Source organism: Virgibacillus tibetensis, from assembly GCF_036026595.1.
GTDB classification, from domain to species: Bacteria; Bacillota; Bacilli; order Bacillales; family Amphibacillaceae; genus Virgibacillus_P; species Virgibacillus_P tibetensis.
The window spans coordinates 1-57,671 of record NZ_JARZFX010000003.1 but is presented as its reverse complement, the minus strand read 5'-3'; the positions used below and the strand labels follow the sequence as shown (position 1 = coordinate 57,671).

Sequence of the window (57,671 nt, the reverse complement as noted above, 5' to 3'; positions counted from 1 at the left end):
CGGTCATGATGATACTGGATGTGGCACTTGGATAATATATCCTGCATGTAATTAACCGCAGAGCACAACCTAGAGAAAGAAAGGGAGGAATCTTTCATGGCAGAAAACAGTGACAGCTACACAATTGCAGGAACCAATATTGAAGCAGTCAAAAGACAAGCGCAGCGCTCAGGGTTAACGTATAATCAGGCAAAAGAATATATTGCTAAAACAACAGGTGGTCATGGTACACATGTTTACAGTGATACGGATGCAGAAGAAGTGAAACGAAGAAACCAGCAATCCATTAACGAACAATCTACTACGTAATACAGCGATAGAAGGCAGATTAATTAGTTGATCTGGCTTCTATCTTTTTAAAAACAATTATTACATAGAGGCTTGTAGAAGATAAAGAAAATTGACGTGTTGCATCACAGACAGCTGAAGAAACGACGAGAGAGAACATACTTGTCTCTAACGGGTTCCGTTTCCTATCTCAAACATTAAAAATGTAATGTAAAACGACCATCAATTGTGTACTGCTAATTTGATGGTCATTTTTTGTTGGTGTAATAGTATTTTCTTTATAATTTACATTAAAATTGTAGTGTAATTTGTATCCCAATTTGTTAGGTGACAATGGCTAGTGTAAGTCTACATTTTGACCTACAAATTCGTATGCAAATTGGCATATACAAATTTACCATTAAATTGGAAATCGGTTAGTTGTCGTTTGATTTTATAATGTATTCTGAATATTTATGTTAAACTAAATATAGATATTGTGAACGATTACACTTAAACTGGCAGGTTAGTTGAACAAGGAGTTTAAATGCTTTTGGTAAATTACAGATGAACTAACTTTATTCAAGCGGGAATAAAAATGGATTTCACAAAAATATTAAAAGAATTTCCAGTACTAGAAACTGAAAAAGTACGATTAAGATTAAGATGCAACAGCTTTAAAGAAATATTATTCAAATGAAAATGTATAGCGTAATCTTGATTGGAATGGACCAGAAACGTTAGAAAGAAGTTATGAAATAATCAACTTATGGAACAAAGGCTATGATGATGGATGGATTACTCGTTTTGCAATTGCTGACAAAGTAACAGATGAATTATTGGCACCATCTATTTAAGTGAATTTGAAGGCAAGCGAGCCGAAGTTGGCTATGAATTATCAGAAAACTACTGGCGTCGTGGAATCATGCCTGAAGCTATACGTGAAGTTTTGTTATTAGGATTTAGTCAGTTAGGTTTAGTAAGAATCCAAGCCTTTGTTAGTGCTGAAAATGTTGCTTTAAAGGAGATATTAAAAAATTTCAACTTCAAAGAAGAAGGTTATTTAAGACAGTTTGAATGTCACAGTGTTACTGGAAAATGTAAAGATATGTGGGTATATGGTTTGTTAAATACAGAGTTTCAGAAATAGGTATAATAACAAATGAGAAAGGGAGGATTAATATGATTCAATTCAATAATAATAATATTACAGTTTTTCAAAGTTCAATATTTATGACCACGACGGCGATAATACAAACTAATAAAGCCGTTATTATGACAGATCCTAATTGGTTACCTTCTGAAATTGAAGTAATTAAGAACTACATAAACCAGATTGTTGGTGATAAGCAATTATATATTATTTATACACATAGTGATTTTGACCATATTATTGGTTCCGGAGCCTTTCCAGAGGCAATGGTAATAGCTTCTAAACAATTTGATAATAATCCTACTAAAGAAGATGTAGTTCAAAAAATAAATAGGTTTGACCAAGAGTATTATTTAAACAGAAATTATATACCCGAATATCCTTCGGTAGATATTGTTGTTTCAGATGATGGGAAAAAATTAGAATTAGAATCGTTGACTATGACTTTTTATAAAGCACCAGGTCATACCAATGATGGTTTATTTACAGTGGTTGAACCTTACGGAATTTTTCTTTCAGGAGACTACCTGTCAGATATAGAATTTCCATTCATTTTCAGTGATTACAACGACTATGTAAATACTGTCAATAAAGCTGAAAACATTTTGCTTAACCATAATATAACAACTCACGTACCAGGTCACGGTTCTACAACACAGGATCAAATAGAAATACAAAATAGAATAAATTGTTCGAAGTATTACTTAAAACAACTTTTTCATGATAAAGGAGAGTTAGAAAGGTATTTGAGCAATAAATATAAGTTCTTTGAAGGAATGAAAAGTATTCATTTTGATAACAAGAAGATGATTAAAAAAGGACTTTAAAATTGGTATTATCATATATATACTAATCAGTGGGTGGAACGTAATGACTGTTGTAAATGAGTATTTAAAAGTAGTTCAAGAAAGGTTTAGAAGTGTTAAAGAACTAGGAGATAAGACAATACAACAATTGTCAGAAGATGATATACACTGGGCTTTAAATCATTCATCTAATAATATTGCAATAATCGTGAAGCATTTAAGTGGAAATATGATTTCAAGATCGACTGAATTTTTAACTTCTGATGGTGAAAAAACCTATAGGAAACTTGACCAAGAATCCGCAAACACTATTTCATATGAAGAGGACTTATTAAAAAATATTTATATTCGTGGCGAAATCCACACGGTTATTGATGCGATTGAAAGGCAAATGGCACATTACTCTTATCATATCGGACAAATCGTTTATGTTGGTAAGCAAATTAAAAATGAGGAATTGGAAAGCCTTAGTATTCCTAAAGGAAAATCAGAAGAATATTTGCGACACATGCTAAAAAATAATCGAAAGTTAACGTAAATATAAGTTTTCTTATTATGTTAAGTCAGCTAATAGAAGTTTGTTTCTTGTTGCATTAAATGGTTGTAAGCGTCAAGTAAAAATGGACACTTTTTGCTAATTAACTTTGAACACTTTTTTCCATAAAAATTGAAGAACGATGTTTCATTCGATAGCTATCATCTTGACTAAAATTAATGACTTCTGCTCGATGTAAAATCCTATCGAGAATTGCAGTTGTAATACCTGGGTCCCCTAACAATTCACCCCATTCACTTGGACCTTTATTCGATGTCAAAATTACTGAAGACTTATCATAAAGTTCATTTATCAAATGAAAGAATAAATTTGCTTCACGTGTATCCATTGCCATAAACATCAGATCATCTATTATTACTAAATTGGACTCTCTGATACGTTTCATTCTTGTTTGTGACTTTCTTGTCACTTCTTCCGTTTTTAATGTATGAATGAGTTGTCCCATGGTGATAAAAGAAACTTTATATCCATGATTAATTGCTTCTATTCCAAGTCCAGTTGCTATGTGTGTTTTTCCCACACCAGATGGTCCTAGAATGATTAAATTATAGAGTTGATCAAGCCATGTAAATTCTTTTAATTGCTTAATTTGCTTCCTACTTAAAGATTGCTGCTCATCTACATTAAATGAATCCAAAGTCTTATAAAAAGGAAATGCAGCCCATTTTAGTCTTCTTTCGATTAACTTTTCATCCCGACGCTTCAATTCATACTCTGTTAAATTGTTTAAGAATGCCCTGTAAGTCCAATCCTCCGACTCTGCTTGTTGAATCAGAGAGGGCAAACAGTTACTCCTTTCAGTAGCTCTAAATATCGTTCCACTTCCCTCGTTTCCGGTTTAATATTAACCAATTTGGGATCGATGCCATGAAGTGATTTGACCTCATTTGATTGTTTTGGCTTGGTTTTAGTCTGATGTTGACGTTCTACGAACTGAACAACATCGTTATACTCTGTTGCACTATAAATTTTCCGTTTAATGCATTCTTTTAGAGCTTCGTTCCGTATTTCTACTTCCACTGACTTTGATACCTTTGAAATTAAATCCAATTGATCCCGTACATAACGTGGATACCTTCGGTGTATTTCCGCAAGGAAATCGGTGGCCGTTTCTGTATCATCAAATTGGCTTGCTACGGTTGCGATGTATGCTGCAATACCTTTTGTTCGATCACGTTTATGTTGAGTAGGTTGAATGAGTTTCCCTCTTTCAGAACTAATCTGATGCTCTGCAATAATTGGTCCTTCAGACTGGTCACGAATTAGTAAATGATTCGTATCTGTCGCTTCAATATATACTTCTTTATCTGGTTTATATGTTCCAAGTGGAACGGAATAACGATTAGAATCATATAAAATTGTGTTGTCCTTACGAACTGTTCTTGTTATACTTGAGTCAATACTTGAAATAGAAATCTTTTTAGTGACTGGTCTTAAGTGCTGTTTTTCCAAGGCAAACACTTCGACCGGTCTCTTTTTTGTTGTGTTATGTACTTTTCCATTTCCAGTTCTTTCAAGCCAAGACATACATAGCTCATTCCACTGATCAATATGGTAAAACACCCGATTCTTGGCAAAGTTTTTCTTTACGAATCCAACTACATTTTCGATACGTCCCTTACTCTCGGGGTCAGCCTTCCTACATACAAAAAGATTTAACTTACGTTCCTCTCGATATGCTTGAAATTCACTAGTCAAGACTAAGTCACCGGCATTTTCACTAACAACTATTAATGCATCTTGGTCATAAGCAAGTTCACTCGGGATTCCACTAAAGAATTGAAAGCAATTTTCATGCGTTCTAATAACATCCTTTGTGGTAAATGGCCGATCTAACCATTCTACATATTTATACCTAGAGTGCGAAAGCACAAAGCTGATAAAGTATAGTTTTTTATCTTTTCCACTGGATGTTTTCTGTATCGTTTGTCCAAAATCTACTTGAGCCTGTTGGCCCATTGGCGGGTCTGGAATTGCTTGATAGACACGCTTAACCTCTGTTTTAGGAATATTGTATTTTTCTCGAAGCTCCTTCACGTAATTACGTACAGTACTCTCGCCAACTACTAAATCTTTATATCTTTCCTTTAGCCAGTCATAAACTTGTGCACTTGAAAGATCAGGATGCTCACTCAGCCAAGTATGGATAAGCATCTCGTACGGATCTAGTTTTTTAGCTCTTGTCTTAACGGAGGCCATCCATTCGGCCATATCCTCTGGGGATTTATCCAGATATTTATATACAGTAGTCCTTGAAATGCCTAGTTTTCTGGCAATTCTCCGAACCTTAAACCCCTGCCGTTTTAATTGATATATTTCCATGTACACTTCCCATTTTTCCACCTTTCATGATTCCCTCCATCACTGATATATTTTTACAAACAAGATGTATTATACAGTAATGAAGATGAGAGATTAATAGGGGGCCGAGCCGGCGATGCATGTAAGAGTGCTGCCCCTCCCGGGGCAGCACTCTTACATGCATACACCCAATAGAAAAGTGTCCATTTTTATCAAGCAATAATTGACTACTTTAGTTTAGCAGTTACAATGGTGCTTTAACACAAAAAGATACCAGCATTCTTATTCAACTATAGGGGCAGGTTAATTGAATAAATTTAAAGAGGAGCTGCCCAATAATTTCGGCTATTGGACAGCTTTTTTTGGTTGGTTGTTTTCTAAAAGGTTGTTGCTTTATGATAAATAATTACACTCTAAAATCATTGTAAGAAATACTTTACAATTTGTAAGAAATAAATTACAATATTGTTAGAGGTGGTGTTAGTGTTACATAACAAATTAGTAATTTATCGGGCAGAAAAAGGATGGACTCAAGAACTGCTGGCAAATAGAGTTGGTGTTAGTCGCCAAACTATTGCTACTCTTGAAAAGAATAAATACAATCCTTCCCTCATTCTTGCCTTCAAAATTGCAAATGCTTTTGAAAAACCATTAACCGATGTTTTTGATTATAGGGAGGAATGATAGGTATGTTATGGTTGGTTGCATTATTTCTTATTATTATATTTATTTGTCATATGTACATCTTTAAGTTCAACGATAGTGAGGAAGGGAAGGATGAACGGGGGAGGGAAATTCAATACAAAACAAATAATATGCTATATGGGATTTTGTATATAGGTGTTATATTACTTGTTGTCCTCGTTGACTTCTTTGAAATAATCCCGATTGAGTATCTTCCTAATATATTGTTATGGTTTGTGCTATCTTTAGGTATTTTAGGAAGTATATTCACTTATATCAATAAAAATAGGAAGAATTATTAAGAATGGCTAAATTCACTGAGCCTTTATCGACCTCTTATATGAGGTAAAATTGATTAAGAAATAATAAATTATCTATTTGTGCTAACGGGTGCGTTAGTTGAAGATGAGTTCGAACGGCAGCACGGGGCAGGTTAGTGTTGACACATTTTCAATGCATTGTGTTGTGGATAGAACTTTTATAAATTGTTCTTGGTATATCACAGCATTATAGATTAATGTAATATCAACGTAAGTCCATTTACTCAAACAATAAATTGAACAACAGAAATGAGGAGAAAGTCAAAATGAGATTAGAAAGCGAGAGAATTTATCTAAGACCTCTTTGTGAGTCAGATGCTCCTATTATGTTAGAAAATACACTAGATAAAGAAATACGTTATATGACAGGGACTAATCTTAGTTTTTCTATGGAGCAAATTAAGGCACATATAAAGAATATAAATAATGATTCAAGTCGTTATGATTTCGCTATTTGTCTAAAAAGCAGTGATGAAATGATTGGAGAGTTATCAATTTTAGATATTGATGAGGAAAGCAAAAAAGCAGGATTCAGAATATCAATGGCTTCTATTTCATTAACAGGAAAAGGCTATGGTATAGAAGCCATTAAAATAGTTCTAAGTTTTGTTTTTGAACAACTTAAATTAAATCGTATACAGTTAGAAGTATTTAGCCATAATTTACGTGGAATTAGAGCCTATGAAAAAGTGGGATTTGTAAAAGAAGGTGTCTTACGTCAGTCTTTATTTTACAATAAAACATATTCAGATGAGATTATTATGGCAATACTTAAAAGTGATTATGACAATATGCTATTATAATTGTCCTTCTTTGTGAATACATACACTTAAAATAACGGGTGCATTACTTCAAGAAAGAAAGATGCACCCGTTATTCAACTATTGGTGAAGGATTGTAGAAGAGTCAAGATTAATCTTTATTTAACAAACGGAGCTATTTAACGGAAAATAGGAGGATAATATGAAATTTTATCTATCATCTTTTAAAATTGGAAATGAAGAACAAAAATTAATAGACATCACGAAAAATGGCAATAAAAAAGTTGCTTATAACAATAATGCATTAGATTTTGCAACTGATTTAGAAAGAATAAAAGTGACGCAATGGACGTATCGGATCTTCAAAGAATAGGTTTTACAGTGGATATTCTAGATTTGAAAAAGTATTTCCGTAACTCAGAAGGACTAAAAGGAAAACTTAATGAGTATGATGTTATCTGGGTAAGGGGTGGCAACAGGCTATGAGGTTAAGTGGTTTCGATGAAATTGTTAAAAAGTACTATAAGGACAACAAGAACATCTTATATGGAGGGTACAGTGCAGGCGTTTGTATCCTTGGACCAACGCTAAAAGGTATTCATTTTGCAGATGACCCAAATCAAAAGCCGTTTGGGGAAGAATATCAAACTATTTGGGATGGACTACATATTTTGGAATATGCAATTGCCCCCCATTATAAATCAGACCATCCAGAGTCTGAGGATATAGACAAATATATTGAATATATGATTAATAATAGAATACCTTTTAAAGCATTAAAGGATGGAGAAGTAATTATAATTGAATGATTTACCTAAACGATATTCAACAAAAGGGCGTAATTGTGGAAAACAACGGCACTTTTCTTTTTCAACAAATGGGTGCGATTGTTAAATAAGGACAGTCGCTTGTTGTGTTAAAGGGGCAGGTTAGTGGAAGAGCATAGTTTAACTTGTGTTCAACAATCGGCCATATGGAGCGTATTTTGTTGGTGACAAGAATACAGAATGAGTGACGAAAGGAATAAATGTTATTTACATTTTCTATGGGGGTACTTATGAAAACGCATTATTATTTAGGTTGGTTTAACGATTTTTTTCCAGAGAATTTGGGCAGGGTGTTACAGGGGGATATAACTGATAGAAAATCGCTTGCTATGATTAGCTCGAATCCATCTATTAATGAAGATGATGGTGCTACTGAACGCTCGTGGCTTGACCAGGCTGGCATTATGTTTGATGAATATCATTTAATTAATTATCGCGTACAGAAGGAAGATGCCCAAACGATAATTCAAAATGCTTCAGTCATTTTCTTGTTGGGGGGGAATATTCTTAAACAAAATGGTTTTTTGATGGAATATGAATTATCGGATTCGATTAAAAAAAGCAGCGCCGTTGTGATGGGAGCAAGCGCTGGTGCAATCAACATGTCCGCTAAATGGTTATGCTCGAAAAACCTTGGATTTAAAGTTGAAATGAGCTCTGTTTACGACGGAATTGGTCTTGACAATTTTTCCGTCCTGTCTCATTTTGATCTTGAAAATAACATTGCACTGGTTCAAAGCGAACTATCACTCCTATCGGAAGAAATAAATATTTATGCGTCGAACAAAGATTGCGCTGTACGGGTAAAGGGAGATAAAATCGACGTTTTAGGCAATGTTTTTTTAATCTCCCACTCAAAGATTCAGAAATTGGATGAGACGCTCTAGTTGTAGTGAATGGCTATGGTTTAATTGAATTAATCTCTTTATGCAAGAAGAACTAGGTAAAATAGGATTGTATGGAAAGCATAGGTGTGCAGAACGGTCTACTGCAATCGGGCCCGAGTGTTAAAGATGCGTCACTTTTTCTTCTTTAATTAACTGGTGCAATCCTCGAAGAAGGAGAAGCATCCTTTTTTGTTGAATATATACAATAAGGCAGGTTAGTGGAATAAGCAAATTTTCTTAAAAGGGGGATTTAATATAGCAAAGCGATGGGGATTCACATATTTATTTTGTAACGATTTGGAGAAAATGAAGTGGTTTTACTCTGATATACTTCAGTTAAACCTTATATGGGATGATAAAGGTTCGATTGCTTTTAAGATTGGCGCTCACCAATTAAGTATAGAGTACAATGCAGAATATAACCAACCATCAAACAAGTTTTCCATTCAACCAGGGTGGAAAGGTGGAACAGAACCAAGGATAGGTTGGTCTTTAGAATGTGATAGAGAAGATTTCAATGACATTGTCCATTCCATATTAAGTAATCAAATACCAAAATATTATTTTGAGCCAAAATGGAAAGGGTATTGGAGTTTTCCTGTTTTAGATCCAATGAATAATACAATAGAAATTACTTGTACAGAAAAGAATATTCACTAATAGATCTTCAAACGAGAAAAGTGGTTTAAGAAATATACCTTTTTTTCACTAAAAAGGTGCAAGAGTTGAAGATAAATAAGTTGATCACATCACATCTTTCTTATTGTGCTAACGTAAGCAGGTTTGTGGAAGAGGTATTAGCTCATCTTTTGACGAAAATATAAAGAGGTTAGTAAAAATGGCTTAACTTGTAAGTGTTAAGGAGGAAAAATATTGAAACAAACTTTACTGATAATTGATGCTCAACAGGACTTGATGGAAGGTAATAATGAAGAACAAGGGGTTTTTGAGAAACAAAAAATTATTAATAACATTAATACCGTAATTGAAAAAGCAATAAACGAAAGTATCTCCATAGTTTTTATGAGAGATTTAGATGTTTCGAATGGAGAAGGAACTGGATTCCAGATACATAAGGATATTAAAGTGCCATCCACTGCTTTCATATTTGATAAATCCGCTACAAATTCATTTTATGGCACTTCTTTACAAAAACATTTAAGTAGAAACAATGTAGAGCATCTTGTAATAATGGGATGTAAAACGGAACATTGTATTGATATAGCTGTTAGAACGGCAACAATCAATCATTTTGATGTAACATTAGTCGGGGATGGTCATTCTACTTCTGATTCCAAAAACTTAACTGCACAACAAATAATTCTTCATCACAACGAAACCCTTCACGGTCATTATAATGTAGACAATTTTTCAATCGTTAGGAATTCTAATGAAGATTTGATTAAACCTGAACACAATAAATATCGATAATAACCATATTTAACTAAATGGTGCGTTAGTTGAAGAAGCAATTGAAAATAAATAGAAAAAAAATCTCAGCTGAACTGAGATTTTTAATTTTTATTACATATATCACTACAAATTCGATGAAAATACTTATACAAATTTAGTTACATTTTAAAGTGTAATTCTGCGTTTTGTGATAGGAAACGGAACCCGTTATACTTGTCTCACCCCTCTTTTATTAGAAAAAAACCAGTGGGACTAATTCATTAGCAAGCAGGGTTAGTTTGGAAAAGTATACAATTCACTTTACCTTTGGTTAAGAAGTATATCTATAGATCTCAAAGAGGAGACCAGCACGATGAAAATTGTCATAACTGCAGATACACATATACCTGGAAAAGGAAAACAGCTGCCGACCGATCTTTTAAAGGAATGAGAGACCGCAGATTTGATAATTCACGCTGGTAATTGGAACTCAATGGATATCTTTCATATCCTTATTAAATATGCCGAAGTAAAAGGAGTTTATGGAAACGTAGATAATAAGGATATTCAAGAGCAATTTTCTGACCAGGAAATCCTACATATCAATGGACATAAAATTGGGATTGTCCACGGACACGGCGAAAAGAAAACCACGGAAAGAAGATCGATGGAAGCGTTTGAAATGGAAGATCCGGATGTAATTATATTTGGACATTCACATATCCCGATGGTACGTTATTCTAAAAAAACACTTTTGATCAACCCGGGATCTCCAACCGACAAGCGAACACTTCCTTATTATTCATAGGGAATTTTAAAAATCGACCGTACGATTCGTGCAGAAATTATCTTTTTTAGTGATAAATACTAGGGCAGCCCTCACTTAGGTTTATTCGTCTATAAAATGAATATATTCTAGTGCCAGTTGTAGATAGACATTTTCTGTATAATACCAAGTTTCAAAAGAACTCATGCTTGGCTATTCCAATATCACCTTGAAGCAGGATTCCAGGCTGAATATTTTTAACAGGGAAATCTGCAATTTGATAGACTTGTCTTCCATGAATATCCTGTACGGTGATCAGGTTATCCTCATTTTTCATTACTTCGAAAATACTATCCTGTGTATGGCTGCATGCTTTCAAGGTGCTTACGGTTCGTAGGAGACCATCTGCAGAGTCAATATTTTGTGGTATACACGGGTAAATGAGTGTAAGATAAGTTTGCTATAAAATAGTTCACAGATTTTTAGGTCAGTGCGAGCATCTTCTGAAATTTTTGTTACTACTTCATACGAATTACAACCTATACGACGGTCAAGCCAGTAGGAAAATTTCTTAAGCAGAAATGTCGGTTTTTCTTTGTTTGGGGGATAATTGTATGTCGGATGGGAAACAGGTGTAGATAAAGTGAACGAAGTGGAGCTGAGCAGATGTTGCACTTGTATCCGGAGTGGAGAAAGCGAAGTGTATTTCCGTAGCGGAATTACGTCAATAACAAGTTACGTCGTCCTTTATATAAAAGTTGTAGGTCGGAAAGTAAAAGTAAATCGGTGTACCGAGTAATATGCAGGTACAGGTACAGTCCCAATCTTTTAGAAAGGGTTGTCTTGTTATTACCCAGGTAACTGTTTGAAGTTATTTAGAAATGTACCCTGTAAGCAGACACGTGGAACATGTCCGTTCACAGGGTACATTTTTCTATTATAGAAGTTCTGCATTCAATTTAATTTCGACAAAATATGCTAAAAACCGGGAAGTGACAGGCACTATCTCTAGAATACCTTCGTGGTCCAATCTTCACAGTTCCATACGTCTGTGACGATGTCTTTGTAAAAGTCTGGTTCGTGGGAAATGAGGAGTACACTGCCTTTATAATCGTTTAGTGCCCGCTTCAGTTCTTCTTTTGCGTCACGATCCAGGTGATTGGTAGGTTCATCGAGAACGAGTAAATTTGTTTCTTTATTAATTAATTTACAAAGACGAACCTTCGCCTTTTCGCCACCACTTAATACTTTAACCTTACTTTCAATATGCTTTCGTGTAAGCCCGCACTTAGCTAAGGAGCTCCGAACTTCCTGCTGAGTGAGATGAGGGAAGTCGTCCCATATTTCTTCAATACATGTATTATTACTTGTTTCTTTTAGTTCTTGTTCAAAGTATCCGATATGGAGATGTTCCCCTAATTCAACCTTACCTGAAACCGGTTGGATTTCGCCAAGAATACTGCGAAGCAATGTTGTTTTACCGATGCCATTGGCTCCTAAGAGAGCTAATTTCTGTCCACGCTCCATCGCTAAATTAAGTGTTCTCGACAATGGTTCTCCATAGCCAATAACAAGCTCTTTGGTTTCGAACAAGTATCTGCCAGGAGTCCGGGCTTGTTTGAAACGGAATTCCGGTTTCGGTTTCTCGGAATCCAACTCGATTACATCCATCTTATCCAGCTTCTTTTGACGAGACGTTGCCATTTTACTTGTAGCGGCATTCGCTTTGTTTCTAGCTACGAAGTCCTTCAGGTTGGCAATCTCCTTTTGCTGTTTCTTGTAGGCAGATGCCTGCTGCTGCTTTTTCATATCGTACACACGCAAGAACTCATCATAATCACCTGGGTAGCGTGTTAATTGCTGGTTTTCCATATGATAGATCAAGTTGACTACGCTGTTGAGAAATGGAATATCGTGAGAAACGAGAATGAAAGCATGTTCATACTCAAGCAGATAATTGCGCAACCATTCGATATGCTCGACATCAAGATAGTTGGTCGGCTCATCAAGGACAAGAATGTCTGGTTTTTCCAATAATAGCTTGGCAAGCAATACCTTAGTTCGCTGCCCACCACTTAAGTCGTGGACATCACGATCCAGTCCAAAATCATTCAAGCCCAGTCCATTAGCCACTTCATCAACTTTTGCATCGATGATATAGAAACCATTATTTGTAAGTGCATCCTGAATACGACCGGTTTCTTCCAAAATATCTTCCAATTCATCTGGGTCCATTTCTCCCATTTTTGCGAAGAGTTGATTCATTTCATCTTCCTGGTCGTACAAGTATTGGAAAGCAGTCCTAAGCACATCTCGAATAGTTAAGCCCTGTTTCAAGTCTGCATGCTGGTCCAAGTAACCAACACGTGTATGTTTTGACCAGGCAACATTTCCCGTATCAGGCTCCAGTTTGCCTGTAATAATATTCATGAAAGTGGACTTACCTTCACCATTCGCACCTATAAGCCCAATATGTTCTCCCTGTAGTAAACGAAAAGACACCTCATCGAAAATCGCACGATCTCCGAATCCGTGACTTAAATTAGTAACGGTTAATAAACTCATGTTAATACACCTTTTCCTTCAATTAAGATTCACCCTAACTATTATAAAGGTCCTTGTGTAAAAAGGATAGGGTTAAATAGTGGAGATACTTCATAAAGGTAATGATAGATGGTTCTAATAAGTAAATTCAAATAAATCTGTAATTTCATATGTTAAAATAAAAATACAGATTTTGAAGGATTCGTTACGTAACAAGTTTTTTAACCAGGCAATAATTCATAAAGAAACAGAACCGAGTTATCTTTTAAAAGCAGCTACAATGAGGTGATATTTTGTTGTTTCAGCAAGGCAAATTAAAAGTACGTAATTTAGAAGAAAAGGATCATTACTTATTAGCAAAATGGCTATCAGACCTATTAGTTCTTGAATTTTATGAAGGAAGGGACAATCCTTTTGATTTAGTCAAGGTAAACAAAGTGTTTTATGCTTCAGAAAGTGATTCCGTTAGATGTATAGTAGAATTTGAAAATAAGGAAATAGGATATATTCAATTTTATCAATTAGATGATGAAACAAAAAAAGATTATGGGTATCTTGATGAACTAGGAAGTATAAAATTTTGGCTGCAATTAATTCTTACACTTAAACAGCCACGTCCAGCTCCAGCGCCCAGGGACTAGCGAGACTTCCTTCACCTCCGTACGATAAGTCAACATCGGCTCCCTCTGGTCGCTGTGTTTCCTTTATCTCCTGCGGCTCAGTCCAGTCCGTACGTCCCTAAACGGGCGCTTGCGCCTTTGTTCATGAGCTTGATGAAAATATTTATGGGACAGACCAATTCATAGGTGAGGTCGAGTATTGGAACAAAGGAGTTGGAACAATACTTGTTACATCTATGGTCGACTATTTAATCAGACATAAAAAAGCGGACCGAATAGTTATGGATCCCCAAACAAGGAATCTGAGGGCTATTAAATGTTATGAAAAGTGTGGTTTTAGCAAAATCAGGATTCTTCCTAAGCATGAACTTCACGAGGGAAAATACGAGGATTGCTGGTTGATTGAGTATCGATAATCTTACTCAAATCAACTAAACTAAACGGAATACGATGCTAGAATAATAGGAGCATTGCTTACTTGGTTCAGCTAAAAAGAGTTAATGAAGGAATTAGTAATCTTAATTATGAAAAGAGCCTGCCTAATAAATATAAATTATATGACTAGTATTTTGTTAGAGAGGGGGAATGAAAATGAGACAAATAATTGCACTGGGCGGTGGAGGTTTTTCAATGGAACCAGACAATCCTTTATTAGATAAGTACATACTCAACCAATCAAAGAAAATCAATCCAAAAATCTGCTTTATCCCCACTGCTAGCGGAGATTCAGATAATTATATTTCAAGATATTATAACTTCTTTAATAATCAAAACTGTATCCCTTCGCATTTATCTCTATTTGAACCACCAACTAGGGATTTAGAGGGATTCATAATGGAAAAAGATATACTATTTGTAGGGGGAGGGAATACTAAAAATCTATTAGCTTTGTGGAAAGACTGGAGTTTGGATTGCATTTTAAGAAAAGCATGGAATAAAGGAATTATATTAACTGGAATCAGTGCAGGCTCCATTTGTTGGTTTGATGAGGGTGTAACAGATTCATTTGGAGATGGGCTTGAACAGATAGAATGTTTAGGTTTCTTAAAGGGTAGTAACTGCCCACATTATGACGGCGATATAGAAAGAAGGCCTGCTTATCACAAACTTGTTGCATCAAACAATATAAAGGCTGGGGTTGCTGCGGATGATGGGGTAGCAATTCATTATATCGAACAGGAAGTAAGTAAAGTAGTTAGTTCAAGACCCGAGGCTAAAGCATATAGTATATCATTTGATACAAAGGTGATTGAGAAAGAGCTTCAAACGGAATTCCTTGGTGTCTAAAATAAGGACAATAGTAAATTTTGACGATTAAAAGTAAGTGGATATAGATAATTTAAAAATTTATTTACAAGGTGTCCAGTTGGAGGACAGTCGTATAATTTAACTACATAATAGGGAGAGAACAAATGAAAAAGGAAAAATATCAAGAAGTTTGGAACTTAAAATCATTGTTCGCGGGAGGGAGTGAATCACCTGAGCTGCTAGTTCATATAGAACAGATGGAAGCCAATCTCAGTGAACTTGATAATAAATTAAACGTCACAAATACCCCTAAAGAAATAACAGATTCATTAATGATTGCAGAATTAATTGAATACATAACGCGCATTCAACTGGAAGTAGCTCAAACTAATTCTTTTATAACTTGTCTGCTGGCACAGAATCCAAATGATCATAAGGCTACAATACTTCAAGGGAAAATCACCTCTATTTCTGCTCGTTTTGAGTCTGCTATACAAAGAACACAGAAATTACTTTTAAATATAAATGATACTCTTTGGGAAGGTATGTTGGATACGGACGTGTTACATAACTTTAAATTTATTTTAACTGAATGGCGGTTTAAAGCAGATAATCAGCTTTCGGAAAAAGAAGATCGTATGGTTTCGGATTTGAAAATTGATGGCTACCATTCTTGGGGGCAGTTTTATAAAACGCTTATTGGTGGTATTCAAATTAATGTCCCAGTCAATGGACAAATATGCAAATTATCAGTTGGCCAGGCGATTAATTTACGATCGGATCCTGATGAAATGGTACGTAAAAAGGCTCATATGGCTTTAGAAGCTAAATGGAAAGAAAAAGAAGAATTATTTGCAAAGATACTTAATCATATAGCAGGATTTCGGTTACAAATATATAAAAAGCAGGGTGTGCAAAATGTTTTAGAAGAACCGTTGTTTAATAATCGAATGAAGGAAGAAACACTGAATGCCATGTGGAGAACAGTCAGCAAGCATAAACAACCTTTTAAAAACTACTTAAATCAAAAAGCCAATATTCTTGGTGATGAAAAGATGCGGTCGTATAACTTCTGGGCACCTATCTCAACAGATACTCAAAAAATCAGCTACCAAACAGCTGTCGATTTTATTTTGGAGAAATTCAGCCAATTTGGTCCGTCGTTAGAAAAATTTACACGGAAAGCTTTTGTTGAAGGATGGGTAGAGTCAGAAGACCGACCTAATAAATCAGCCGTTGGATTTTGTGCAGGGTTTCCACTATCAGGGGAATCAAGAGTTTTTATGACATATGGTGGGACAATCACAAATATCTTAACCCTGGCACATGAATTGGGACACGCTTTTCATAACTGTGCAATGGAATCAGTTGATGGGATAAGCAAACAATATCCGTTGAATATGGCTGAAACAGCTTCTATATTTTCTGAAATGATTGTTTTAGATGCAGCTATGGAGAAAGCGGAATCAATGGAAGAGCATTTGTTTTTACTGGATGAAAAATTAAAACGCAGTGTAATGAACTTCATGAATCTGCATTCAAGGTTTTTATTTGAGTTGAAGTTTTACGAGGAACGGAAAGAAGGATTTGTTTCTTCTTCACGTTTAAACGAATTAATGCAAGAAGCAGTGGAGGAAAGCTATGAAGGTTCCTTTGAAAATGCTTCAGTTCGGTCGTGGATTTGGACCCCTCATTTCTATATAACAAAATCACCGTTTTATAATTTCCCTTACACATTTGGGTATTTATTTTCTCTAAGTATATACGCAAAAGCAAAAGAAAAAGGGATAGCGTTTGAAAAAGATTATTTAAACTTGCTTCGTGATTCAGGAAGGATGTCTATAGAAGATTTGGTAATGAAGCATCTGGGAGAGGATATTACTTTAGAAACATTTTGGGATAAAGGAATGAAATTATGCGTAAAAGACGCTGAGGAATTCATAAACTTAACCTCTGATCATGTCACAAAACCAATGATCTAACAAACACGTTTACTTTTTATCACAGGGGGTTATTGCATGAAAGTTCGACTTACTGATTTTGATGAAAACTGGGCTCAAATGTTTCAAAAGGAATCTCAATTTCTGCAAAGAGTTTTTGGGGAAGAAGTTATTCAATTTGAACATTTTGGTAGTACATCGATTTACGGATTAAAGGCAAAGCCTGTAATCGATATGATGTGTATCGTAAAAGACATAGATAAAGTTGATTTATTCAACAGCAAAATGGAGTCACTAGGGTATGATGTTGCCGGTGAATGGGGGATTACAGGAAGAAGGTTATTTCGAAAAGGCGGGGAAAACAGAACGCATCATATTCACTTTTATCAAGTTAATAACCCTCATATTAAACGACATTTAGTATTTAGGGATTATCTGCGTACCCATTCAGAAAAAGCAGCTAAGTACAGTCGATTTAAAGAGGAATTGGTTCAGCATTTCGATAACACAAGGGAATACAGTCAAGCAAAAAAAAAATACGTTCAGGAATTGGAACAAAAAGCACTTATTTGGTACGCTGAAAGTCAAAAAAGTATTTAGTATGGCACTATAACGCTTTCTATAAATAAAAATCATCATTCAAAGGAGAATTAATATGAGTAGATTGGAATCAGATGATAGAAAGGAAGAACTGTTGATACAGGCACTTAAAACCCAGTATTCCATATTACAACTACTGGAGAGCACGTTACTGGACACTTACCAATATGAGAAAGGCTTACCAAAGGATCAGCAGAGTGAGGAAGTAATTAATTTGTCGTACAATGCACGGAGTATCATAGCAAAGAAACCTAAGTTGAAAGAGATTTATAAGGAACTGGAAGAAGAATACGGCGTGAAACTCTCTGACTAAATGCAGCTTTTTACATCTAATTAACGGGTATGCTTCATTTATCAATCTTTAGTAAATTGGAGATTGAAGTTACGTCAAAGAACAGTAGATACCACGTTCTCAGAAGAAGAATTCGCTTGAGAAGACAAAATCTCTTGCAGGTGAAAACGAAACTGCCTATAATCGAATTGAACTAAACAGAAAAAGGTATTAGGTTTTCATACCCGATACCTTTTTAATAGTCTAATTTTATCAATGTTGATATCTCTTTCCCGCATCTGACTGCTAGTTAGAGCCCTAACTCAGGGGTTGTTTTGTTGGTTCTTATTTCTTCAAATCTTCATCCTGTAAACGTCTGAAACCTTCCTGATGCAGATAATCGACTGCGCCATTATAGGTTGCATACGATCCGTCCAGCATTTCCCCAGCATAAATATTCCATGTGCCGTATTCCTCAACCAATAGGAGGTTTTGACTATCTGCATTTACCCATGATTCTTCAAAAGGTTCCGATTCAGACAGTGATTCTATGGATTGTTTAATCACCTTAAGAAGCTCCATTTCCGAGAAATCACGTATGTTAACCATCCCTTTAGAATCGACCGAATAGTCATCATTTATTAGTTCTGCGTAAACAAATCCGTTTCCGTTAGGATGCAGACGATAGACGACAATTTTTTTATCCAATACACTTTCTTCAAAGTGAAAATTGACACGACCAAGTGAGACATCGTTACGCTGTAATTCAGGAAATGACTCAATAATTGCTAGTTTTTCTTCAAATGTAAGCATGTTACCTCCAAGTAAAATATGATTTTAAGATTCAATTTTATTATACCACGTGGTTTTTGAAAAATACGAGGGATGTGGGCGTGCTCAAAGATAGCCGTCTCGGTTTGCTATTTGCTTTCGGTATATATTTTTCCCTAAAAGCATTATGATGAATACAGTGGTTAATTAAGGAAGGAGGGCGTCCAGTGCAAAAGCTTGTGTTTCAATCGGCATGGGATAGCACAATTGCCGATCAGGACCGGATACGGATTGAGCAAACGTTCCGGGAAATAATCCTGTCAACGGACAAAATGGTTCAGTTTACTTCACTCTGGCAAGCCAAAAATCATCGCGGAGATCTGTTAGTTGCCGTTATTATACATAATACGAGTCAACAGGATTTTTCCATAACTGATGAGAAAATGACATATTCAATACAAGGTGTGAAATTCGCAGAGCACACGTTTTCTCCACCGATAACAGTTGAAAAGCAAACAAGTATGCCATGGACATTTATCTTTCCTGCTGGCAGTTTTAATAGCACTGAAAATTTCCATGGTGGTGTGCTAGATAGTATATCCTGATTATATCCGTGGTAGTTTAATCCAAAATTAGAAGGGAAAGTGGGAAGTATAAGACAAAATGATACTACATACTAATGTACAGGAGGTTAACTATATGAAACAACAGCAAATCATATTACAGGAACGCCCAAATGGTATGCCTGATGAACGGACTTTCCAATTTAAAGAAGTAGAAGTAGGGGAGCCGAAAGAAAATGAAGTATTATTAAAGACATTGTATATTTCGGTAGACCCATACATGCGGGGGAGGATGTCTGATGGGCCTTCGTATGTAGAGCCATTTCAAGTTGGTGAACCACTTAATGGTGGTGTAGTGGCACAGGTAGTTGATTCAGCTAGTGATCAGCTGAATAAGGGTGATATTGTCAGAGGAAACCTTGCTTTCCAGGAGTACCATATCGTAGAAGCAAGCAGCTTAAGTAAAGTGGACACAAATGGACTGAACCCAAGTACCGCATTGGGTATACTCGGTATGCCCGGATTAACTGCTTATTTTGGTATGATGCATATTGGCAAGCCACAAGAAGGTGAGACAGTGGTTGTCTCTGGTGCAGCTGGAGCTGTCGGGCAAGTTGCAGGTCAACTGGCAAAGAAAGCGGGTGCACGTGTTATTGGAATCGTCGGTTCAAAGGAAAAAGCAGCATATATAACAGATACACTTGGCTATGATGCTGCCGTCGAATACAAAGAGGGGAATCTTTCGAGCCAATTAAAAGCTGCCTGTCCGAACGGGATTGATGTCTATTATGAAAATGTTGGTGGAGAGATCTCGGATGCAGTGTGGCCACTACTGAATACCTTTGCACGTGTCCCTGTGTGCGGAGCAATCTCTTCTTATAACCTGAAGGAAGGGGAAGAGGATATTGGATTGCGTGTCCAGTCGTTTCTCATTAAATCTCGAGTGCTGATGCAAGGCTTTATCGTTGGTGACTTTTCAAAGCATTTCAAAGAAGCTTACAAATTCCTTGCGCAAGGTGTTTCAAGTGGAGAGCTGAAGTTTGAAGAGACAATAAAAGAGGGTTTTCAAGCAATTCCAGATGCCTTCTTAGGGCTGTTCTCCGGTGAGAATATCGGAAAACAACTTGTCAAAGTAGCAGACGGCGAGTGAAAAGAAAGAGTCACGGATTTGTGTTAACCAGGTAGAGCATGCATACCCTGTTATCTTTAGGCTCTACAAAAAAAGACTATCAAATCATCGGATTTGATAGTCTTTTAACTGTTAAATTAAATGTGAATCGTAACGTCTGCATCTTCACGAAGCTTTTCAACAAGTAATTGGGATGCTTCTGCTTCTTTTTGTCTTTTTACTTGTGCTTCAAGATCTGGTTTCATTTCTTCAAATGAAGGGACATCTGTTTCTTCACCATCTTCTCCGGCAGCATGCTCTTCCTGCTGAGCGGCAAACTCTTCATAAAGCTCTTCCATTTCTTCGTCTGTTGGCTCAATGTCACCAGATTCTCTGGCTATAAGCTGATCTACTTTAACCTGCAATTCAAGCTCAGATCTTACTTCTTCCTCTGACATTCCCTGCTGTTCTTCCAAAGCAGCCAGGAATTCATCTCTTGATTCCATACCATTTTGTTCTACCAATTGATCTAGGATTTCATCTATTTCTTCTTCAGAGGCTTCTATACCACTATTGTCTGCTTCCTGTATAAGAAGTCTCTGACCAACCAAACCTTCTGCTATTTGTCCTTTTAATTGATCCTGATCAATCTCTTGACCAGACATCATTGCTTGCAGGCTGGCTTGCTGAAATTGACCTTGATACGTAGTTTCAAATTCTTCCCTTGTTATTTCTTCACCATTTACTTCTGCAACAACTTCAGGAATACCTTCTAAATCAGGCTCAGGCATTTCAGGTTGTTCTGTACCCGGTGCAGCCTCTTCTGCTTCGTCATTATTATCTTCAGCTGATTCATCATCATTACCACATGCAGCTAGCGTAAGCACAAGTGCGGCAAAGAGTAAACTTATTATCCATTTTTTATTCAATGTCATTCTCCTTTTTTAAACCAGTTGGGGGTTATTGTAACATAAAATTATTGTCTGTACACGATAGAGGCATCATTCCTTCCAAAGATGCAGCCTCAAATGTGACAATCCGAAAAAGTCAGACTATACGCAGTTATTTCATAACCCATATCAATCATAAAAATAAACCAATGCGAAAAGACTCTTCCACTTGATAGTGGCAGAGTCTCCATGTTATCTAATAGCATCGTTAAAACTTATTTCCATTCAAAAGGTGTCTGCTGGTATACATAATAATTCAGCCAGTTGGAAAAGAGCAGATGGGTATGAGAGCGCCACGTATTAAGCGGCTTTTTAGTCACATCATTATGCGGGTAGTAATTTTCCGGCAGTTCGATATCAAGCCCTTTATCACAATCCCGTGTATATTCGTCTCCGAGTGTAGTTGCATCATATTCCAGATGGCCAGTGATCATAACATGCTTCCCGTCGTTGGACAAGATGATAAAAGGCTCCCGATCCTCTGTAGATGATAGCAACGTTAACTCTGAATTATTTTTCACAGCATCATAGGATACAGTCGTATGCCGCGAATGGGGGGCATGTACAATTTCATCAAACCCACGGACAAGTTTAATGGTGGGATCTGTTATATCATGGGGAAATATACCAAAGTACTTCTTTGGCAAGGCATGCTTCTCAATCCCATAATGATAATACAACGCAGCCTGCGCTCCCCAGCAAATGTGCAGTACAGAGGTCACATGTTGCTTTGACCATTCCATTACTTCCTTTATTTCTTCCCAATATGTAACCTCTTCAAATTCCAGCTGCTCAATAGGTGCACCTGTAATTATCATACCATCAAATCGCCGATCCTTTATTTCATCAAAAGTAGAATAGAATGTATCTAAATGTGATTTACTTACATTTTTCGATTCATGTGTTACCATACGTAAAAACGTAATATTTACTTGTAAAGGGGTATTCCCTAATAGTCGTAACAGCTGTAACTCTGTCTTTTCCTTTTCAGGCATTAAATTCAGAATGACAATATTTAATGGGCGAATGTCCTGTGTTTTGGCTCGATTTTCATCCATCACAAAAATTTTCTCTTGCTTTAAAGCCTTACCTGCAGGCAGTTCTCTAGGAATATTTATTGGCAATTATATCGCTTCCTTTTTGTCTTTTCAGATAATTATCTTATTATAAAGTCTAAAGAATATTTCGGCAACCCATTGCAATTGAAAAAGGGAGAAGAAACAGTAAATCAGGTCTCGCATCACTTCCTTTTTAAAAGCTCTGACTTCAACAAAAGTGATTATCTCAAAGTAGTGAGCAGTAAACCAATCAATTTGATGAAAATGTTATCGTACATAGTATATGATTAAATCAGTGTGCAGGAATAGAGTGGGAATTTAATGTGGAAAAGGACACCCAAATAAGTGTCCTTCATTTGAGGCAGTATTAACAATCATTTCATATAGAATACAGTTGGCAAAACTAGCAGACTACTCGTTATCTTTTAAAATCCTCTAATACTTCTAAAGCTTTGGCAGTTTTTCGTGCAAATTCTAATGGGGGTTCAATAGACTGAAAATGAGCATACATTAATCTTGGATCATCAAATAACCAATGGTTGTGAAATGCGGTAAATTGAATGTTTTGTTCTACTAACCTTTCAACAAACGGATTAATTTCATGTTGCAAAATGACAGTTTCCCCTAAGTTGAGGGTATTTCCTTCATCATCAAAATTCTCAAATGAAAAAAATTGTGGAAATACTAGTGGTGAATTGGTTTCACGACCCATGATACTGGCTTCAAGATCCCTAACCCGACTAGCGACACAAACCCCATTTGTAACTTCAGAATCTGCATCTAAAATTTCGGCAAAGCGTTCACAAATACTTTCAATATCGTCCGTCATAACTTCCTTTTTCCTTTTGGCCCTATTGTGTCTGGCTTTTCTAACATCATCAATGTTTCGCTTTCTATGCCTTAATCTTTCTCTATTTGACACCTATAACACCTCCTTTTTACTCATACCTTATCAATATGAAAAAAAAAATTATTTCGAGTGTGCAACTAACTATGGTGAGGAAAAATAGTGAATTAGCTGCTAGACACTTTTATAAAATGAGAACTTATCTGTGGAAGAACTAATTGTAAGGACCCATACAATTGCACCATCGGATCGAGGAGGAAAAAAAATCATTTATAGTTATCCTTTTATCCTTATTAAGGAAGGGGGCAATACTTCATAAATATCTCTATTCAAGTATGCAATTGTTTAGTAGGGTCAACCGCTTTTTATGCTAACAGGGATCATAATGGTATCTAGTCTAGAGGGTCTCGGTGTACAGCTTAACGGCAAACCAATTTCTTGATGAACTACTGTCTTTTTAACCTTTTAAATAACCAATAATTATCATATAATAGTAGATATCTGCATCTATATATAATTTTATTATACTATGATAAACTTATAACGGAGATAGAAGTGGTGTGAGGCTGGATTGCGCTTATTTTGGTGTGATACCTGCATCTTTTCTATGGGGAAAGGTTGGTAAAAATGAGCAACATTGAAACTAAATCAGACGTCATCTTAATCGGTGCAGGAATCATGAGTGCAACGTTAGGGACACTCTTGAAAGAATTAGTACCGGAGTGGAATATTAAAGTGTTTGAGAAGCTTGCAAATGCAGGAGAGGAAAGCTCTAATGAATGGAATAATGCGGGAACGGGGCATGCGGCACTGTGCGAGCTTAACTACTCGGTCGAAAAGCCGGATGGATCTATAGATATTAGTAAAGCTATAAAAATTAATGAACAGTTCCAGGTTTCTATGCAGTTTTGGGCTTATCTTGTAAACAGCAACTTGATACATAATCCTCAGGACTTTATCATGCCATTGCCTCATATGAGTTTAGTACATGGGGAACAAAATGTAATGTTTTTAAAGAAACGTTTTGAAGCACTAACGAAAAATCCTCTATTCCAAGGGATGGAATTTTCCGATGATCCAGAAAAACTGTTGGAATGGATCCCGCTTATTATGCAACTCCGCGCATCGAGTGAACCAATAGCAGCAACAAAAATCGACTCCGGAACGGATGTTAATTTTAGTGCTTTAACACGTAAGATGTTTGACCACATAGAGAGTGAGAATATTGATATAAACTACAACCATAATGTGAATGATATTAAACGTACTCGTGACGGCTTGTGGGAATTGAAAGTGAAGAATTTGGGTAGTGGTACTGTGGAACGCCATACTGCTAAATTCGTCTTCATCGGAGGCGGAGGAGGAAGCTTGCATTTACTGCAAAAATCGGGTATTCCTGAAGGAAAGCATATTGGAGGATTCCCGGTTAGCGGGCAATTTATGGTGTGCAATAAACCGGATGTTGTATCCCAGCATCATGCTAAAGTGTACGGCAAGGCGAAGGTTGGTGCTCCACCAATGTCTGTTCCGCATCTTGACACAAGATTTATCAACAATAAAAAATCGTTGCTGTTTGGACCATATGCTGGCTTCTCACCAAAATTCTTAAAAACTGGATCCATGTTTGATTTAGTAACATCTGTAAAACCGAACAATGTCTTAACGATGTTGGCTGCAGGGGCAAAAGAGCTGCCCTTGACAAAATACCTGATCCAGCAGGTGATGTTATCAAAAGAAAAACGCATGGAAGAGTTACGCGAGTTTATCCCGAACGCCAAAAGCGAGGACTGGGACTTAGTAACAGCCGGCCAACGTGTACAAGTTATAAAAGATACCGAAGCAGGCGGTAAAGGAACACTTCAATTTGGTACAGAAGTGGTTACTGCCGCTGATGGCTCGATTGCAGCATTATTGGGAGCTTCGCCGGGTGCTTCTACCGCCGTGCATGTTATGCTTGAGGTAATCAATAAATGCTTCCCTCAGCATATGCAGGAATGGGAACCTAAAATTAAGGAAATGATTCCTTCCTATGGTGTGTCATTAATGGAAAATCCAGAGCTCCTGCACGAAGTTCATGCTTCAACAGAGCAGGCGCTTGGGCTAAGTAAAGAAGAAAGAGAAGAAAAAGAGCTCTCCTTTAGTTAATTTTTTATTGATAGAAACATGTCTAAATACCTTAAACATGTACGAAATTCACCTTATGACACAAAGAGAATATAGTAATTAAATGAAGCACCCTGCTAAGCTGGCAGGGTGCTTATCTACTGTCACAACATAACCTGTCAGATTTCATTTTCATTATGATCAGCAAGTAATTTATAAGAAGACCAAATAGTAGTGAAAAGTCCAATCGCAAATGTGATACTTCCAAAAGCTAAAAAGTTAGTTGTGTAGCTATTTACTCTAAGTTCATAAATCGAAGAGTCTGACATACCACCATTTCTCACTAACCAACCATCTGCAAGTGACGTTCCGAAACTTATGCTGGAAAATAATAATATAAGCCCAACTATACTTAACGTAGCACCTAGACCAATGAAGCCTTTTACCTTATCTGCTGTCATGCAGATCCCCCTTCCATTTGACGCTATCCAGGTTTAGTTTAACTATTCGACGTTAATTTGAAATCACCTGCTTTTATACAGAAGGTAAATAACGGACAGAGGAGGCGTCCTATGTCCATTCCTAATTCCAATAAAATCCCTTAAACATTTTACTGGTTTGGGAATTTACCGGTTAAATCGTTTCGTTCTGACTGAATGGTTCTGGATGGTCTTCATTTCCAGCGAAACCTGCATCTGTTGTGAGGTTCACAGAAACGAAAATAACCCCCATTGTAATCAGCATAGTTAAAAGCATTTTTTTCATGTTATCTCCTCCTGGAAAATTTATTATCATTAGCTTTTAAAGCTAATTTGTACATGGAATTAGCCCTTTTATAAAGATTATATTTCTCATAAATAGTTGCAAAGAGAGTCGAATACTCATATAGAAGCTGCCAGTTTTGAGTGTTCAAGAAAAAATCTGTACACGTTTGCTGCATCTTTATAATTTCCTCGATGTCGGTATATTCTTTTTTAAAAATTGTGTGGTATGTCTGTAGTTGAATTGAATATTTCTTTGGGGAGTCACTGTTTACCATATCAAGTGCTAAATAAAGCCACTCTTTCGCTTTTATCATGTCATTCACATTATAGTTGGAACGGACAAGGTTGATTAACGTATTCAACTTACTTCCCCTTTTTAGTTCCAGACTCTTTTCATAATAGGAGATAGCCAGTTTATATTTACCCTGACATTCCAATGAATAGCCAATATTATTTTGGATTATCCCAGTGTAATGATCCTGGCTTTCCACGGGTAAGAAAGTGACTAGTCTTTCCGATAACAGGAAGGCATTCTTTGATTCTTCCCAAAAGCCCAATCGGTTGAAGGAAATACCGAGCAAAAGTTGACAATCTATAGCTCTATCGAGGAAATACTGATCTTTGAATATAGACAAAGCGATATTGGAATAGTGAATGCATCTTTCGGTTTGGTGCTGCTTGCTGTAACTTAAAGCTAGATTATAGTAGATCATGCCAATTTCATAATCAGATGCAATAGATTCGAGGTCTTTCTTCTTTACGAGTGGCAGTCCCGCGCTTATCGCCTCATCATATTCCTCTTTTAAGTGATGATAAATCATCAGCACACTAACATACAAGAAATAGTTCCGGGTGTAATCAGGTTTGAGGATACAGGCCAGATTCCTGAGGATGTCTGTGGTTTTTTTAATATTCCCTTTCATAAGAAGGTATCTGCAATGAATAATCTTAAATTTCACGGTGTTGGATTCATTATTTGTCTGGTCAATCAAGTTTTTTAGTTCATACACATTTTCCTGATAATTTTTCCTTTCCAATAACTTAATATGCCAGTCTTCCAGCCTGCGATTAACATCTGAATCAGCATCCTGTGTATCTTTTTTTGTTAAGGAAATACCTAGCTTTTTACTCAATAAATCAAGTATTGATTCATCAGGAACCACTTGATTATTCTCAATTCTGCTAAGGTAGGAAGGAGTACATATTTCCTGGGACAATTCCTCTTGTGTTAAACCCTTCTCTTTCCTCTTCAGTTTAATAATGTTTCCTATATTGTTATTCATGAGACTCCTCCTCATAAATTGAGAAAACTCCCTAATTATATTGTAACAAAATTTTGACAATTAAACTTGTGAAAGTTAACTAAAAATAGTACTTTTAAACAGATTATCCGAGAAATATTTCCTAAGAATCTAATAATAACTCTTTTTTAAAATTATTTTAGAAAGAAAGCAACCCCTAACTCTTTTTGAGACCGTTCTATCCTTCCTTTATGTTCACGGAATATTTTAATAATTTATGATAATCTTTACTTAGGTAAGCTTATCGATAGACAAAAATCTTTATAAAAGAGGAGAAATCTAAATGAAGAAGTCTATGTTAAGAATGTTTATGGGTGTATTGATCGTTGTGTTGGTATTCGCTAATGGTATCAGCATCAGTGCAAGCAGTACGAGCTTGGATAAAAACGTAACTGAGCTTGTTAAATTACAACCTGGTATTACCTTGGAAGAAGTTGAAGAAACTGTTGCAATCTATGCAAAGGCAATTGGGAAATCAGAAATAGAGGCCTCTAATGAGTTATTGGAAGAATTAAACGCTCAGCTGAAAGCCGATGAAATAGAACAAGCAGAACAAAATGCAATTAACGGTGGAAGCTCCGGAAATTACAAACTTCCTATTGCTTCAAGAAAAGGCGATATTTTCTACACACCATCCTCGACACTTGGGATTCAGCATGGACATAATGGAATTTATTATACGACAACAACCATCGCAGAATCTATTCCCAGTACAGGCGTCAGATATATTAATTATAGAGACCGCAATGTTGAAAGGAATGCGGTTGTGCAATATGTAAATACAAGTACAGCTAATAGAAATGCAGCGGCTGATTGGGCTCGCAGCAGAACTGGTGACAGTTATTCTTATAATTTCGCAACAAACCGTCTGACAGGCCATTATGGTGCAAAGAATTGTTCGAAACTATTATGGAGTGCATTTAAACTAAAGGCAGGGATAGATATTGATGTAAATCTTGGGGGTGGTGTTTACCCTAAAGATATTCGGGATTCAGGCTATACAGTCACCTACCGCGTAATTAGTTGACTGTTCTCTGGATGATTTCATAAATTTCAGTGGCGGGGCTGGATACTCAACATTTAAAATTCGTATAATGACATTTCCTCTGTGGAAAGGAACCTATTATGAAAAGAAAAATAATTATTGCCAGTATCGGTTTACTAATGCTAATTGTTTCAAGCGCAGTTGTTTATAACTTTTTTCCCAGTGCGAATACCCTTCAATCGATAAATGATGCAGGATTCTTAGATGACCAAGCAGCAGTTGTATATTATTCCACCACAATGGATTCAAAAAACAGAAAAGGATTTGTTGTTTTCATCGACCATCAGGGGGAGACGCATGCAATGGAAACAGAAGGACTTGAATTAGGTCGACTGGGCTATTCAGACAATAGTGTTTTTTTTCAGGACGAAACGAAGAACTATATGTTTACAAGTCAATTGGAAGAAGAAGACAGGGGAAAAGTCCAATATACAGGTGACTATGTTGGCAAACTTAATAGCAGTCAATCATTTTTTTCTATATTTAACAGCGGTATGGGGGACGATGGTGAAACATATCAATCCGATATCTATTGGCACCATGATAACGAATTGAAAGAAGATGTATTACCTTTTTATATTGAATCCAGGGGAAATGATGATACTACTATTTATACGGTGCACAGAGAAGATCTGGAGTCTAAGGAATTCACACTATCACAGACAGAACTTTCGAACCATGCTGACACACGTCAAATTATGACTTGGGAGACAATCAATATGGCCACCCCCGTTAGTAATATACATGTTTTAGAAAACAATATATATTATCTGGAGGAGTCCTATCAGGAAGATAAAACATCAATTCAGTTAATGGAATTAAATCTGGAGACAAAGAAAGTAACTGATTACTCTATCGTAGATTTCATGTCAGAAGAAGAACATTACGAGGCATTACCCTATGATACGAAAAAAAGTGGTTATCTGTATGGGAACACATTTTATTATATTGATGGAACTGGTCTGGTTTATGCAACAGATATAGAGTCAGGTGAAACGGAAGAAAGTTTCATGATTGAAGATACTGCCCGCCACGGGGACTTTGTCCAGGTTGATTGGAAAGATGAAAAACTCTATGTTTATTATAATAATACAGGTGATACTGTTGATGCTGGATTGGTATCGTATAACGTTGAATCTGGTGAAAAATTAGATACGATTGAAATTAACGGTTTGGAAGAGATAATTGGAATGAATGAGGCGCTGTTTTCTTATGATCTTCTTATTTTAGATTAAACAATGTAAACTCAAAGACCCCTTCACAATTTATGTGAAAGGGTCTTTGAGTTTTCTATTTCATCATTTGTTTAACAATTTCTCTGTTTCGCTTCTTAAATACGTCATTATGCGAAGAAACCATACCTACTTTATTAGCATCCGGATCGATAAATTGTTTGGCTTTGTTGACAGCATTTGCCGCATCCTGGAAAGCACCTGCAATTAAATTTAGTTTTCCTTCATGTGCTAAAATATCACCTGCAGCATAAAGACCAGACACCGACGATTCGCTGTTCGCATTCCCAGCTACAAAATAATTGTCTTCGATTTGTATATTTAAATCACTATTTTTAAGTAAGGAAGTATCCCGGTCATAGCCATGATTCACAATCATCTCATCAAGCGGTAAATAGGATACCACCCCTGACTCCAGATTCGTAAGCTGCACTTTCTCAATTTGCTCATGGTCTTTACTTGCAATCAGTTTGGTTATCTGGGTATTGAACAAACAGACAACCGAACTGTTTTTTAATTGGGTAGCTAGGGCTTCATGGCAAGTGAAGCTGTCTTTTCTGCAGATAATAATTACATCTTTGGCAATAGGTCTCAGTTCATTTGCCCAGTCTATGGCGGAATTTCCTCCACCAGATATAACTACTGTTTTATCTTGGAAGCTTTTTAACGCCTTCACGGTATAATTCAGATTGGAAATCTCAAATCTTTCAGCGCCTTCAATTTCCAATTTTTGCGGGTTAAGAATTCCACTTCCAACAGCAACAATAACAGTTTTGGAAAAGTGAACCGCTCCGGATGCCAGGCGTAATTCAAAGATATCATTCTCATTTTTAGTGATAGCATCCACTTTTTCATTTAATACAACGCTCGGATTAAAAGTTATGCCCTGGTCAACAATTTGTTCTATAAACCTTGCCCCTGATATTGGAGGCTGTCCACCAATATCCCAGATCATTTTCTCCGGATATACATGAACCTTCCCACCAAGAGTGGGTTGGTATTCGATAATTTTTGTTTTCATTTCTCGTAGTCCACTATAGAAAGCTGAATACAATCCAGCAGGTCCTCCACCAATTATGGTTACATCATACAAATCATTATGGTCCAAAACTTTTCACTCCTCAACGCCATTGTGATTGATTATCATTCTCATTTAACCATACACTATTTTAACAGCATTGAAAATAGTTATTGACAAAATAATAGTTAGCCAATAACTTTTAATCAATTGATAGTGAGAACTTATCAGCAAACGTATTCCTTTGAATAGAATGGAGGATAACAATGTTCCGGTTATATACAGAATCGCTCAACATCGGTTATGGTGAACAAATAATAGTGAAAGACCTTAGCATGGAGATTCCTGACAAAAAAACATATGGGGTACCGAATGGCCGTTCGTCTTAGCAATTCTGCCTTGGCTGATTATACTAATACCATTTACTTTGTATAAGGCTAATCGGTTAAACATTCTTGGTTTAATTGGTGCACCCTATTTTATGTATTTACTGCTGAAGAAATAATGAACACCACAAGTGACAGAATACAATGAAGCTACAAAAATACTGCATTAAACAAAGACAAGGAGTCGGTGGATACCTTGTCTTTTCTTTATATTGATTTAAATAGTACTAGTTCGAGACCAATTGAAAAAATCATCTACTTCCTATCCTGCTTTTAAAGTATCTGGACGGATAACAATTTGATCCAAACTGCAAAATAACTGATTCTTTGTTATTCTTATGCTAAGAGAATCTAATTAAATGTAAGCAAGGGGGAAGAGATGGATGACTGATTGGAACAAAGAACTACATATATATCTGCTTGACAATATAAATACAATTACTGAGGAATGGCTTGCTCTCAGGGACTTTACTGGAGGATCAATTTATTCTAAAGATGCAGGAACCGAAGCAGAACAGACACTTCGGGAACAAAATAACTTGACGAACCATACAATTGTGAGCAGTCTTCTCAGTTCCAAGGGGGATTTTGAAGAAAACAAATTAAAATGGGCACAGCTTGTTGCTGAAAGTCGTGTCGCTTCTAATACTCCGCTGCCGGATGAAATCGAGGCATTGAGCTGGGTTCGTAAAGTATTTTACTCGCAAATTAAACGGTTTGTGGAAGTGCGGGAAGAAACGATACCAAGTGATGCAATTCTGACCTGGGGAGAGACGATCAACCTGGCGTTTGACGAGTTGGTTATTGCTTTCACACGCACGTATTCAAAACTCATGAACAACCGTCTATCAGCCCAACAGAGTCTGATCAATGAGATTGGCACACCAATTATCAAACTCAATGATTCCATTGGGGTTCTCCCACTGGTGGGAGAAATTGATACCTTTCGTGCAATGACCCTTTTGGAAATGGTCCCTAAAAAATGTGCAGAGGACACCATTGCAAAACTATTTATCGACCTATCGGGCGTATCAATAATTGATACGATGGTTGCTAATCAAATCTACCAAGTGATGCGCATTCTCGGTCTGCTCGGTATAGAAGTCACTTTCACCGGAATTCGTCCAGAAATTGCAAAGACATCGGTACAGCTCGGACTGGATTTCTCCAACATGACAACATTCAGTTCCCTGCAGCAGGCTTTGAAAAAAGAACATTATACGCTGACAGAGACGGACTGAATTGTACCCTGTAGGGAAACGCATTCTAGTCGAAGGTTTTTTTAAAAGAATACAAATAGTATGGAAAACTTAAAAATAAGCAAATAGAATAAATAGTATAATATAGAAGAAAATCAAGTAAGTACATTATGGATTGAACTTGCTGGGAAGGAGAGTGCATATGGATAACCTTGTCTTGTTTGACGGAGAATGTAATTTTTGTGACCGGAGTGTTCAATTTATTATTAAAAGAGATAAGAACGCACGATATAAATTTGCCTCACTTCAAGGAGACGCTGGCCAAGAAATTATTAGACAGCACCAAGTCCCTGCCGAAATGGACAGTCTCATTCTTGTGGAGAATAATTCATGCTACTATAAATCTTCAGCTGCCTTAAGAATTTGCAGAAATTTAACAGGGGGATGGAAGTTACTCTCACTTCTCCTGCTCGTGCCAAAACCAATTCGTGATTATCTATATGAAATTATTGCGAGAAACAGATACAAATGGTTTGGAAAGAGAGACAGCTGCACCTTGCCGTCTCCGGAAATCAGAAAACGATTTTTATAAAATGTACTGGGGGTAACATGATGGACAAAGTAGTCTTAGCAGGAGGGACAGGTTTTATTGGTAATTATCTGGAAAATAAATTTACAGAGCGCGGGTATGAAGTCAAAATTATATCCAGACAGGATCAGCATATTTCCTGGGACAATCAAACGGAGATAACAAAGGCGTTAGAAGGTGCTGAGTTGCTGATCAATCTGGCCGGGAAGACAGTGAATTGCCGATACAATGAGAAGAACAAGCATGAAATCATGAATTCCAGGGTCAGAACAACTAAAATACTCGGGGAGTCTGTTCTGGCATGCAACCAACCACCAGAACTCTGGATAAATTCCAGTACCGCAACCATTTACAGGCATGCAGAAGATCGTCCGATGACAGAGGATGAAGGTGAGATTGGCAGCGGATTCTCGGTCGATGTAGCCACAAACTGGGAGCAAAGTTTCTTTGATTGTGACGTACCACAACAAACGAGACAAATCGCCTTACGTATAGCCATTGTATTAGGAAAAGGTGGCGGAGTCATGAAGCCTTATCAAAACCTGGTAAGACTCGGTCTTGGCGGCATTCAGGGAAAAGGAAACCAGAAGTTCAGCTGGATACATATTGAGGATCTGTTTCAAATCATTTTGTTTTTAAAAGACAGAGACGACTTAACTGGTGTTTTCAACTGCTCATCTCCTGAGCCTGTAAGTAATCGGGTGTTAATGGGGAAACTGCGAACTGCAATGAATGCACCAATTGGATTACCTGCACCTAAATGGATGCTGGAAATAGGTTCCGTACTGATTCGAACGGAAACAGAGCTGGTATTGAAAAGCCGCTGGGTGTTGCCAAAACGACTGGAACAAGAAGGCTACGCGTTTAGATTTGGTACACTTGATCAGACGCTGGAGGATATACTTGGTAAGTGACAGGGATTTTAGCATCGATATCAGGAGCAGTTTCCCCACGGCTTGACGTGTTAAGGACTGTCCTTTTTATTTTTGTGAAACTATTTCATAACTGATCCGTTATACAATATGAAAGTATTTATACATAAGGAGTTAGAGTGCATGGACACAAAGAGAATACGTGTGGTAGACGGTATTAGAGGGTTATGCCTTTTGGGAATTTTGCTGGCTAACATGCTGGTGTTTCAATATGGCATACTAGGAAGGGAAAAATTGGAGTCATTTGGGATATCCAGCTTTGATCAGGTATGGCACTGGCTGCTGCGCATTTTTATTGAAGGAAGCTTCATGCCTATTTTTGCCTTCTTGTTTGGGTTTGGGATGGTTAAGTTAGCAGAAAGTCTGAACAGAAGAGGGCTTCGTGTAAAATGGACACTTGCAAGACGGGCTATTGGCTTATTAGTGCTTGGAATACTTCATGCTATTTTCATATGGGAGGGAGACATCCTTGCTGCCTATGCATTAGCATGTCTGTTTTTGTTGCTGTTTGTAAATCGCAGAAAAAAAACCGTACTCATTTGGGCAGTATTATTATTATGCCTTACTTCCCTCATCAGCTATGGTTCGTTTAATGAGTTGAAAGAGATGGAGACTGCTGGGATTGAGACTTACATTGAAGAAACTACTTCAATCTATCAAACTGGTACTTACGGAGAAATCATTAATCTGCGACTGGATGAAGAGTATATGATTAAAGCAGTGGGATTGTCAGGAGGAAAGGTAGTCCTGATCATGCTGTTGATGCCGATCATCTTTGCACCAATATTTTTATTCGGCATGTATGCGGCCAAGGCGGACTGGTTTAGAAACTATAAGGATTCGAAGCAGTTTTACTTAAAAGGTGCGTCGCTGTTTATCCCCGTAGGCGTCTTATTTCATAGTTTGTATTTCATATTAGCTGAGCAGAGCTGGACAGGGATTATTTTTACACTGAGTGGGGTGATTTTACCTTTAGGGTATATCTTTCTCATTGCATATTTTTATCCACGACTTACTAAACTGCATCCTTATATAGAAGCTGTTGGTAAGTTGTCACTGACTAATTATTTGCTGCATTCAGTAATTTGTACATCAATTTTTTACGGGTATGGGTTTGGCCTGTTTGGAAAAATAGGTGTGTTTGCAGGAGTTCTGCTTTCACTAGTGATTTACACCGTGCTTGCTGTTTTGAGCGAGTTCTATTTACGCAGGTGGAAGGTTGGTCCTATGGAGCGTTTTCTTCGAATAGGAACGTACCTGACATTATCCGGAAAGCCAAAAAACAAGAAGATGTTGAACGAAAAAACAGCGTCATAATTGGAAGGGATGGGTTGAGGGGGAGATAATCCCCTTATTCCTCGGCGTTCTCTACGCAATTTTTGCACACACATACTCTTCCCACGTCTGCTTCAGAAATTTTTTCAAATATGTTTGCTGGAAAGGACATGGTGGTACACCAGCAAGCCTTATCTGGATTATTCATCTCACAATTATTCAGCTCGCCGCAAATCGGACAGCTTTTCTGCATAAGCATGCTCCTTAATTTATAGACATTGTCTTCGATCTGTGCAGAACATGTATAGGGAAGAGTCACATGAGAGTGACTCTTTCCTATACAACTTAAAATTCTTCATAAACTGCCGGATCCTGATCTTTTAACCTGCCATCTGATCGAGTTAAGTCAGAGATGGTCGTCATTTCTGTTTCACTTAGTGAAAAATCAAATATAGATATATTTTCAAGCTGACGAACAGGTGAGGCTGATTTAGGAATTGGAATGGATCCGAGCTGATGATGCCAGCGCAAAATGACTTGGGATATTGTTTTATTATGCTTTGTAGCTATTCTTCCAATCGTGTCATTTTCAAGGATTGTATTTGCACGGCATAATGGACTCCATGACTGGGTTTTTACATTGTTTATCGCATGCCAATTCCGCTGTTCTTCCTGGTTGAAAAACGGATGCAGCTCCACCTGATTCATGCTTGGCAATACGCCAGTTTCTTTTTTCAGACGCTCAAGATGTTCGGGTAGGAAATTACAGACCCCAATAGAACGAATCAGCCCCCATTTCTGCGCATCAATCATTGCTTGCCAAGCTTCAACATAGTGATTCCGCTGAGGATTTGGCCAATGAATCAAATATAAATCATAATAATCCAAGTTTGCCCGGTACAAGGACTCCTGAATAGTTGTAACAGCCTTATCATAGGTTTGATAACGTCCAGGCAGCTTAGAGGTGATTTTTAATTTTTCTCTTGAAATGGTACTACGGCGGACTGCTTCTCCAACGGTTCCTTCATTTTCATAATTATAAGCCGTATCAATCAGGCGATAGCCGTTATCAATGGCACTAACGATTGCGTTGACACCTTCGTTTCCGTTTAGCTTATATGTACCAAAACCAATTGCAGGTACGGCCAATCCATCATTTAGTGTAACTTCTGGAATGGATAGATGCATAATAATCGCTCCCTTCATTAATATAGTAAGATTACCACCATTTGGAATCAGGCTTCAACTAAATGAACCGGGATTGTAGTGAAAATTAAAAAAGTTTTTCGAATCTATTTAAAATTCAAATATAAAAGCTATAATGATAACTAAAGATAGTAACCAGGAAAGAGGGACATAATGAAAAAAACATATATTTTTTTATAATGTTGTTTATTGTAGTTGCAGCTTGCATTTTAATTTATAATAAATTCTTTTCACCCTGGGATGTTACGGGGAATGTAGTAGGAATTATACAAGTGATAAAAGTGTATCTATAGAAGTTAAAACAAGTTCTTTTTTTGATAACCAGAAATATAGAATTACAATTGACAGTAAGAGTGAAATTTTCTTTAATGATGAAAATATTGAATTTGTTGATCTTAATCTAAACCCTACCAATGAATATAGTATAAAAGCCGCTACAGGTAAAATCGCATTATACTCTGATCCACCATTACTTAAAGCAAGGGTTATTGAGATTTATGAAAGATGATAAAATAAATAATTTTACGCGCTTTTTTTATGAACTAACAGCTGTGTCAATAGATTAGTAGGATGTGGATAGCGTTATACTGACAATTTATTTAAAGTAGCTTATGACACAGGAAGTCTTGGAGTCTTAATAACAAGACATTATAAAACTTTGGGGGAGAGATTTACATGCTATTGAAAGTAGGAGATATTATTACGTTTGAGCGTTCTTTTACAGTAAGGGATGTTGAATTATTTACAGAGATTTCAGGTGATCAGGGGAATCATCATTTAACCCCCGATGAACAGGGAAGACTTGTCATTCAAGGGTTATTAACAGCAACGCTCCCAACAAAAGTAGGTGGAGATCATAACGTACTTGCTCGTACGATGAATTTTGAGTTTTTAAGACCTGTGTTTACGGGAGATACAATAATTTGTGAAGTTAACATTGAAAAGCTTGAAAGGAGAGAAAATAATAGAACAGCTATTAATGCATCCTTTCTATGTGAAAATCAGAATAAGAAACTAGTATTGAAAGGAGATTTTTCAGGAGTAATACTATAAATTATTTATTTCTATTTTAAATTAACAGGGGGCTTAAATAGTATGAAAAAAGCATTTCCCTTTTTTTTGCATTAATAAGCTAATCTTATATTATGAACGGTTGCAAGATTTAAGTAAGAGGCTTAAGGGAGGATTTCAATGGGGAAATATTTGTTTTTGATTTTATTATTTTTAATGCTATTTGTTGGTTGTAGTCAAGGTTCTGATGAAACTGACATAATCACAGAAAAGATTGATGAGGAATTAGGAATAAGTCCTTATATTCCAAAAGTAGAATTTCCAATAGGAACAGTAATAGTTAGTTATGACTTTAAGGTAGAGAATGAAGAAACAGTAAAGGGAGAACCGAAAAGTGCTGTTATAGAATATTTAGTTTCAAAAGAGAACTCATTGGATGAAGAAACTAAAGAAGAATGGGAAGAGAGTGAAGTAAAAAAAGTCATCTATGGTGAATTATATACAGGGCAGTCCGCTATTCAAATGACCATTTCGAAAGATGCAATAGGAGAAATTTCTGGTGCAGACCAAATAGATATAGATGGACATGAAGTTCAATATCTTTTAGTACAAGAAGATGTAGATTTGGTAATAATGGCAATGGATTTTAATGACTATGGTTATACGGTTCAATATAGCTTAGTTGAAGGTGAATCAGAAGAAGATGCAATTTCATTCTTAAAAGATATTATTAATAACACCCAATAAGTTGATGTATGCTGCATGATCTTGAGTTGTGCGATCATAGTTTTATGCTGATTTACAGGGAGCATATAGAATAGTTATCTAATTAGTAACTAAGTCTGAAAAAAGTGATTTCTAAATTGAACTTTACAGTAAAATAACTATTGTTTGTAGCCTCTTATTGTTTTGCTTTCCTTTAATAAGGAACAGCATCCTTTGTTCAACTAAACGTAGCGGGATTGTCTAAGAAGACTATTTAAATAGGAGGCGGATGATGCATAAAAGAAACCGACCACTTGTTATTTCTATTGCTGGAGTTTCTGGTGCAGGAAAAACAACGATTTCTAAACAATTTAACCAGAGATTGCAGAATTCTAAAGTGCTTTTTTTTGATGAATATGATTTTGATGGGCCTGATGACATTATTGATTGGGTTGACAAAGGAGCTAATTATAATGAGTGGAACTTGGCGCCGTTAATTAGAGATTTAGAAGCGTTAATTGCTGATCCATTAGACTACATTGTGCTAGACTTTCCGTTTGCTTATAAACACTCTAAGATAAAAGAATTGATTGAATTTGCTGTGTATATTGATACTCCATTGGATATAGCAATGGCACGTCGAATAATTAGGGATTTTAAAAATAGCTCTAAAGAAAGTATCTTGAATGAAATGGAAAACTACATATCTCAAGGAAGGCGGGGGTATCTTGAAATGATAGTGTCGATTAAATCAAATTCAGACCTCATTGTGGAAGGAACACTATCGGCAGATAAAATTGTAGATAAAATACACGAGACAATTTCAAAACGATAAAACATCATATATAATTAACGGTTTTGCCCTAACAGGGGCTTTCCTTGAATAAGGACAGCATCTTTTGTTCAACTAGACGTAGCAGGATTGCTTAATAAAGAATTAGAAGATTATGTTAAAATACACATATGAATGAGGGGGAAAATTATATGGTTTTTGAAACATTAACTGGACAGCTTTCGGTTGTGATTACACTTGCTTTTGGAGTTTTGCTAATTATTTTATACCCCTTAATAAATAAGGAAAATAAATACTTTGCTTGGTTTAGTCTTATTATAGGTGTAATAGTTTTATTGCTGTTATTATGGTTCACATTTGGCAACGAGGTAGTTAGACATCAGATATTAAAATATGGTCTCCATTAGAAGATCTTATTAAATAACGGGTGTTTTCCTTAAAGAAGGTAATTGACCATTATTCCTTAAAATCAACAGGAAACTAATAAAATATAACGTTTTACTTTATACAGAGATTTACGTACTGAAGGCTTTCGAAAAGAGGTTAATAATTGGATAATTTTAAGCAGTTATACATCAAATATGAAAAGCAGATTTATAAATAGTTGTTCTATTTATCAGGAGACAAATTCGTTGCTGAGGAATTGACACAAGATACATTTTTTCAAGCCTTTGTATAACTAATGTAATAAGAGAAACTTATCGCTTTATATAAAATGTCAGTATTTTAACTTATTTGCATTATGATTTAAGATTAGTAGTGTAATACAAAAAGCCTGAGATGAGGTATGCAAAATGAGTATCGATTTTCATAACAAAAAAAATCAAGCTACTTATACAACTCGAACTGCTGACAAGTCGTGGATTGAAAAAATAAAAAACCTTGTACCTATCGAAAATATTTCTAATGCTTTAGATGTTGGCTGTGGCGGAGGAATCTATTCCAAAGCTTTATCGGACATAGGTGTGGGTTCTGTTACTGGTGTCGATTTTTCGGAAGCAATACTTAAAAGCGCAAGAGACAGTTGTAGAGAATATAAAAATGTTATTTTTAAACATGGGAATGCTCTTGAGACAGGTTTAGATAGTAACAGTTATAATTTGCTACTTGAAAGAGCATTGATTCATCACATTGAAGATCTGAAAGCCTGTTTCAAAGAAGGTTATAGAGTATTGAAGAACGAAGGATTTTATATTATACAAGACCGTACTCCTGAAGATTGCTTATTAGAAGGTAATGATAGTCATATTAGAGGGTATTTCGCTGAACTCTTTCCAAAATTAATTGAAATGGAGACCAAACGCAGATACAATAGTAAAAATGTAATTGACTCCCTACAGGAAGTTGGGTTCAAGTCTATAGAAGAATTTAAGTTGTGGGAAACAAGAAAAGTTTACAGTGATAAAAACCAACTACTAAAGGATTTATCTGAAAGAACTGGAAGAAGTATATTACATGGATTAAATGATGAAGAATTGAAACTTCTAATAAGTCATATAGACAAATCGTTATCAACAAATACTAATATAATTGAAAAAGATAGATGGACAATTTGGAAAGCGGTAAAATAGTAACGTTGATCAGACATAGATTGTGAAGAAACGAACTTAAAGTAACAGGTGCTTTAATTAAATAGTGATTGCGCCCTTCTTCAATTAACGCAGCAGAAGAGTTGAAGAATGAAATATTCTTCTAGAGGAATAATACCTACAATAAACAAAAAAAAGGAGTGACTTCTATGAAGAGAAAGTCAGTTTTGCTCCTTTGTATCTTCTTTTTTATTACTACGACATCCTATGCTGACTACCCAACAAAAACCAAAGCAACAAGAGAGAATTTGTTGGAAGATGCTGTAATTGACCTGAAAATTATGAGTGTAGAGACCCAGCATAAAATCACTTTTTTTATTGAAGTAACTTGCTTTAACATAATAAGGAGATATGTCGGTATGATGGAGACTCCTGTACTAACAAAGCAGGTTAATTGAATTATTTTGCTTTATCAAAATGGTCGTTAAAAATGGAGTGGGAGTTTTATGAAAAGATTAGTAATTATTACGGTAGGTAAAACCCATAGTGGGAAAACAACATTTGCGAGAGCCTTAGAAAAAGAGTTAAATAACTCCTTTGTTTTGGACCAGGACAACCATGCTGAATTTATAAATACATATTATAAGAATTTACAACCAAGACGAGGACCTAATAATCTTAAACATGCTCTCTCAAAGTTAATTGTCGATTATGCCAAAGAACACACTAACTCTCACTTCATTATTTGCAATTCAAATCGAAGTCGAAAAGGACGATTGTATTTGCTTGAAGAGTTGTTTAGTAAAGATGAGTTTATCCGTATCTTGGTTCATTTTGATATTCCAGATGATGTTCTTCAAGAACGAGTTACTCGAAGTCAACGAAGCACAAATATATTTAGGGGTGCTTACTCTAATTTTGAGGAAGTGCTTGTTCGGCAACAGGCTGAAACTATAAAAGAAGATGTAACAGACCCAGTAGAAGGTGAAGCAGACCATTTATTTGTAATTAAAAACACCGACAAAGTTGATTCTGTTATTAAAGAAGTTGTACATATAGCTAATTGCTTATGATTATTCTTAGTGTGATAATTTAGGTGATGTGTACTCATTTCAAGGAGCTTCAGATTTCTAGCTCCTTGTACTTATGTTTTCCTAATTAAAACTAGGGAGTTAATCCTGTCAAACTAAAGCACCATTAGCACAATAAGAAGAGTGATATCTCTACGTTAAAATCAAAAACTAAAGCTACTTGAATAGCAATTTTAACTTATAGAATTTAAATATTAACAAAAGCTATTTATTAATCTAGTGTAATCAAAGGAAGGGTTCTTGTGAATAGAAGGTTGTTATTTATCACTGTTTTATTGTGTACCATGTTAGCGCCACTCATTTCAAGCGCTCACGTTAAATGGTTTACCGAAGAAGCAGCTTCAAAGGAAAGTATTGTAAATATTTTATCGCCTTTTTTCATCGCATTTGCTCTATTAGTTGCTATTGTTTTAGCTACAATACCTCAACTTCTTCCTAGCTTGATGAATTTAGAGATAGCGAAAAAGATCGAGGAAAAACTAGCAGGTTTGCGCATATATTCAGGACATTTGTTAAAATACGGAACAGCTCTCGCATTAGCAATTCAATCCTTTTCAGGATCTATGTTTGCACCTGAATTTAGTATAACAGAACCATCGCAACAAATTGCATTTTGGTTTGCGATAGTTTTACTACTGATTCCCCATCACTATGCGACAAAATTAGCTTCTATCGTACTCTTGAGTTTGTTTATAATGGTTTGGTCCTACACAGGATGGTTCCATATGCTTGATTATGGATTTTATATGGCTATTTTCTTCGTGTTATTAGTAGGGAAGTCAAAATGGGAAAATTGGGGATTTCCTTTCTTATATCTGGGTACGGGGCTTTCACTTTGTTGGGTTGCTGTTGAAAAATGGGTGTATCCAGCTATGACGCTAGATATTATTGAGCGTCACGCTGTTCCTACTTTTGGATTTGAACCGTCCATTTTTATTGTGATGGCTGCTTTTATTGAATTTGTTGTTGGTTATTTACTTGTTGTAGGCATACTAAATCGACTTTTAGCAGCACTGGTCACGATATTATTTATACTCACATCTATGCTCTTTGGAATTACTGAGATTATTGGTCATGCCATGATCCACATTATCCTGCTTATTTTTATCATTGAAGGTGTTTCTTTTTATTACCCTCCAATCAAGATGCACAAATCTAGAATAGATCAAATGATATTTGTTTTCCTTAATTTCTTATTTGTCTTGGCTACCTTCATTTTGATTTACTTTCGTTTTGCTTAGAGCTACCTTTTTGTTTATTCGTTTTCCATTAACCTGCCCCTTTATTTCGATAAAAAAGTGTTAAGATCTTTTTTGAAGTATTGTATCAGTTAGTGGAATACCAAAAGCTACCCGACATATTGAAGAATTAACTAATATAATGCTATTGAAAGTCCTAAAATACTCGCTTTTATTTTAGGTTGAAGGTTTCTTTTGCTACTGGACGCTATCCAAAGAAAATTAGAAGCTTTCAATAAAACTATAAAAGGACTCCCATTTAGGAAGTCCACTGTATGCCATAACCCTTCGGTTAAAGGGTGACTTTACTTAATTCTAATCTCTTGTTTTGGAGTCATGATTGTCCTCATCGGTACCTCCCCCCCCCGCTTTGTTGTCCGACGCTCCGCCAGCAACAGCACCTGTAGCAGTTCCAAATGGATCAAGAGCAGAAGCTATGGTATCTCCAGGAACAGCACCTACCCACTTCCTACTGCCTTGCCAGCATCGTTATCGTCACGTTTGTTGATATCAGCCATCTATTTCACCCCCTCGTTTTTTATAGGGAAGTGCTATTGATTTTGTGGCACTGTCCCGTAACATATAGTGTCCAATAGGGACAAATTTACGAGGAGGGATTAATGAGCAGCATCTGTAAATTTTTTCTTCCTTCAACTCTTCTGCCACGTTATCTAAAGAAAGAACGTCGTATATTAAAAACAGATTAAGAACCTGCGAAATATAAGCTGTTTCGCGGATTCCAAGGAGTAAACAATGAAATCTAAAATTACGTTTATATTATCAGTATCACTAACGTTTATTAGGTAGGGGAAGTACTCTCCCCCGAATACTCTTATGCAAACCTGCATGACCTATCGGTATATTGGAGATACCTAACCCATTCGTATCTGACTGAAGTTGAGCTTGTTAATGCTAATATTACTGCTAATCGCTACGTTATTTAACTCTTCCTAAAAAAAGTTACAAAGGGTAATTATTATTTTGTGTTAAACTAAATATAGATGATTTCGAAAATTCGGTACTTCAACGAAAGGGATGAATTTTTTATGTTATGGATTGCTACACAAGATAATAAAAGTTTGATGAATGTAAAAGAGGTTACTGTAGACAGGAAGAAAATAGAAGGTGTTATTGGCAGTACTTCTTTGGATCACTGGAGTAAAGTTTTGGGGAAGTACGAATCAAATGAAAGAGCATTAGAAATCCTTAATGAGATTTTTACGAAGATTGAAGAAAACAATGGTATTTCTGTGACATACACTATGCCTCAAAAGTAAGTATCAAATTGTTCAATTAAATGGTGCGTTAATTTGAGATTCAGCTGGCTCATTAGGTAGCTTTTCTATTGAACTAAAGGGGGAAGGGAATGAATTATGGAAATTCGTATTCTAAATGAGTCTGATGCTCAGTTGTACCAAGAAGTACGATTGAATGCATTAAAAATCAATCCGGAAGCATTTGGTTCAACATATGAGAGAGAAGTGAAATTCTCACTAAAATCTGTTGTAGAGCGATTAAAACCAGTAAAGGAATTTGTTCTAGGTGCAATTAATTATGATGGTTCGTTAGTTGGAATAGTTACTTTTATGCGTGAAAACAGTCTCAAAACCAGTCATAAAAGGAATGTTTTCGGGATGTATGTGGCACCAGAAGTTAGAGGACAAGGTTTAGGAAAAGCACTAATGATTGAATTAATAAGGCGGGCAAAAAAATGTGATGGTTTAGAGCAAATAAACTTAACAGTTGTATCTGAAAACAACACAGCCAAAAATCTATACAAAACCTTGGGATTCGAGGTCTATGGCGTAGAACGAAATGCTCTAAAATTTAATGGTCAGTATTTTGACGAGGATTTGATGGTTTTAAATTTTTAATTATGGAGCTAACGCATCATTAGTACAACAATGGAGATCAATTTAGTTTAGTTATGTGGATAATGCACATGTGGACTAAGTTATAGCTCTTGTTTAAATAGAAAGGATGTAAGATATGATTCGAATTGAAGAAATGGATTATAATCAAATAATTCCTCTTCTTCTTAAAACTCCTAAAACAACTCCAACAAATGCCTGGGCAATCGTTGAAAAGTATATTGAAGGAAATATCTACTCTAATACCAATATTCATCCGAAGACTGCTCTCATAGGAACAGATAATGGTACATATTTTTTATGTGGTGAACCTTCTAAAGGTTTTATAGATGAATTTAGTACCTTTTATATGGAGAGGAAAGAAGAACGTTTTACAATATTTTCGCCAAATAAATTGTGGGATGAAGTAATTGAGAGTGTTATGACATCTAACACTAAGAAGATGAAAAGAAACATTTTCAGTTGGAATGCAAAGGAATTTGTTCAAGAAGTTCAGTCTATTCGGGAAGCTTATGATATTGAAATCCATCCAATTACCAAAGATTCTATTATAAAAAGCAGCAATTTAATGAAGCGTATTATAAAGCAAATTGGGGAAGTACAGAGCAATACTTAAAATATGGTATTGGTTTCTTTGCTACAAATAGCAGGGATGAAATAATAAGTGAATGTACTTCTATTTTTATGAATCATAATAAAGCTAATATAGATATTTACACGACAAATAAGGCAAGAGGAAAAGGGCTAGCATTTCATTTATGTAAAGCATTTATTGAACATTGTTTACAGAATGGAATTACTCCAGTATGGGATTGTGATTCATTAAATGAGCCGTCCTTAAACCTTGCAAAGAAGTTAGGTTTTGAACAATTAGGTGTATACCATTTGTATTATAAAACTTTTTAAAATGTAAAGAACTACTTAAATTGCAGTCTGGTGCTTTAACACAATAAGGAGATCGTCAATATGGCAATCTATCTTGTGCTATTTGGCAGGTTAGTAGAACAGTCCAGATTGTAGCATTAACTAAAATGCAACTATATTTTAAGACCCAAGCCTTATGTTAGTTTAGACCTGAGATATATAGAAAGAACTATCTTTAAATGGTAAAATTTTTTTAATTGTAATTGAGTATGTTAATTCATAGGGGGTAAATTGTGAAAAGAGAAATTCGTTTTTCAGAAAAACTATTGTTGGCTGGACTTAGTTTTATATTGTTATTTATGATCGTGCAAGATTGGGTTCCTTTAGGTTCACTAAATGACGTTCAAGCCATTAGAGAGGAACAATCATTTAATGAATTGGTTATTGTTACACTGATTAATGTAACTCAAATTTTACTATTAATGGGACTGATAGTCATTTTTATGGGAAAAAGGTATCCAGTCTGGATTAAACTTTGGTTAATTATCCATCAAGTATGTATCTTTGTAGGGGTGCTAGTATCCTGGTGGATTCCTTACTTTTTTGGGTATGGTGCAGAACAAAAAGTCCAAAGATTTAATCAAATGTTTGGAGATACCCATTCTTTCCTTCCGGTAATGAATGGTATTGTCCCTAATACACTTCATGTCCTTTTTCATATCACTCTATTATTCTGTATTATCGTAGCGATTTATATTTTCGTCACCTCCTCAAGAAAAAAGGGAAATTATAATAACAGTTTTTCTGAAAATATAAACTAACTTCTCCCTTTATCCTTTTTATAATTCACTTCAAAAAGCCTATATGTTATCGATTTGTGAATTGTTGTACTTAAAAAAACGGCTGTAAGAGTTGAATAGGACAATCAGAATTTGATTGTCTTTTCTTTTTCTATTAACGTTAGGAATATTTTTTTTAAAGAGTAAAAGGCTGTTGATCTATCTAACACGGTAGCTTAAGAAGAAACCATTATGAGTCATTCGAATAAAGTGGAAAATTTAAGTGCAAAACAAAAAGGGAAATAAATATCGTAATATAAATAAGATGAAATGTAGGAGTGAAAGTATGGGAAAGCACCAAATGTGTCGGGAAGTTTTCAAGTGATTGAAGATGAGCGAAAAGAAACTATTAGGGAATTGAGAAAAGACAAAAAATTAGATAAAGAAACGGAATACTACGCACGCATTTTTATGGAAGATTAGGCGTTTCTTTCAACCAACGGGTTGTAATAATTGAACAAGAAGACCCTGTGTCTAATGCAGACAGAGCACGGTATTTTCCCCGAAATAGACAACTAAATAAAGTAACATGATTCTAAAATAGGAGTGATAGTATGAGGGTTCTTTTAATTGGTGGTACTGGGACAATAGGAAAATCTGTGGCTGATAAGTTAAAACCTAATCATGAAATTATAATTGCCAGTAAATCAAATGGAGATTATTTAGTAGACATAACATCTTTAGATAGTATAGAACAAATGTATAAAGACATACCAAACATTGATGCTGTTATAAGCACAACAGGAGCATCTCATTTTGGACATTTAAGCGACCTTACCCCTGAATTAAACGAAGTAGCAATTAATAGTAAACTGAAGGGTCAAGTGAATCTAGTATTGATTGGTCAAAATTACATAAATGATGGCGGAAGTTTTACACTAACTACAGGAATTATGATGGATGACCCTATTTTAAAAGGCAGTTCAGCAGCTATGGCTAATGGTGCGGTTGCTAGTTTTGTAAAATCCGCTGCGATTGAATTGAAACGGAATATGCGGATTAATTCTGTAAGTCCAAACGTTCTTGAAGAATCCTTAGACAAATATGGTGAATTTTTCAAAGGTTTTAATCCAGTATCTGCTAATAGAGTTGCAAATGCATTTGCAAAGAGTGTTGAAGGAGCTCAGACAGGTCAGGTTTATAGAGTTTATTAGAATTTATTTAATGATAATAAAATAGAGAAGCAAATTATTAGCTAATTGCTTCTCTATACGAATGCTATTTTATTGATTTTCTTCCGCTGCCATCGCCTCTGCCTTCGTCCGATGAACGGTACCAAATGGATGTTCAGGTGGGGCATAAATCGTATATAGCTTAAGCGTCTTATCCCCAGTATTGGTTAGGTTATGCCATTTACCTGCAGGAACCATGATTGCATAGTCCTCATAAGCATTTTTTTCAAAAGTTAAGTTAGTTTGCGAATCGCCCATCTGCACGACTCCTTGCCCCTCCTCAATCCGTAAGAACTGATCCACGTCAGGGTGAACTTCCAAACCGATATCGCTTCCAACCGGAATACTCATCACGGTGACCTGTAAATGATCTCCTGTCCATAAAGCTGTGCGAAAATTATTGTTTTGCTCGGCAGCCTCTTCAATATTAACTACAAAAGGTTCTTTTCCATAATCTCTTAATACAACTCTGTTTTCATCATGTGGCGAACCATAATAACCCTGTCTTTCAATCTGTCCTGACTCATTCGGGTAAGCCCAGTACCCAGGCTGTCTTTCATAATTATACCCAGGTACGTTGACGTAATAAGGATGTGGGAACATGTATGGATAATAGTACATTTCTGCTCATTCCTTTCAAGATTCATCACGTTATCCTATGCTTAGGGGTGGGTGAATGTACATTGAAGTTAACCTGGCTGGAGCTGTTTACTTATTCGCAAATCCATTAATCTATCATTAAAATAAGGAAGATCGAGGTGGTAGTGATTGAGATTACAGTAGTAGCAAGTGTGTAGAAGGGAACCTGCTTATATTTTTCAGCAAATAGTTATACAATTGCCCCTGTTGGTAACGCTGACAGAATGACAATAGAAGCTGTCCACATTTTGGTCGCTGGATAATCCTAAACCTAATGCAAAAAGCAGTAATGAAAGAAATAGTTGGAACTTTTACTTTTCTTTTACGTAAATGTACTAAAGAGTTGCTAACGCCTACTATACTAGGGCCGGTCGAGTAAATGTATGGGTGGAAACAACTGATGTGGGTGATATGGTATGAAGACAATACAGCAGGATAGTGGAAGAAGCAACTAGATAACTATAAATAGGGGGGGTGGGTTTTTATGAAAAAGTATTTAAATTTAAATACTGTATATATTGCTGCAGCCATAATCGCCTTCAGTTTTCTGTTAATACCCCGATTAATCGAAACTGTTAATCTCAGGGTAGAGGGGATTAGTTATGTAGCTAATGACATTGAGAATTATCTTAGTAATGCTCATCCTATCGAAGGGGAATTTACGGTACAGATCGATTTAAGGGAGTTGGAGAATAATGAGGGTAAGGTGCTTTTTGATGATGGAGAAAATAAAATTTATGTCTCTAAAGTAAATGTTCATGATGAAGCAGGTTATGAAGTATTCTTTAGATCAAGTGGAGATTATAACTTAGGTGGTGCAACATTGGTATCGGGTGTTAAACATGCAGGTAATAATGGTTTTACAAATCGTTTGCAAGCTGAAGCAAAAGCAACGTATAAAGAGGTTACCTATAATTTAAGCCCTTCCGCTTCTTCAGGCTTAAACCACCGTGATGGAGATGAATTTGGATTTTATATGGATGTTCCAGACAAGATAGATTTAGAAGAGCCATCAGTAGTTGATGTGATAGTGTCTAAATTATATGTGAATATATGGGCAAAGAAACCATGATAACAGAAAAACCAGAAACGATTTAGGATTATAATTCCAAATAACAATTAAAATAACACTCTAATTAACTAACGTTTTAGCACTTCAATCAGCAGTCACATAGATTCATTGGTTGCTAATGACGATGTTAGTTAATGTTCTCCACTAGAGCTGAACCCATTAGTAGTGACGATCTTCTAATTTTGACTCAACCAAATTACTGAATATAGAATTTTATTTTAAATTAATTAGATATAGTCGCAAACGCATTGGGAAGAAGGAATTAAAATACTTTAACTTTTCAATGTTCAAAACTAATGATGAAGCAGATTAATGAAACTAATCATAAATAAAATTCGTACTATAATTACATAAGTAAATAATTCACCAAAGCAAAAAGGAGATACAATTTATGAAGAATCTTACTTTATTAGGAAAAATAAACATGGGATTAGGCGTTGTTTTCTTCATACTTGGTATATTCTTGTTTGTTCAAAGATTTAATGAAACGATTGACTTTAGGGAGCAGTATCATTCCTTATCATTTATTTTCATTGGCATAACCATATTTCTTCTATCCTTTTTATATAAGAAGAACGAAAAATAATACAAAGCCCAGCAGCACCGTTCCCTGTTCAGGGATTAATACGGGTGCTGCTTGAGGTTATCCTATATGGCATGGCAGCTTTAGTTTTATAGGCTGTTGATCAACCTGTTTTAGCAATCATATTTTTATTTCTGGTGGTAATGAATTCCAACTTCTATTTATGTTTGACCACTTAGAAATAACAGGAATGGGGAGATGTTTTTAGTGAAGCGTTTTTTATACTATTTCACGTGGACAATTGGTATTGGTGTATTTATCTATTTTGGATTAAAGTATCAAATCCATATAGAAGAAAAGGCAAAAATGGAATTTCAATTATTGCCTGTTGTTAGATTTGCCATTATATTTCCTGTTTTAATTGGATTGGTCCTGCGATTACCTAAATTAATTATGGAAATAAAAGAGAAAAGGCTATGGACATTTGATTGGGTTAGATTTGTCGCGATTGCATTACCATCTCTTATTATCATACTAATGGCATACTTGCCCTTCACATCTTTTGGTGGAAATCTAGTTCCCTTATCACAGATAATGCTGATTGGAGGTCCAACAATAACAACCGTAGCTGGTATTGTTTTTGGTTATGTCTTGTTGGACTGTTTGAAAAAATAGCATATATTAATGCGAACGGCGTGCGTCATATATAGCAGATATGTTATTGCAAGATTGGAGGTAGAGAATGGACTTCTTATATGATGTGCGAGATTTTTTTTATAATGACTTGTTTCTTTTTGGAGTAATCATTGTACTTATTACGGTCTTTTTACGGTTATTTTTCAAAAAACGAACAGCTTTCATTATTGCGGTGGGTTTAGTGGCTATAGGAGGGATAGGAACAGCTTTCATTATAGACCAGATGAAATACACAACCTTTCAAGAAGTTTTTTCAGAACAAATTAATGAAAAAAGTGATATTAGGGGTATGTCGATTTCCATTAACGATGTATCTAACCGTATTCCAGAAACAAAAGCAACGGCTACCATAAGGGATGAGGAAATTATGGAACGTGTTTTGGCAGATTTCTTGAAACTGGAACTTAAGAAAGATGTTGATGCACAGCTATATCATAGGGATTATACCATAAAAATTACTACGAACAATGAGGTGGAAGAGGGGCGTTCCGTAACAGATAGTTTCACCATGTACGTGGATGAAAATTATATTAATGAATATGAAGTCCTTAGTGAGAAGGACCATCTGTCAACTGTTGATTTGCTTGTGGAGGATGATGCGATTGATTGGAGAGATGTGAATGAATGACTTTTTCATCCATGTCGCCATGAATAGGGACTGTATAACCTTTTGAACAATAGCTTCTTCTAAGTGGAAGGTCATACTAAAGAGCTTGATAACTAGATTAGAAAAACACATTTGTCAACTAAGTTGACAAATGTTCCTTTTTGAGTTATAATAAACTTAGTTGACAATATATATTAGGAGGAAAAAATGTTTACTATAGGTGAATTAGTCATTTATTCCACACATGGCATTTGCAAAATTGATGATATTTGCGAAAAGAATTTCTCAGGTATTACAAGATCTTATTACGTATTACGTCCCGTGGATAATAATAACCATCATTTAACCATAAGTACTCCTGTTAATAGTGATAAGGTGGTCATGCTTGAACTCATGCAAAAAGAGGAAGCCAATGAACTACTTGAAGTTTTTAAATGTCCGGGGATAAAATGGAATGACAGTGCTAACGCACGCCATAACATTTATTCTAAACTTGTAAATACAGGAAATCGAAAAGAAATTGTGAAAGTGGTAAGTACGCTGATGCGAAGGAAATCGGAAATGGAGCTTCTTGACAGGAAGCTTTATGAACAAGATCGAAAGCTGTTGGAAGCTACGCAAAAAGTGCTATTTCAAGAATTGGCTCTTTCATTGAATACTACTTCTGCAGAAATTAATAATAAAGTAACAAGGTTGATAAAAGAAACGGACTGACCCTATTGAAATTAAATTCTCAATAGAACCAGTCCGTTTTTCTTTTTTAGCAGCTGTTATAATCCCCAGTCTAGCTTTAATATATCTTTTAGAACTTTTACTTGCTCCGCACTTATATTTGCTGCAATTTTCTTCTCAAATTGGGCTTTTAGAGCCGCATTTTGTTCGTAGCACTCGTTTCCTAATGCCGTTAACTCAATACACTTTTCTTTCTTGTTGTATTCCACATTCTGGACTTTCACTAATCCTTTTACAGAAAGATTTTTGATAAACTTATGTATTGCCTGGCGGGAAATATCTACATTTTTTGTAACATATGAAATGGTAGGGCGCTTTTTATAAATTCGGGCCATAATATACCATTCAGAATTGGATATATAAATATTGCTTTTATCGTTCCACGCCTTCTCTGAAATTCTTCGTACCAAGATATGTCGTTCACTTAACAAATCGATAAGATCTAAATTTTGCAATTCAGAGTTTGAAGTCAAACGATTCACTCCAATCATAATCTTCGCCACTTACTATACAAAATTCGCTCTCAGTTGTCAATTTGATTGACTTTTTATTAGCTTACGTTATATGCAAAAATGAAACTATTTACACGGTAAAAACGTATTGATTTAGGTGATACTACTAAATTCACCAATTGAAAATAAGAGAGGTTAAACACGTAGCTGCATACGATCAGGAATACGGTGATACTAGTGTTTCCCTGATGGGAGTGAGCAGCTGGATTTGGGATAAGCAAGTCAAATGAATGCGATTGTATAATAGTAAAATAAACGAATGGGAAGCGAATGTGGTCTTCCGTCCTTGGGTATAATTTCATTACTTAAGTCCTGAGACTATTTAATCATTTACCTGTCTACGTCTGATTTTTGGAAAGATTGGTGATAAAGTCTGTTACAATTTCATTTAGTTGCGCAATTATTACTATTTTTAAATGAAATGGGGAATTTTGTGAAGAAAATAATTTTGTTAATAAGTTTAGCCATCCTCCTCACTCTTGTTATTGCAGGGTGTAAGGATTCAAAAGGAGAAACAGAACCAGAAGAAGATACTTCTGAACAACAGGAGGAACAAGTAAACGAGGAAGAAGATGAAGTGGCTGCTGAAGACACGACAGCTACTGAAACAATAGAGGTTGAGCCAGCTAAATCAATTGAGGAAATACTCGCACAGGAGTCGGGGGAGTTTTCGGTACTAGAATTTGATGAAGAGGCTGTCTGGGGGAAACTGGATGAAATGGATTTCCAAGATCAGAGTGCTGACCAGATTTTCAACAGTTTTCTAGGACTGATGAGTCAATCAGAAACGTATAAGGAATATGATCAGTTTATTAAAGAATTCAATGCTTCTATTGAAGCGGTATTGTCCGATCAGCCGGAAGGAATGGAACTGAAAGACGGGCAGGAAATGGATGGAACAGCCAATATTTCTATTTTGCTGGATGCGAGTGGCAGTATGGCACAGCAAATTGGCGGTAAAACAAAAATGGACCTGGCCAAGAAAGCAATTGATGATTTTGTTGCGTCTATGCCAGAAGAATCTAATATTGCCCTGAGAGTCTATGGACATAAAGGAAGCAATCAGAAAAAGGATAAGGAACTGTCATGTGATAGCACGGAAATGGTATACCCACTACAGCCTTATCATGAATCAGACTTTAATAAGGCAATGGATTCGGTGAAATCAACCGGCTATACACCACTTGCTAAGGCTATTTCCGAATCGAAAAAGGATTTTGAGCAAGCAGGTAATACAGACCATAATATCATTTATGTCGTCAGTGATGGTATAGAAACATGTGGCGGAGACCCTGCCAAAGAAGCAGAAACACTCCATCAATCCAATATGGAGGCGGTTGTCAATATCATTGGTTTTGATGTGGACAGCGAAGGTCAGCAACAATTGATGGAAGCTGCTGAAGCAGGTGGGGGTAACTACGAAACCGTTAATTCCGCGAAGGATTTCGAGAAAGTCTGGGAACGGGAACGTGTTCGTCTTTTTAATGAGTGGAGCTCGTGGAGAGCAGATAATTTCAACGAGGTTTCATCCGAACAATCCGATAAACTGAATGAATTGTATGGAAAGCGAACTGATTTCATGAATCTGACATTTAAAGAAGAAGGTCGTTTGAAAGACGCAGCATTGTATCTTGTGAGACAGGAACAAATAGATTCTCAGATGAGAGGAGAATTATTCGACTTAATCTCTGAACGTCAGGATATACTGGAAGGCATGAAGGATGACTTCAATGAGCTTGTCGATAAGGCAAAAGAGGCAGGAAATAAACTAAAAGAACAAATTCAGGAAAAAGGAAAGGATATGCAGGATAAATACAGTAAATAATGAAGCTACATGATCAATCACTATCTGAACGTTTCCCGGTATTGCTCTAAAATATAGCAATGCCGGGGATCCGATTAGGGTACAAACGTGATTTTTATATTTCCTATACCTTCATATCTTGCTTCGTATGTACCTCTTCACAGGGATGGGAGAGATAAATGTACCGGAGGAAATGACCCTGAGGAGAAAATCAGCTGGAAAGAATGGTTGTCAGACCAGTTCGCATACCCAATGCCTTAATGATGAATAAAACTTTTTATTAAGCACCATGTTAAGGTTGGAGGTGTTTAACATGGGAAAAGACCGTCAAGAGAAGAAAATGAGAGAAAGTGGACGTGTGGAATCAGACAGGGATGTTGGTCTTCGCTTTAAAGGTGCAACCAAAATGTCAAGTCCTGAAGAAGCCAGAAGATTAAATGATGGGAAAAAGTAAAAGAATAAAGCGTTCATTTTAGAAAGACGATCGTGTTCTTTATAATCGAGTCTATAAGTTTATGCAACAAAATCAAGGCGCTTTTCTTATTATGGAGAGCGCCTTTTTTTAAGATGACATGGTTTCAGATAAAGTTATGCCTGAGATATTAATGGAGACTGCTTGTTTACGTAAATCTAGCACCCGAAAATGAATTAGGACAAAATTGATAAATAATTTCCTTGGTTTTACAAATAGTTAGTGATATTTATGTTATGTTGAAATAAATGTAGAGATATTTGCCACTAACGAAAGATAGGAGAATGAAAAATGAAAACAGAAAAAGAAAAGATGATAAGAGGAGAACTGTATAATCCAGCAGACAAGGGATTATCGAATGACCGAATTAGAGCAAGGTCTCTCGTACGCTCCTTTAATGAGACAAGTGAGGCAGAAGAAGAGAAACGTACGTCTTTAGTAAAAGAGATGCTAGGTTCAACGGGGGAAAAAATCTATATAGAATCGGCATTTCGTTGTGATTACGGATATAACATTCATGTCGGGGAGAATTTTTATGCGAACTTTGACTGTACAATTTTAGATGGAGGGCGGGTAACTATTGGAGATAACTGTATGATAGCACCCGGTGTACATATTTATACAAGCACTCATCCATTGCATGCAGAAGAACGGATAACAGGAATTGAATCTACCAAACCAGTAATAATTGGTGATAATGTGTGGATTGGCGGGAGAGCTGTCATTAATCCAGGCCTGACTGTTGGGAACAATGTTGTAATTGGTTCTGGATCTGTGGTGACAAAGGATGTCCCAGATAACGTGGTAGTCGGAGGAAACCCAGCCAAAGTAATAAAGAAGCTGGTTTAGATAGACGGTTTTTTTTAGGTTGAGAAGCAATTAGTAAATAATTGTGTGTATTTCGCAATTGAAATTTGAGCTACCTAAATTTTGATAAGATATGTAACCAACTAGATAGTTACCCAGTTTAAGGTATGTTGTTAGGTATTCTTCTGTAGAAGACATAGATATAAAGATAATCTCATCAAAGTCCTTAGTGATACGGACCACCTGTCAACCGTTGACCCGCTTATGGTGGATGATGAGATTGATTGGAAAGATTTGAAAGGAATGAATGACTTTTTCACCTATTGTCATCTTTAATATGAAGCATGTGACCTCTAGAATTATGGGTTCTCAGTAGGAGTGGGAAATGTGGTCTTACTCCGCTAGGAAAACTTACATAGCGACTTGAAATAATTTAATGTACTAAATAATTCTCGTAGGTGAACTTTTCCAATAAGGTGGAAGTTCGTGAGTTCAACAATAAAGTGCACCTATCCTTCTTGAATGAATGCATCCCTTCGTTGAGAATCATGTTTTTTTCAAACTAGCTTCATAAAAGTCTATAATCTCTAAAAACCTCTCAGCTTCTCTGAATGTATGGTCAGCTAAAAGTGGGTGAATGTTACTTTTGATACGACATTCTTCTATTAACTCTCTTGCTGTTTTCTTAAAATCCCTCAATGAAGCAACGGATACTTTATTTTGGTCTAAAAATTGACTTAGTATTGGTTTGGTTTCAGATTGTGGTCGCATAGAGTCCAAATCAATAGCCTGAAAAACCAATTCGTCAAAATCGTGACTAAATTCTCTAGCTTGTTCTACTAGCTTTCTTTCTGAAGGGTCTAAAAGATGACCGATAAACTTAGCATGGTCTGCCATAATTTTAAGGAAGAAAACATTCTCTTGAATGATAGCTTCTTTTTTTGGAGCTAGTATTCCTTCATTGAGTTCTTTTAATCGGTTTGCAAAGTAAGCTGCTTCTCTGCTAATGTGGTCAACCAATAATGGATAATTATTTGAAATGATTTCACACCGTAATGTTAAACCCAATACTTTTCTCTTATAGTTCCAAATAGCTACCGCTGCTTGATAAACCTCACTATTGAAAGCCTGGATTTGACTCAAATCAGAATGCACAGTAAACCTGCTCAACTTTTCTTCTATTCTTTCAAAAATAGCGATAAATTGCTGTGCTTCATTAATTAATTTTTTCTGGTCATGTGTAAATCCCAAGCTTAAAAATAATGAATGTTCTTTCATAATTCTAGACCAAAATTTAATTTCGTCTAATGACCGTACAACAATCGGATTAGCCATATACTACCTCCTAATTATTCATCTCCTTTCAAATTTATGAGATAGGTAATTGTCCTAATCCTAACTTTTATAACTTCCACCATAATTTGTAGTATTCCTGATCCATATACAATCAATTATTTCACATCTCTGCAAAGATGTAGGTAGCCAATAGAGGTAATACGATTAGTTACAGCCCATAAAAACATCTTTTCATGGAGTTCTTCTCACCCTGAAAGAAAAAGTTCTTCTAGCTGCGGAAAAATGCGAGATTCCCTCTAAAATACATCGCATTTTCTTTGTGCAATGTAAACGTTGCCGAAGCTTACCTTGTCCTATGGGTCGGCTGAAAAACGGTCATGTCCTATGACCAACGCCGATACTAGAAAGTCATGTTCGTCGAAATAGGAGCAGTCTGAAGATCCCGGGGGGTGAGCGCTTTTGCAACTGTTGGCCTTCGCTGCGGGCAGTCGACTCCTGCGGGAATAGCAACATTTCTTTTCGGTGGGACGATAATCGCAGTCCCAGCTGAAGATCCCGCAGGAAGTGTTCTTTTGGTTCTGAGAAGGCTGAGGCCTTGCCCATGGATAGCGAAGTATTCTGCCGGAGCAAATCCATGCACTCAACCATCTTTAGAAACTGAATCCATTTGAAGATTCGTATGTCTTCTCTTACGGTCATCGTAATCCACAAGGTTTTGCCTGGGATGATGATGGCAATATGTATAGTTCAGAGCATGGCGATTCAGGTCATGATGAGATCAATTTAATCGAAGCGGGAGAGAACTATGGCTGGCCTGTAATTCAGGGAGATGAGGAAGCGGAGAACATGAGAACTCCAATTCTCCATTCAGGTGAAGAGACATGGGCACCTTCAGGAATGGCATTCACTGATCGTGAGCTGTATGTTGCATCCTTAGCCGGATCGAAGATTTTCACCTATAACATTGAAAATGAAGAGGTTGGTGAGTTTTTCGGAGATGTCGGTAGATTACGCGATGTGCTAATCGAGGATGATGCGTTATTTACAGAATTTAAAGCGAGAAAGCCCACTTTTTCAGATGTGTGATGAATCGCTTTTGTTTGAAATT

66 protein-coding genes and 5 pseudogenes (1 of these 71 running past the window's edge) are annotated in these 57,671 nt (G+C 36.1%); 54 read left to right on the top strand and 17 right to left on the bottom strand.

Translation table 11 applies throughout. The annotated features are described in order from the left end of the window. The 5 genes from QGM71_RS08575 to QGM71_RS08555 all read left to right on the top strand — a co-directional run. Positions 1–35: the 3' end of a ZIP family metal transporter gene (locus tag QGM71_RS08575; protein WP_327607124.1), read on the top strand. 781 nt of this gene lie to the left of the window's left edge; only the last 35 of its 816 coding nucleotides appear in the window; its start codon lies off the left edge, out of view; the stop codon is at positions 33–35. Positions 36–96: 61 nt separating this feature from the next. Beyond that, positions 97–309, top strand: coding sequence for a gamma-type small acid-soluble spore protein (locus QGM71_RS08570; RefSeq protein ID WP_327607123.1), 213 nt, complete (start codon positions 97–99; stop codon positions 307–309). 793 nt (positions 310–1,102) lie between these two features. Then, a complete protein-coding gene (locus QGM71_RS08565; RefSeq protein ID WP_327607403.1) occupies positions 1,103–1,417 on the top strand; it encodes a GNAT family N-acetyltransferase in 315 nt (104 codons plus the stop codon). A 32-nt stretch (positions 1,418–1,449) separates the two neighbouring features. After that, a complete protein-coding gene (locus QGM71_RS08560; protein WP_327607122.1) occupies positions 1,450–2,247 on the top strand; it encodes an MBL fold metallo-hydrolase in 798 nt (265 codons plus the stop codon). A 43-nt stretch (positions 2,248–2,290) separates the two neighbouring features. Then, the gene (locus QGM71_RS08555) at positions 2,291–2,764 is read left to right on the top strand and encodes a DUF1572 family protein (protein ID WP_327607121.1); all 474 of its coding nucleotides are present in this window, start codon (positions 2,291–2,293) and stop codon (positions 2,762–2,764) included. Positions 2,765–2,864: 100 nt separating this feature from the next. Here the strand turns inward: QGM71_RS08555 and istB are convergent, their stop codons facing one another. Continuing rightward, positions 2,865–3,596 (bottom strand): IS21-like element helper ATPase IstB, encoded by a 732-nt coding sequence (gene istB / locus QGM71_RS08550; protein ID WP_456119841.1) that lies wholly within the window; start codon positions 3,594–3,596, stop codon positions 2,865–2,867. Beyond that, entirely contained in the window at positions 3,554–5,104 is a 1,551-nt protein-coding gene (istA, locus tag QGM71_RS08545; RefSeq protein ID WP_407703011.1) for an IS21 family transposase, read from the bottom strand. Before istA ends, istB begins: the two co-directional genes overlap by 43 nt. Positions 5,105–5,566: 462 nt before the next feature. Here istA and QGM71_RS08540 point away from each other — a divergent pair, with 462 nt between their 5' ends. The 9 genes from QGM71_RS08540 to QGM71_RS08500 all read left to right on the top strand — a co-directional run bounded on the left by QGM71_RS08540 (position 5,567) and on the right by QGM71_RS08500 (position 10,762). Next, on the top strand, positions 5,567–5,767 hold the full coding sequence (locus tag QGM71_RS08540; protein WP_327607118.1) for a helix-turn-helix transcriptional regulator: 201 nt from the start codon (positions 5,567–5,569) through the stop codon (positions 5,765–5,767). Positions 5,768–5,772: 5 nt separating this feature from the next. Next, complete coding sequence (locus QGM71_RS08535) at positions 5,773–6,069, top strand: hypothetical protein (protein ID WP_327607117.1); 297 nt, start codon at positions 5,773–5,775, stop codon at positions 6,067–6,069. A gap of 284 nt (positions 6,070–6,353) precedes the next feature. Then, positions 6,354–6,890 carry a GNAT family N-acetyltransferase gene (locus QGM71_RS08530; RefSeq protein WP_327607116.1) on the top strand — a complete coding sequence of 179 codons (537 nt, stop codon included), beginning with the start codon at positions 6,354–6,356 and terminating at the stop codon, positions 6,888–6,890. 160 nt (positions 6,891–7,050) lie between these two features. Further along, a complete protein-coding gene (locus QGM71_RS08525; RefSeq protein WP_327607115.1) occupies positions 7,051–7,221 on the top strand; it encodes a hypothetical protein in 171 nt (56 codons plus the stop codon). Positions 7,222–7,330: 109 nt separating this feature from the next. Continuing rightward, positions 7,331–7,657 carry a Type 1 glutamine amidotransferase-like domain-containing protein gene (locus QGM71_RS08520; RefSeq protein WP_327607114.1) on the top strand — a complete coding sequence of 109 codons (327 nt, stop codon included), beginning with the start codon at positions 7,331–7,333 and terminating at the stop codon, positions 7,655–7,657. Positions 7,658–7,905: 248 nt separating this feature from the next. Next, positions 7,906–8,562 (top strand): Type 1 glutamine amidotransferase-like domain-containing protein, encoded by a 657-nt coding sequence (locus QGM71_RS08515; RefSeq protein ID WP_327607113.1) that lies wholly within the window; start codon positions 7,906–7,908, stop codon positions 8,560–8,562. Positions 8,563–8,868: 306 nt separating this feature from the next. Beyond that, on the top strand, positions 8,869–9,222 hold the full coding sequence (locus QGM71_RS08510) for a hypothetical protein (RefSeq protein ID WP_327607112.1): 354 nt from the start codon (positions 8,869–8,871) through the stop codon (positions 9,220–9,222). Positions 9,223–9,435: 213 nt separating this feature from the next. After that, a complete protein-coding gene (locus QGM71_RS08505; RefSeq protein ID WP_327607111.1) occupies positions 9,436–9,993 on the top strand; it encodes an isochorismatase family protein in 558 nt (185 codons plus the stop codon). Positions 9,994–10,417: 424 nt separating this feature from the next. Further along, on the top strand, positions 10,418–10,762 hold the full coding sequence (locus QGM71_RS08500) for a metallophosphoesterase family protein (RefSeq protein ID WP_327607110.1): 345 nt from the start codon (positions 10,418–10,420) through the stop codon (positions 10,760–10,762). A 151-nt stretch (positions 10,763–10,913) separates the two neighbouring features. On the opposite strand, the gene QGM71_RS08495 is transcribed toward QGM71_RS08500, so the two are convergent. Both QGM71_RS08495 and QGM71_RS08490 read right to left on the bottom strand, forming a co-directional pair. Further along, positions 10,914–11,057: a hypothetical protein gene (locus tag QGM71_RS08495; RefSeq protein ID WP_327607109.1), complete on the bottom strand. Its 144-nt coding sequence runs from the start codon at positions 11,055–11,057 to the stop codon at positions 10,914–10,916. Positions 11,058–11,728: 671 nt separating this feature from the next. Further along, the gene (locus QGM71_RS08490; RefSeq protein ID WP_327607108.1) at positions 11,729–13,285 is read right to left on the bottom strand and encodes an ABC-F family ATP-binding cassette domain-containing protein; all 1,557 of its coding nucleotides are present in this window, start codon (positions 13,283–13,285) and stop codon (positions 11,729–11,731) included. Between the two features lie 275 nt (positions 13,286–13,560). Between QGM71_RS08490 and QGM71_RS08485 the strand changes: the two genes are divergently transcribed. From QGM71_RS08485 to QGM71_RS08460, 6 genes and pseudogenes are all read left to right on the top strand, one after another. Next, positions 13,561–13,905: a hypothetical protein gene (locus tag QGM71_RS08485; protein ID WP_327607107.1), complete on the top strand. Its 345-nt coding sequence runs from the start codon at positions 13,561–13,563 to the stop codon at positions 13,903–13,905. Positions 13,906–14,042: 137 nt separating this feature from the next. After that, a pseudogene (locus QGM71_RS08480) lies at positions 14,043–14,300 on the top strand (GNAT family N-acetyltransferase); the annotation flags it as partial. 175 nt (positions 14,301–14,475) lie between these two features. Further along, a complete protein-coding gene (locus QGM71_RS08475) occupies positions 14,476–15,171 on the top strand; it encodes a Type 1 glutamine amidotransferase-like domain-containing protein (protein WP_327607106.1) in 696 nt (231 codons plus the stop codon). A gap of 125 nt (positions 15,172–15,296) precedes the next feature. Further along, positions 15,297–17,114, top strand: a complete 1,818-nt coding sequence (locus tag QGM71_RS08470; protein WP_327607105.1) for a M3 family oligoendopeptidase — start codon at positions 15,297–15,299, stop codon at positions 17,112–17,114. A 36-nt stretch (positions 17,115–17,150) separates the two neighbouring features. After that, positions 17,151–17,672: a GrpB family protein gene (locus QGM71_RS08465; protein WP_327607104.1), complete on the top strand. Its 522-nt coding sequence runs from the start codon at positions 17,151–17,153 to the stop codon at positions 17,670–17,672. A 55-nt stretch (positions 17,673–17,727) separates the two neighbouring features. Beyond that, complete coding sequence (locus QGM71_RS08460; protein ID WP_327607103.1) at positions 17,728–17,985, top strand: hypothetical protein; 258 nt, start codon at positions 17,728–17,730, stop codon at positions 17,983–17,985. A 303-nt stretch (positions 17,986–18,288) separates the two neighbouring features. Here the strand turns inward: QGM71_RS08460 and QGM71_RS08455 are convergent, their stop codons facing one another. After that, a complete protein-coding gene (locus QGM71_RS08455) occupies positions 18,289–18,756 on the bottom strand; it encodes a hypothetical protein (RefSeq protein ID WP_327607102.1) in 468 nt (155 codons plus the stop codon). Between the two features lie 185 nt (positions 18,757–18,941). Here QGM71_RS08455 and QGM71_RS08450 point away from each other — a divergent pair, with 185 nt between their 5' ends. Both QGM71_RS08450 and QGM71_RS08445 read left to right on the top strand, forming a co-directional pair. After that, on the top strand, positions 18,942–19,319 hold the full coding sequence (locus tag QGM71_RS08450) for an SLAP domain-containing protein (RefSeq protein WP_327607101.1): 378 nt from the start codon (positions 18,942–18,944) through the stop codon (positions 19,317–19,319). A 94-nt stretch (positions 19,320–19,413) separates the two neighbouring features. Beyond that, positions 19,414–20,427, top strand: a complete 1,014-nt coding sequence (locus QGM71_RS08445; RefSeq protein ID WP_327607100.1) for an NADP-dependent oxidoreductase — start codon at positions 19,414–19,416, stop codon at positions 20,425–20,427. 116 nt (positions 20,428–20,543) lie between these two features. On the opposite strand, the gene QGM71_RS08440 is transcribed toward QGM71_RS08445, so the two are convergent. From QGM71_RS08440 to QGM71_RS08430, 3 genes are all read right to left on the bottom strand, one after another. Then, positions 20,544–21,320, bottom strand: coding sequence for a SurA N-terminal domain-containing protein (locus QGM71_RS08440; protein WP_327607099.1), 777 nt, complete (start codon positions 21,318–21,320; stop codon positions 20,544–20,546). A 230-nt stretch (positions 21,321–21,550) separates the two neighbouring features. Beyond that, a complete protein-coding gene (gene metA, locus QGM71_RS08435; RefSeq protein WP_327607098.1) occupies positions 21,551–22,459 on the bottom strand; it encodes a homoserine O-acetyltransferase MetA in 909 nt (302 codons plus the stop codon). Between the two features lie 352 nt (positions 22,460–22,811). Then, a complete protein-coding gene (locus QGM71_RS08430) occupies positions 22,812–23,315 on the bottom strand; it encodes a DUF1259 domain-containing protein (protein ID WP_327607097.1) in 504 nt (167 codons plus the stop codon). 552 nt (positions 23,316–23,867) lie between these two features. Here QGM71_RS08430 and QGM71_RS08425 point away from each other — a divergent pair. Next, positions 23,868–25,385: a malate:quinone oxidoreductase gene (locus QGM71_RS08425; protein WP_327607096.1), complete on the top strand. Its 1,518-nt coding sequence runs from the start codon at positions 23,868–23,870 to the stop codon at positions 25,383–25,385. A 137-nt stretch (positions 25,386–25,522) separates the two neighbouring features. Here QGM71_RS08425 and QGM71_RS08420 read toward each other — a convergent pair whose 3' ends face one another. The 3 genes from QGM71_RS08420 to QGM71_RS08410 form a co-directional block, all read right to left on the bottom strand. Continuing rightward, complete coding sequence (locus tag QGM71_RS08420) at positions 25,523–25,804, bottom strand: hypothetical protein (protein ID WP_327607095.1); 282 nt, start codon at positions 25,802–25,804, stop codon at positions 25,523–25,525. A gap of 172 nt (positions 25,805–25,976) precedes the next feature. Continuing rightward, positions 25,977–26,108: a hypothetical protein gene (locus QGM71_RS08415; RefSeq protein ID WP_327607094.1), complete on the bottom strand. Its 132-nt coding sequence runs from the start codon at positions 26,106–26,108 to the stop codon at positions 25,977–25,979. Position 26,109: 1 nt separating this feature from the next. Continuing rightward, positions 26,110–27,390, bottom strand: coding sequence for a helix-turn-helix domain-containing protein (locus tag QGM71_RS08410; RefSeq protein ID WP_327607093.1), 1,281 nt, complete (start codon positions 27,388–27,390; stop codon positions 26,110–26,112). Positions 27,391–27,691: 301 nt separating this feature from the next. On the opposite strand from QGM71_RS08410, the gene QGM71_RS08405 reads away from it, so the two are divergent. Further along, complete coding sequence (locus QGM71_RS08405) at positions 27,692–28,435, top strand: YiiX/YebB-like N1pC/P60 family cysteine hydrolase (RefSeq protein ID WP_327607092.1); 744 nt, start codon at positions 27,692–27,694, stop codon at positions 28,433–28,435. Between the two features lie 98 nt (positions 28,436–28,533). After that, positions 28,534–29,688, top strand: a complete 1,155-nt coding sequence (locus QGM71_RS08400; protein ID WP_327607091.1) for a hypothetical protein — start codon at positions 28,534–28,536, stop codon at positions 29,686–29,688. Positions 29,689–29,743: 55 nt separating this feature from the next. Here the strand turns inward: QGM71_RS08400 and QGM71_RS08395 are convergent, their stop codons facing one another. Then, positions 29,744–30,793, bottom strand: a complete 1,050-nt coding sequence (locus tag QGM71_RS08395; protein ID WP_327607090.1) for an NAD(P)/FAD-dependent oxidoreductase — start codon at positions 30,791–30,793, stop codon at positions 29,744–29,746. 176 nt (positions 30,794–30,969) lie between these two features. Between QGM71_RS08395 and QGM71_RS08390 the strand changes: the two are divergent. The 6 genes and pseudogenes from QGM71_RS08390 to QGM71_RS08365 all read left to right on the top strand — a co-directional run. Continuing rightward, positions 30,970–31,059: pseudogene (locus tag QGM71_RS08390) on the top strand (iron-enterobactin transporter ATP-binding protein); the annotation flags it as partial. Further along, a pseudogene (locus QGM71_RS08385) lies at positions 31,059–31,166 on the top strand (iron ABC transporter permease); the annotation flags it as partial. The pseudogenes QGM71_RS08390 and QGM71_RS08385, both read left to right, overlap by 1 nt. Positions 31,167–31,472: 306 nt before the next feature. Next, the gene (locus QGM71_RS08380; protein ID WP_327607089.1) at positions 31,473–32,330 is read left to right on the top strand and encodes an STAS domain-containing protein; all 858 of its coding nucleotides are present in this window, start codon (positions 31,473–31,475) and stop codon (positions 32,328–32,330) included. Between the two features lie 160 nt (positions 32,331–32,490). Continuing rightward, positions 32,491–32,880, top strand: coding sequence for a thiol-disulfide oxidoreductase DCC family protein (locus tag QGM71_RS08375; protein WP_327607088.1), 390 nt, complete (start codon positions 32,491–32,493; stop codon positions 32,878–32,880). Between the two features lie 17 nt (positions 32,881–32,897). Beyond that, positions 32,898–33,791, top strand: coding sequence for a TIGR01777 family oxidoreductase (locus QGM71_RS08370; protein WP_327607087.1), 894 nt, complete (start codon positions 32,898–32,900; stop codon positions 33,789–33,791). A gap of 141 nt (positions 33,792–33,932) precedes the next feature. Continuing rightward, on the top strand, positions 33,933–35,126 hold the full coding sequence (locus QGM71_RS08365) for a DUF418 domain-containing protein (protein WP_327607086.1): 1,194 nt from the start codon (positions 33,933–33,935) through the stop codon (positions 35,124–35,126). Between the two features lie 34 nt (positions 35,127–35,160). On the opposite strand, the gene QGM71_RS21820 is transcribed toward QGM71_RS08365, so the two are convergent. Both QGM71_RS21820 and QGM71_RS08360 read right to left on the bottom strand, forming a co-directional pair. Beyond that, positions 35,161–35,337, bottom strand: coding sequence for a cysteine-rich CWC family protein (locus tag QGM71_RS21820; RefSeq protein ID WP_407703007.1), 177 nt, complete (start codon positions 35,335–35,337; stop codon positions 35,161–35,163). Positions 35,338–35,429: 92 nt separating this feature from the next. Beyond that, on the bottom strand, positions 35,430–36,272 hold the full coding sequence (locus tag QGM71_RS08360; RefSeq protein WP_327607085.1) for an aldo/keto reductase: 843 nt from the start codon (positions 36,270–36,272) through the stop codon (positions 35,430–35,432). Between the two features lie 693 nt (positions 36,273–36,965). On the opposite strand from QGM71_RS08360, the gene QGM71_RS08355 reads away from it, so the two are divergent. The 14 genes and pseudogenes from QGM71_RS08355 to QGM71_RS08295 all read left to right on the top strand — a co-directional run bounded on the left by QGM71_RS08355 (position 36,966) and on the right by QGM71_RS08295 (position 47,385). After that, a complete protein-coding gene (locus tag QGM71_RS08355; protein WP_327607084.1) occupies positions 36,966–37,343 on the top strand; it encodes a hotdog domain-containing protein in 378 nt (125 codons plus the stop codon). Positions 37,344–37,481: 138 nt separating this feature from the next. Further along, positions 37,482–38,048 carry a hypothetical protein gene (locus QGM71_RS08350; RefSeq protein WP_327607083.1) on the top strand — a complete coding sequence of 189 codons (567 nt, stop codon included), beginning with the start codon at positions 37,482–37,484 and terminating at the stop codon, positions 38,046–38,048. 241 nt (positions 38,049–38,289) lie between these two features. Continuing rightward, positions 38,290–38,841: pseudogene (locus tag QGM71_RS08345) on the top strand (zeta toxin family protein); the annotation flags it as partial. Positions 38,842–38,990: 149 nt separating this feature from the next. Continuing rightward, positions 38,991–39,206, top strand: a complete 216-nt coding sequence (locus QGM71_RS08340) for a hypothetical protein (protein WP_327607082.1) — start codon at positions 38,991–38,993, stop codon at positions 39,204–39,206. A gap of 387 nt (positions 39,207–39,593) precedes the next feature. Beyond that, positions 39,594–40,370, top strand: coding sequence for a class I SAM-dependent methyltransferase (locus tag QGM71_RS08335; RefSeq protein WP_327607081.1), 777 nt, complete (start codon positions 39,594–39,596; stop codon positions 40,368–40,370). A 167-nt stretch (positions 40,371–40,537) separates the two neighbouring features. After that, complete coding sequence (locus tag QGM71_RS08330; protein WP_327607080.1) at positions 40,538–40,786, top strand: hypothetical protein; 249 nt, start codon at positions 40,538–40,540, stop codon at positions 40,784–40,786. Positions 40,787–40,834: 48 nt separating this feature from the next. Continuing rightward, positions 40,835–41,401: an ATP-binding protein gene (locus QGM71_RS08325; RefSeq protein WP_327607079.1), complete on the top strand. Its 567-nt coding sequence runs from the start codon at positions 40,835–40,837 to the stop codon at positions 41,399–41,401. Between the two features lie 260 nt (positions 41,402–41,661). Further along, on the top strand, positions 41,662–42,660 hold the full coding sequence (locus QGM71_RS08320) for a DoxX family membrane protein (RefSeq protein WP_327607078.1): 999 nt from the start codon (positions 41,662–41,664) through the stop codon (positions 42,658–42,660). Between the two features lie 1,043 nt (positions 42,661–43,703). Then, on the top strand, positions 43,704–43,934 hold the full coding sequence (locus QGM71_RS08315) for a hypothetical protein (protein ID WP_327607077.1): 231 nt from the start codon (positions 43,704–43,706) through the stop codon (positions 43,932–43,934). 96 nt (positions 43,935–44,030) lie between these two features. Continuing rightward, on the top strand, positions 44,031–44,531 hold the full coding sequence (locus tag QGM71_RS08310; protein WP_327607076.1) for a GNAT family N-acetyltransferase: 501 nt from the start codon (positions 44,031–44,033) through the stop codon (positions 44,529–44,531). A 115-nt stretch (positions 44,532–44,646) separates the two neighbouring features. Continuing rightward, complete coding sequence (locus QGM71_RS08305) at positions 44,647–45,144, top strand: GNAT family N-acetyltransferase (protein WP_327607075.1); 498 nt, start codon at positions 44,647–44,649, stop codon at positions 45,142–45,144. Further along, positions 45,141–45,434, top strand: a pseudogene (locus tag QGM71_RS21815) (GNAT family N-acetyltransferase); the annotation flags it as partial. The gene QGM71_RS08305 and the pseudogene QGM71_RS21815, both read left to right, overlap by 4 nt. A 251-nt stretch (positions 45,435–45,685) precedes the next feature. Continuing rightward, positions 45,686–46,213, top strand: coding sequence for a hypothetical protein (locus QGM71_RS08300; protein ID WP_327607074.1), 528 nt, complete (start codon positions 45,686–45,688; stop codon positions 46,211–46,213). 572 nt (positions 46,214–46,785) lie between these two features. Then, entirely contained in the window at positions 46,786–47,385 is a 600-nt protein-coding gene (locus QGM71_RS08295; RefSeq protein WP_327607073.1) for a short chain dehydrogenase, read from the top strand. Positions 47,386–47,454: 69 nt separating this feature from the next. Here the strand turns inward: QGM71_RS08295 and QGM71_RS08290 are convergent, their stop codons facing one another. Then, on the bottom strand, positions 47,455–48,024 hold the full coding sequence (locus QGM71_RS08290; RefSeq protein ID WP_327607072.1) for a cupin domain-containing protein: 570 nt from the start codon (positions 48,022–48,024) through the stop codon (positions 47,455–47,457). 502 nt (positions 48,025–48,526) lie between these two features. On the opposite strand from QGM71_RS08290, the gene QGM71_RS08285 reads away from it, so the two are divergent. The 5 genes from QGM71_RS08285 (at position 48,527) to QGM71_RS08265 (ending at position 51,654) form a co-directional block, all read left to right on the top strand. Beyond that, positions 48,527–49,114: a hypothetical protein gene (locus tag QGM71_RS08285; RefSeq protein WP_327607071.1), complete on the top strand. Its 588-nt coding sequence runs from the start codon at positions 48,527–48,529 to the stop codon at positions 49,112–49,114. 391 nt (positions 49,115–49,505) lie between these two features. Beyond that, positions 49,506–49,700 carry a hypothetical protein gene (locus QGM71_RS08280; protein ID WP_327607070.1) on the top strand — a complete coding sequence of 65 codons (195 nt, stop codon included), beginning with the start codon at positions 49,506–49,508 and terminating at the stop codon, positions 49,698–49,700. A 204-nt stretch (positions 49,701–49,904) separates the two neighbouring features. Next, the gene (locus tag QGM71_RS08275) at positions 49,905–50,312 is read left to right on the top strand and encodes a hypothetical protein (RefSeq protein ID WP_327607069.1); all 408 of its coding nucleotides are present in this window, start codon (positions 49,905–49,907) and stop codon (positions 50,310–50,312) included. A 67-nt stretch (positions 50,313–50,379) separates the two neighbouring features. Then, a complete protein-coding gene (locus QGM71_RS08270) occupies positions 50,380–50,961 on the top strand; it encodes a hypothetical protein (protein ID WP_327607068.1) in 582 nt (193 codons plus the stop codon). Positions 50,962–51,147: 186 nt separating this feature from the next. Further along, complete coding sequence (locus tag QGM71_RS08265; protein WP_327607067.1) at positions 51,148–51,654, top strand: CarD family transcriptional regulator; 507 nt, start codon at positions 51,148–51,150, stop codon at positions 51,652–51,654. 56 nt (positions 51,655–51,710) lie between these two features. On the opposite strand, the gene QGM71_RS08260 is transcribed toward QGM71_RS08265, so the two are convergent. After that, on the bottom strand, positions 51,711–52,163 hold the full coding sequence (locus QGM71_RS08260; protein WP_327607066.1) for a MarR family winged helix-turn-helix transcriptional regulator: 453 nt from the start codon (positions 52,161–52,163) through the stop codon (positions 51,711–51,713). A 454-nt stretch (positions 52,164–52,617) separates the two neighbouring features. Here QGM71_RS08260 and QGM71_RS08255 point away from each other — a divergent pair, with 454 nt between their 5' ends. The 3 genes from QGM71_RS08255 (at position 52,618) to QGM71_RS08245 (ending at position 55,309) form a co-directional block, all read left to right on the top strand. Next, positions 52,618–54,009: a VWA domain-containing protein gene (locus tag QGM71_RS08255; protein ID WP_327607065.1), complete on the top strand. Its 1,392-nt coding sequence runs from the start codon at positions 52,618–52,620 to the stop codon at positions 54,007–54,009. A 292-nt stretch (positions 54,010–54,301) separates the two neighbouring features. Continuing rightward, complete coding sequence (locus QGM71_RS08250) at positions 54,302–54,442, top strand: YpzI family protein (protein ID WP_327607064.1); 141 nt, start codon at positions 54,302–54,304, stop codon at positions 54,440–54,442. Between the two features lie 309 nt (positions 54,443–54,751). Continuing rightward, entirely contained in the window at positions 54,752–55,309 is a 558-nt protein-coding gene (locus QGM71_RS08245) for a sugar O-acetyltransferase (RefSeq protein WP_327607063.1), read from the top strand. Between the two features lie 504 nt (positions 55,310–55,813). Here QGM71_RS08245 and QGM71_RS08240 read toward each other — a convergent pair. Further along, entirely contained in the window at positions 55,814–56,602 is a 789-nt protein-coding gene (locus QGM71_RS08240; protein WP_327607062.1) for a DUF2935 domain-containing protein, read from the bottom strand. 618 nt (positions 56,603–57,220) lie between these two features. On the opposite strand from QGM71_RS08240, the gene QGM71_RS08235 reads away from it, so the two are divergent. Next, positions 57,221–57,649 (top strand): PQQ-dependent sugar dehydrogenase, encoded by a 429-nt coding sequence (locus QGM71_RS08235; protein WP_327607402.1) that lies wholly within the window; start codon positions 57,221–57,223, stop codon positions 57,647–57,649. Positions 57,650–57,671: the final 22 nt, after the last annotated feature.

Coding starts and splice junctions, on each gene's coding strand:
- QGM71_RS08570 (WP_327607123.1), top strand. CDS start 97: ATGGCAGAAAACAGTGACAGCTACACAATTGCAGGAACCAATATTGAA.
- QGM71_RS08560 (WP_327607122.1), top strand. CDS start 1,450: ATGATTCAATTCAATAATAATAATATTACAGTTTTTCAAAGTTCAATA.
- QGM71_RS08555 (WP_327607121.1), top strand. CDS start 2,291: ATGACTGTTGTAAATGAGTATTTAAAAGTAGTTCAAGAAAGGTTTAGA.
- istA (WP_407703011.1), bottom strand. CDS start 5,104: ATGGAAATATATCAATTAAAACGGCAGGGGTTTAAGGTTCGGAGAATT.
- QGM71_RS08535 (WP_327607117.1), top strand. CDS start 5,773: ATGTTATGGTTGGTTGCATTATTTCTTATTATTATATTTATTTGTCAT.
- QGM71_RS08530 (WP_327607116.1), top strand. CDS start 6,354: ATGAGATTAGAAAGCGAGAGAATTTATCTAAGACCTCTTTGTGAGTCA.
- QGM71_RS08525 (WP_327607115.1), top strand. CDS start 7,051: ATGAAATTTTATCTATCATCTTTTAAAATTGGAAATGAAGAACAAAAA.
- QGM71_RS08520 (WP_327607114.1), top strand. CDS start 7,331: ATGAGGTTAAGTGGTTTCGATGAAATTGTTAAAAAGTACTATAAGGAC.
- QGM71_RS08515 (WP_327607113.1), top strand. CDS start 7,906: ATGAAAACGCATTATTATTTAGGTTGGTTTAACGATTTTTTTCCAGAG.
- QGM71_RS08510 (WP_327607112.1), top strand. CDS start 8,869: ATGAAGTGGTTTTACTCTGATATACTTCAGTTAAACCTTATATGGGAT.
- QGM71_RS08495 (WP_327607109.1), bottom strand. CDS start 11,057: ATGAAAAATGAGGATAACCTGATCACCGTACAGGATATTCATGGAAGA.
- QGM71_RS08490 (WP_327607108.1), bottom strand. CDS start 13,285: ATGAGTTTATTAACCGTTACTAATTTAAGTCACGGATTCGGAGATCGT.
- QGM71_RS08475 (WP_327607106.1), top strand. CDS start 14,476: ATGAGACAAATAATTGCACTGGGCGGTGGAGGTTTTTCAATGGAACCA.
- QGM71_RS08470 (WP_327607105.1), top strand. CDS start 15,297: ATGAAAAAGGAAAAATATCAAGAAGTTTGGAACTTAAAATCATTGTTC.
- QGM71_RS08465 (WP_327607104.1), top strand. CDS start 17,151: ATGAAAGTTCGACTTACTGATTTTGATGAAAACTGGGCTCAAATGTTT.
- QGM71_RS08460 (WP_327607103.1), top strand. CDS start 17,728: ATGAGTAGATTGGAATCAGATGATAGAAAGGAAGAACTGTTGATACAG.
- QGM71_RS08455 (WP_327607102.1), bottom strand. CDS start 18,756: ATGCTTACATTTGAAGAAAAACTAGCAATTATTGAGTCATTTCCTGAA.
- QGM71_RS08445 (WP_327607100.1), top strand. CDS start 19,414: ATGAAACAACAGCAAATCATATTACAGGAACGCCCAAATGGTATGCCT.
- QGM71_RS08440 (WP_327607099.1), bottom strand. CDS start 21,320: ATGACATTGAATAAAAAATGGATAATAAGTTTACTCTTTGCCGCACTT.
- QGM71_RS08425 (WP_327607096.1), top strand. CDS start 23,868: ATGAGCAACATTGAAACTAAATCAGACGTCATCTTAATCGGTGCAGGA.
- QGM71_RS08420 (WP_327607095.1), bottom strand. CDS start 25,804: ATGACAGCAGATAAGGTAAAAGGCTTCATTGGTCTAGGTGCTACGTTA.
- QGM71_RS08415 (WP_327607094.1), bottom strand. CDS start 26,108: ATGAAAAAAATGCTTTTAACTATGCTGATTACAATGGGGGTTATTTTC.
- QGM71_RS08410 (WP_327607093.1), bottom strand. CDS start 27,390: ATGAATAACAATATAGGAAACATTATTAAACTGAAGAGGAAAGAGAAG.
- QGM71_RS08405 (WP_327607092.1), top strand. CDS start 27,692: ATGAAGAAGTCTATGTTAAGAATGTTTATGGGTGTATTGATCGTTGTG.
- QGM71_RS08400 (WP_327607091.1), top strand. CDS start 28,534: ATGAAAAGAAAAATAATTATTGCCAGTATCGGTTTACTAATGCTAATT.
- QGM71_RS08380 (WP_327607089.1), top strand. CDS start 31,473: ATGACTGATTGGAACAAAGAACTACATATATATCTGCTTGACAATATA.
- QGM71_RS08375 (WP_327607088.1), top strand. CDS start 32,491: ATGGATAACCTTGTCTTGTTTGACGGAGAATGTAATTTTTGTGACCGG.
- QGM71_RS08370 (WP_327607087.1), top strand. CDS start 32,898: ATGATGGACAAAGTAGTCTTAGCAGGAGGGACAGGTTTTATTGGTAAT.
- QGM71_RS08365 (WP_327607086.1), top strand. CDS start 33,933: ATGGACACAAAGAGAATACGTGTGGTAGACGGTATTAGAGGGTTATGC.
- QGM71_RS21820 (WP_407703007.1), bottom strand. CDS start 35,337: ATGCAGAAAAGCTGTCCGATTTGCGGCGAGCTGAATAATTGTGAGATG.
- QGM71_RS08360 (WP_327607085.1), bottom strand. CDS start 36,272: ATGCATCTATCCATTCCAGAAGTTACACTAAATGATGGATTGGCCGTA.
- QGM71_RS08355 (WP_327607084.1), top strand. CDS start 36,966: ATGCTATTGAAAGTAGGAGATATTATTACGTTTGAGCGTTCTTTTACA.
- QGM71_RS08350 (WP_327607083.1), top strand. CDS start 37,482: ATGGGGAAATATTTGTTTTTGATTTTATTATTTTTAATGCTATTTGTT.
- QGM71_RS08340 (WP_327607082.1), top strand. CDS start 38,991: ATGGTTTTTGAAACATTAACTGGACAGCTTTCGGTTGTGATTACACTT.
- QGM71_RS08335 (WP_327607081.1), top strand. CDS start 39,594: ATGAGTATCGATTTTCATAACAAAAAAAATCAAGCTACTTATACAACT.
- QGM71_RS08330 (WP_327607080.1), top strand. CDS start 40,538: ATGAAGAGAAAGTCAGTTTTGCTCCTTTGTATCTTCTTTTTTATTACT.
- QGM71_RS08325 (WP_327607079.1), top strand. CDS start 40,835: ATGAAAAGATTAGTAATTATTACGGTAGGTAAAACCCATAGTGGGAAA.
- QGM71_RS08315 (WP_327607077.1), top strand. CDS start 43,704: ATGTTATGGATTGCTACACAAGATAATAAAAGTTTGATGAATGTAAAA.
- QGM71_RS08310 (WP_327607076.1), top strand. CDS start 44,031: ATGGAAATTCGTATTCTAAATGAGTCTGATGCTCAGTTGTACCAAGAA.
- QGM71_RS08305 (WP_327607075.1), top strand. CDS start 44,647: ATGATTCGAATTGAAGAAATGGATTATAATCAAATAATTCCTCTTCTT.
- QGM71_RS08295 (WP_327607073.1), top strand. CDS start 46,786: ATGAGGGTTCTTTTAATTGGTGGTACTGGGACAATAGGAAAATCTGTG.
- QGM71_RS08290 (WP_327607072.1), bottom strand. CDS start 48,024: ATGTACTATTATCCATACATGTTCCCACATCCTTATTACGTCAACGTA.
- QGM71_RS08285 (WP_327607071.1), top strand. CDS start 48,527: ATGAAAAAGTATTTAAATTTAAATACTGTATATATTGCTGCAGCCATA.
- QGM71_RS08280 (WP_327607070.1), top strand. CDS start 49,506: ATGAAGAATCTTACTTTATTAGGAAAAATAAACATGGGATTAGGCGTT.
- QGM71_RS08270 (WP_327607068.1), top strand. CDS start 50,380: ATGGACTTCTTATATGATGTGCGAGATTTTTTTTATAATGACTTGTTT.
- QGM71_RS08265 (WP_327607067.1), top strand. CDS start 51,148: ATGTTTACTATAGGTGAATTAGTCATTTATTCCACACATGGCATTTGC.
- QGM71_RS08260 (WP_327607066.1), bottom strand. CDS start 52,163: ATGATTGGAGTGAATCGTTTGACTTCAAACTCTGAATTGCAAAATTTA.
- QGM71_RS08250 (WP_327607064.1), top strand. CDS start 54,302: ATGGGAAAAGACCGTCAAGAGAAGAAAATGAGAGAAAGTGGACGTGTG.
- QGM71_RS08245 (WP_327607063.1), top strand. CDS start 54,752: ATGAAAACAGAAAAAGAAAAGATGATAAGAGGAGAACTGTATAATCCA.
- QGM71_RS08240 (WP_327607062.1), bottom strand. CDS start 56,602: ATGGCTAATCCGATTGTTGTACGGTCATTAGACGAAATTAAATTTTGG.